Below are 57,036 nucleotides of genomic sequence, written 5' to 3' on the forward strand. Positions count from 1 at the left end.
GGTGAGTGGAACTGCAGAAGTGACTCGAGATGAAGAAGTCATGCTTCTCGGTGAAAATGAGTCTACCTATATACCTTTAGGTAGCGTACATAGACTAAGAAACCCTGGCCGCGTACCTCTGGAAATTGTTGAAGTACAATCAGGAAGCTATCTGGAGGAAGACGACATTGTTCGACTTCAAGATAGTTATAACCGTCAATAATCAACAAATGAGGTTCCGCGGAACAGTATATGGCCCAAGGTAAAATCAGACACTACGACTCTAAAATTAACGCTATTTCGAGACTTATAGATAGCGCAATTATTTTAGTGACATTTTTGGCCTTAATGGATTTGTTTGCTATTGAATGGCAACCCAAACATGTCTGGTCACTGTTATTTTCGATAATACTTTTTCACTTTTTCGCTGAATCGCAAGATGCTTACCGTTCATGGCGTGGAACATATCTGCGTGATGAAATCACCGCAGTATTGTTTTCCTGGGGAACCAGCATTGCTGTATTGGTCGCTATCGAGCTAATCGTTATCAACGAGCAGACCTATGCTGCACCTTTCTTACTTATCTGGTTTATAGCAACGCCCATTGAATTAATATCGTGGCACGCTATTGTTCGAATGGTACTAGGGATAATGCGTTCTAAGGGGTTGAATACACGCCGTGTAGCAATAGTGGGCGCAACTGAGCTGGGCTATAGACTGGAAAAATCCTTTGATGATATGGAGTGGACTGGCTATCGCTTTAGTGGATTTTATGATGATCGTAAACCAGCTCCTAACCGGCGTTTGGACGAAGGCAAAGCTATTGTTATAGGCAGTATTGAAGAACTTATAAGCGACTGTCGAGCCGGTAAAATTGACGTTGTCTTTATTACTTTATCGTTGGCTGCAGAGGCACGTATTCGCCTAATGACAGAAAAACTTGCTGATACCACGGCTTCAGTTTATTTAGTTCCTGATCTTTTTACATTTAATTTGCTTAACTCCAGATGGGTGGATTATCAGGGTATTACTGCTATCAGTATCTATGAAACACCGTTTGCTGGGATTGATAGTGCGATTAAACGTATAGAAGATATTGTATTGAGTTTTTTGATCCTTTGTCTGATCGCTATTCCAATGTTATTTATTGCCATCGGAATAAAGGCAACTTCCAAAGGTCCGGTATTCTTTAAACAAACGCGTTACGGCATGGATGGCGAAAAAATCAAGGTCTGGAAGTTTCGCACCATGACGGTTGCTGAAGATGGCGATAAAGTTATACAGGCCAAAAAGGATGATCAACGTATAACTCACTTCGGCGGTATTTTACGTAAAACCTCGCTTGATGAGTTGCCACAGTTTTTTAATTCATTGGGTGGCTCCATGTCTATTGTTGGACCAAGACCGCATGCGGTTGCCCATAACGAAGAATATCGGGCAAAAATCCAGGGCTATATGCTTCGGCATAAAGTCAAGCCAGGTATCACTGGGTTAGCACAAATAAACGGCTTTCGTGGAGAGACCGATACCCTTGATAAAATGGAAGGCCGGGTTAAGTATGATCTGCAATATATTCAGACCTGGACACTGCTTCTCGATCTGAAAATTATTTTATTGACGATCACTAGAGGTTTTGTTGGAAAGAATGTATATTAATACCAGAGCTCAAATTTTCGATATGACATCGCTGTCTATTCGATGAGATATTGAGACTCGTTCTCATGGATTAAAACTCAACGTAATTTCTTTTCCTGTACTTAGTTATCTAACGTTAGATAAATTAGTTTCAGGAATGATGAACTAAGAGAAGTTTCTGAGAGTCAATTCCTCGGGGCCAATGTTGTTCCCGATAATCTAGCCAAACTTACCGCGAGGTAAGGTCGGAAAGCCACGGATCTTTAGGGAAACTTTAAGATGGCCGGGTTGCATTGTGAAATTTTTTCATAAAAGGAACACATCATGAAAAAAACGATGCTATTTTTTGCAGCCTTGTTATTATCTTTTAACGCTAGTGCAGCCTCTTTGACGTTAGTCGGTGATGCTGGAAACACTGGTACGGTTGGTATTGGTTCGGGAACCGTTGTAACTGCTTCAACTTCATCCATAGCTGCTGGTGCACTTGTGAGTGATGCTTTTACAGTTACCAGCGATACTGCGGCAACTGCCACTTTGTCATTAACGTTTAATCCATTAGCCCCAACAACTGCTGTTTCAATTTTTGATGGAATGAACATTGTAGGTTTAAGCATCACCAAAATTGGTTCTTTGGGTGTTCTTGAATACACATGGTTATTAGAAGCGGCAACTGAGTATGTTATCAACGTATTTATTGGCAAAGCACTTGCTGGTAGCAACTATGATCTACGTTTAACAACTACAGGTATCAGCGAAGTTCCATTACCTGCTGCATTGTGGTTGTTTGGACCAGCATTGCTTGGTTTTTTAGGCTTTCGTCGTAAAGCTAATAAACTTTCATTAGCATAAATCTGCAAGTTAACAATTGTTAGTTTGACCGGGAAAGGAAGCTTCGGCTTCCTTTCTCACGTAAGAATAATGAAATATTTTTACTGTACATTAAAATTCTGCTAGATGGAGCATTCCATTTAGCAATCAGTTTCCAGAGCAATCTGGAAAAGTTGTTGTATAAATCAATGACTTGCCAAACTTATCGTGAGGTAAGGGCGGAAAGCCACGGATCTTTGGGATTAGCTTTAAAGATGGCCGGGTTGCATTGTTTTAATTTTTCATAAACAAAGGAAATTCTCATGAAAAAAACGATGCTTTTTTTTGCAGCCATGTTGTTCTCATTCAACGTTAGTGCAGCTTCATTAACATTAGTTGGGGCAGATACTAATGCAGGTACGGTTGGTATTGGTTCAGGTTCTGTTGTTACTTCAAGCTGGAGTGGTGGTGGTATCGGTGGCGCAACCGTAAATGATGTATTCACTGCGTCTTCTGATGTTGCTACTATTGGAACATTGGCTCTGACGTTTAATCCATTAATCCCTAGTACATCAGTATCGATTTTTGACGGTTTCACAACAACAGTATTAGATATTGTTAGAATCGGTTCACTGGGTGTTGTTGAATATTCTTGGATGTTGGAAGCAGCAACTAACTACGTTATCAGTGTAATGATTGGTCGTGGTGCTGCTGGCAGCAACTACGATTTACGTTTAGACAGTGGTATTAGCGAAGTGCCTGTACCAGCTGCTTTATGGTTATTTGCTCCAGCATTATTAGGCTTTTTTGGTTTACGTCGTAAAGCAAAAAACGCTGTAGCGTAAGCGTAAATTATTAAGAGTTAACAATATTGTTAGTTTTAGAAAAGGGAGCTTTGGCTCCCTTTTTTATTTGACAGCGTTATAAAAAACATTTTTTACAAAACACTTTGATAGAGCTTAGATATCGTCGTAACGATTGTAATAGTATCTTTATATGATACATCTCACAAAATATGCACCAATTAGTACCATAGTACAATTACATATATTGTTTTAGATTGATAAATTGCAGCTGTACTTCTGAGAGATGTTTCTGGAAGGCGTTAAGCGCGAGACATTGTAGTCTCGTTATAAAAGCCAAACTTGTCGTGAGGCAAGGTCGGAAAGCTACAGATCTTCGGCGGTTATATTGTTGAAGATGGCTGGGTTGCATTGCTTATTTTTTCAATTTAAAGGAAATTATTATGAAAAAAGCGATGCTGTTCTTTGCTGTATTATTGTTCTCTGTAAATGCAAGTGCTGCAACACTGAATTTAGTTGGGGATGCTGCGAATATTGGTAGTGTTGGGATAAGTTCTGGTCAAGTTGTTACAGCCAGTGCAAACTTAAGTTCTGGTCAAATGGTCAGTGACTCATATACACTGACTACTGATGTAATTTCAGGCGCATACTTATCTTTAACATTCAATACTTTAGCACCTAATACAATTGTATCTGTTTTTGATGGTGTGAACACTGTTGAACCAGCAATTGTTTCAGTTTTTTCACTTGGTGTAGTTGATTACTTTTGGGTTTTACAAGCAGCAACTGATTATGTAATTAGCATTTTCATTGAATCTGCAAATGCTGGTAGTAACTATGACCTGCGTGTAGAAACACCAATTCCAGCTGCATTATGGCTGTTTGCTCCAGCATTACTAGGCTTCTTCGGTTTACGCCGTAAAGCTCAAGTAGCTGCTGCATAAGGCAATAAAGTTAACAATATTGTTAGTTTAAGGAAAAGGGAGCTTCGGCTCCCTTTTTTTTGACAAATTAAGCTGTTATCATCGAGTCTGAAAGTAAATTATAGCCACGGAGAAGGACTTATGAAAAAGCTTTACAAATCATTTTATTTGATTGCGACTATACTAATTTCATCTACAGTTTATGCTAACGATGCATACACGCTCAACGCTGGCGATAGATTATCTATTTCAGTTTGGAACGAAGAAGCTTTACAAAGAGAAGTTGTTATCCTTCCAGATGGAACCGTTTCCTTTCCCCTCGCTGGACAGTTGGATGCCCAGGGGAAATCTGTATATGATTTAGAAAATGAATTGAAATCAAAATTATCTGAATATATTTCCGATCCTGTGGTTAATGTCACTGTAAATGCTGTTTCAGGTAATACAATTCATATTTTGGGTAAAGTTCTTCGTCCGGGTTCATTTTCAATGAGCCAGCCTCTGGATGCAATGCAAGCACTGAGCTTAGCTGGCGGGCTGAACACATTCGCTGAAGAAAACAACATTATCATTTTGCGTCGTAATGGAGACAAACAACAAATTCTTCCTGTTCATTATGCCCGTATCAAGAAAGGTCAATCTCTAGAGACTAATGTGATGCTTAAAAGCGGTGATGTGATTATCATTCCTTAACAACGGTGGAATATAACCTCACTCAAATGGAGCAAACATGAAAAATAGAGTAATGCTTCCAATTGCTTTAGTGATAGTCAGTCAACCTTCATCTGTTTTGGCTGCAGAATATGTGATTGGGGCTAAATTCTCACCAACGTTTAGTTACGACGATAATGTGTTGTTAAGAGAAGATAAAGACGGTAGTTTTGTTACTAAAATTCAACCTACATTGCAGCTATCAAGGGCTGAAGCAAATTCAAAAATAGCGTTAAATACTGGCTTACGTGTCGAGCGTTATACCGACTTGAAAGATCTTGATCGAGAGGACCCATTTGCTAATATCTCCGGTAGTTGGAATACTGAACGTAGTGCTTATGGGGTATCGGCCAGTTATGTAGAAAGAGCACAGCGCTCAATTGCTGATGAAGATACTGGAGATTTTTCGTCTAATGCAACTGTCGAAACCATAAATATTTCACCCACCTATAGCTATCAAATTACCGAAAAAGATTCACTTTATTCTAGTTATATCTATAGTGAGAGAACATATACGGATGATGGAAGTAATACTGAAGGTTTGTCACCAAGAAATTTTAACGATAATAAAACACATACTTTAACCGGTGGCTGGCAGAGATCGCTAACAGAAAGGTTGACGGGTGGACTTGCTGTAACTTACGCAAATTACCAGTCAGAGGGTACCCAGACATCTGAATACGATACATATAATATTGCCCTCACTAGCAGCTACCTCCTTAGTGAAAAGTGGTCACTTTCTGGACAAATAGGCTACCGTACTTTGGAAAATGAAATAACCCCAGAAGTAGGGCCGAAAATAACAGATGAGAGTTCAGGATCTTTATTTAGCTTAATTTCGTCATACAATGGAGAAATTAATAATGTAAGCTTTTCATTGGCTAGATCATTAAATCCATCTGGTGAGGGGGTGGTCAATGAACAAGATAAGATAAGTTTGAATTGGCGAAGAAACCTTAGTGAAACACTTTCTTTCAGCATTAACACCTCATATCAAGAAACTCAAGCAGCGGATAAAATTAACAGCACTGACAGAAAATTTCTACAATTCTCACCCTCTTTATCATGGCGGATACAAGAGGATCTATCATTACTTTTTGGTTATCAATACCGGGAACAAAAAGGCACAAATGTAGATGCAGTCGATAGCAATATGGTTTTTCTGACTATAGGCTATGACTGGAGTGGTTTACGTTATTCGCGCTAAATTAAAGAGATAACAATGGAAGAAGAAGTAAAAGGCATCCGAGATTACTTGGAAATACTTTGGCGTCGTAAATACTGGATTTTAGCTCCTGCTATTATTCTTATGGCGGTAACTGCAGTTTTTACTTATAGTTTGCCTGCAACCTATAAGTCTGAAGGTTTGATTTTAATTGAATCCCAAGAAATACCGCAGGATTTAATCAGAACTACGGTTACAAGTTATGCTGATCAACGAATTGAGGTCATTAAACAGCGATTAATGACAACAACGAGAGTCATGCAGATTGTTAACAAATACAATTTGTATGCTGAAGAACGCCAAAAATCCCCAACAACAGGACCAATAGTCTCTTTATTTAGAGAAAATGTTAGTGTCAATATTGTTCAGGCGAACGTAACTGATCCTGTTAGTGGTAGAGCTAAACGTGCAAGTATTGCCTTTAGGGTTTCTTTTTTAGATAAGAACCCACGCATTGCTCAGCAAGTTGCAAATGAACTAGTTACAGAATTTTTAAATGAGAATGTAAGAACCAGAACGGACCGTGCCGAAGATACAACAGCCTTTTTGAAATTAGAAGGCGATCGAATGCAGAAAGAAGTACAGCAAACTGAGAGAGAGATTGCTGAATTCAGGGATCAATACAGTGATAGTCTTCCCGATTTGCTTCAATACAATTTATCCATGGTACAAAATACCCAGCAGGAAATTGCAGCAGTTGAAAATCAAATAATGGTGCTAGGTGATCAAATCACTACCATGTCTTTGCAGTTATCCATGATGCCACAACAAAATACGCCAGGAGCCGTTGCGGGGGGGCCGCAAGCAACACCTGAACAAGTTGCTTTAGAACGTTTGCGTGCAGAATTGCGGTCTATGCAAAGTCGTTACTCGGAGAGCCACCCAGATTTACAACGTGTTAAACGTGAAGTTGCTGCTTTAGAGGCACAAGTTGGTTCAACAATGTCACCAAGACAGTCAGTTGAGGCCGAAATAACTGCAGTTCAGTCTAACCTCCAAAGTCTCAAGCAACGTTATGCTAGTGAGCATCCTGATGTAAAAGCTGAGGAAGCAAATCTTGCTAAGTTGCAGCAACGTTTAAGAGATCTACCTACTGAAGATGTGGGTAGTGCACCTGCAGCGACGGCTAATGTAAATCCCGTGTATATTGAGGTCAAAGCCAAAATTGATTCAATTCAGCGTGAAATTGGTCGATTGAGAGAGCGTGAGCAGGGCTTGAGAGCAAAACTTATTGATTTTGAAAATCGTGTAGTGCAGACCAATCAGGTACAACGTGCCTATATGGATTTAACGCGTGACCATCAGAATAAACTGAATCAATATCAGCAATTGCGTGCAAAACAATTGCAGGCAGAGCTTGCACAAACATTAGAATCTGAAAATAAAGGGGAGAGTTTTACCTTAATTGAACCTCCGCAGGTTCCGAGTTCAGCTGAAAAACCAAACCGTCCAAAGTTATTAGCCATGGGGTTTGTTGCCTCTGTCGGTTCTGGAGTTGGCTTGGCATTTTTAATAGAAATGTTCTTTGGAGGGGTCCGTGGATATAGCAATATCTCACGAGTGGTCGGTAAACCGCCATTGGTGGTAATTCCTTTTATCAGGACTGAAAAAGAGAAAAGCAAGAGACGAGTTTTAATTTATCGTTGGCTAATTGTTTTAATTTTATTTGGCATCGTAGCGATTTCACTGTTTCATTTTTTCGTAATGAATCTTGAAGTATTCTGGTTCAAGTTGCTTAACAAGCTTAGCTTGCTATAACGGCACCCTAAATCGATAAATAGATTGGTAATTTATAATGGATAGAATTCAGAAAGCACTTGATAAAGCAAAAGAAAAACATGCCCAACAACCGGTTATTAAAACTAGAAATAATCTCGATGTAAGAAAGGCAAATGATCGAGTAGAGGATCCGCTTGAAGAAAATGTTTTAGAGTCGATATCTTATTCACAAACAAAAGTAATTGATGTTTCGAACAGTACGCTTGAGCGTAATCGGATAATTGCTGGGTTTTATAACAATCCTCAGTCAGCTGTTTTTCGAATGCTACGCACGCAAGTATTAAAAAAAATGCGTAGTAACCGTTGGCAAACCTTGGCTATTACTTCGCCGACGGCAGGTGAGGGTAAGTCAGTGGTAGCTTCTAATTTGGCTATAGCTATTGCAATGGAGTTGAACCAAACTGTTCTATTGGTTGATATGGATCTACGAAACCCAAGCATAAGTAAAAACTTTGGTTTAAAACCTTCTCTCGGCCTCCGTGAATACCTTTCAGGTAACTACGAGTTGTCAGAAGTTTTAATGAATCCAGGTATCAAACGATTAGTTATCTTGCCAGGTCTTGGCCGAGCTGATGATTCTGCTGAACTACTTTCTAGCCCAAAAATGGCAAGCTTGGTTGCTGATATTAAATCGCAATATGATTCGCGTGTAATCATTTTTGATGTACCCTCATTATTACAAACCGATGATGTACTGCTATCTGCGGGGTATTTCGACAGTACATTGTTAGTACTTGAAGATGGTAAAAATACTGAATCCAATATAACCAAGTCTCTCCAGTTACTGGAAGGTTCACATCTGCTCGGAACCGTAGTGAACAAAGCCGCCCACCATCCAGAACATCAAAATTACTAATTCATGTATACAGAACACTTTGGCCTTACAAGTAAACCTTTTAATCTGGTTCCAGATCCTACTTTTCTCTACTTAAGCCCGAATCACAAAAAAGCATTAACGATGCTTGAATATGGCTTAATGAGTCATGCAGGATTTACTGTCGTAACAGGTGAAATTGGCGCCGGTAAAACAACGCTTATCCGTGCTCTATTATCAAAAATTGAAGACGATTGTGTGATAGGTTTGATCAACAATACACATGAGTCATTTGGTGAATTGATGACATGGGTGCTAGATTCCTTAGAAATAGAATCTACTGCAACTGACAACGCTGGGCGTTATCGAGACTATATTAACTTTGTTGTTGAACAACATGCCCAAGGCAAACGAGTAGTATTAATTGTTGATGAAGCTCAGAACCTTTCTGTGCAAGCTTTGGAAGAGCTGCGTTTATTATCCAATGTAAATATTGATTCAGATATATTTTTACAATTGGTTTTAACGGGCCAACCTGAACTTATCGATAAGTTAAATCTCCCCGAATTGAAACAATTTGCGCAGCGAATTGGAGTTGAATTCCACTTAAAAGCACTGAGTTATCCTGAAACCCAAAATTACATTGAATACCGGCTTCAGATTGCTGGGGCAAAGAATAAAATATTTACCAATGAAGCTTGTGCCGTTATCTATTGTTATAGCGAAGGCATTCCTCGTCGCATAAACAATTTATGTGATTTTGCAATGGTCTATGCTTTTGCAGAAGATAAACAAGAAATAGATGTGCCTATACTGCTCGAAATGATGCGAGATAAAAAATCTACTCGTATAGTTCAATCTACATTTTCTGATAACGCAGATGTAAAGCGGGTTAGAGGATGGTTGCTGGAGCAACACAACATACAGTTGCAATAGACTCCCGGGCAGGACTTTTTCACTTTAAATGCAAATGATTCTGAATTGTGACTATTGTCACGTAATCGCTTCTCTAAAATAATTAATATCAATACATCCCCACAACCAAAGTGGAGGTGAATCCATTGATGCGTGAAGTAAACGTTTGAAAATCCTCTGCCCCCCAGAGGGTTTTGGCCCGGCGGCAACGCCGGGCATTTTATTTAAATCTATACGAAAATTATCCCGCGAATTAATATGTTAAGGTGATGTCTGTAATCGTAAGTAATAGATATTTTGCTTACTACCTCACATACTATTCTAATTGCGTGGGAGCATTCAGCAATGTGTGAAGCTAATCACTATTCATTAATCACGATCGTCATATCATCTATACCGACTCATCTATTTAATAACGGGGGGAGATGATCATGAATTTATTTTCGAAACTACTAGGTGCATTTTTATTGATGGCTTTTAGCGCCGCATCTCAGGCGCAAAATTACTACGTTTGCGACACAGGGAATGATGCAAATGATGGTAAATCCGAGTCAAGTCCATTTAAGACATTCAGCAAAGCCATTGATACCTTTAATGGGATGTTTGCGGGTGGCAATGTGCTCTTTTGTCGAGGCGGGAACTTCCAGGTAAACGATAAAAGAATTTTTAACACTCGTTGTGGTGCATCTTCACCTTGTACATTGGCGGATTACGGTAATCCCGAAAAACCAAGACCTCAACTTATTGTTAATCAAAAAATTACCGGTTTAAACTTTCAAAATGGTTCTGCTGCAGTTCAAGATGGCGGGTATGTTGTTAGAAACTTAACAATACATGGAAATGGGGGGCGGAATGGCATTTTCCTCTATAACGATGTAGACGATGTGATTTTAGATAACTTACATATCGAGGGTTTCGAACATGGCGTTTATTCCGGTGGAAGCTCTTGGGAGTTGAAGGCTGGTGCCAATGGCATGAACGATAGAATCACATTGTCGAATAGTACAATTATTAATAACTCTTGGCAGGGATGGTTGGGGGCATGTAATGATTGTGTAATTGAAAACAATCATTTCGAAAATAATGGTTTTTATAGACATATAAAATACCATAACATTTACATGTCTTCAGCTGGCAAAGATGATCATTATTTTACTAATGTAACCATTAGAGGGAATACTTTATATAAATCAGCGATTGTTGATGGACAATGTAAAGGAGTATCCCTCGTTGTACACGGTAAATATAAAAACCTTACAATTGAAAACAATACCGTTAAAGAGGATCTAGGTAGAGTTAGCCCTTATTGCTGGGGAATAAGTGTAGACCCTGGTTATGCAAAGGAAGAAGCTTTTTATAATGTAAAAATTAACAATAACAAACTAATCAATGTTGGTAATGTTGCTATTGGTTGCGCGTCTTGTGAAGGGGTAATGATTGAAGGGAATGAGATTGTCGATGAAGGTAACGTGCTTCGTGCTGGGATAAAGGTACCGGTTAGAGAGGAAAATACAGTCAAGTCTAAAGATATTACAATTTCAAATAATAAGATAGTAATGTCTCATTTGAATGCTAATGGCATTTCTATTGGTGGAGAGCATGAGGCTAAGATAACTAATAATGAAATTATTCAACCAAATGATTCTAAGGCTGAATGTATTGATCGTTGGGGAGCTAACGCATTAACGAGTATCATCAGTAATAGTTGTAAATTTCATTCTGGAATTTCTATTATCGACTTAATCAACGAGCACACTGAAAGTAATGAAGAATCAGTAGTCGAAACTCCTCCCGTCAACGAAGCCCCAGAAAATCAAGTCTCTGAGGTTGAAGAAAATCAGCCCGTTGACATTGAATCAGCGGAGCAGCAAGTCATAGAAAATCAACCGGTTAACAGTGATTCGCCAGAACAACAAATAGTTGATAACTCAGAAGTAAACAAAGAAACTGGAAATGCTTCTGACTTATCCGATTCTGATGCATCACAACAACCAGCTCCAGTTGTGGTTGAATCGGATAATTTTGTTATCACTGACAAAAGTCCACAAGATACTTCTGCTACAATTAGCGTAAAAAATGCCTCTGAAGTAACCACTGATCAGCAATTTGGCGAAACAACAACCTTTGATACAGTTAAGAAATCAAGAAGCACTTCGGGTGGAGGAGCATCATCAGGTGGTGGTTCGTCTAAATCAAATAAAACTTCATCAACTGACATAGCAACAATAGATGATGCTATTTCATACACTACTCCTAACTCATCTATTGATACAACTACTAATATATTGTCTATTGAAACAGAACAAATGGATATCACCAGCGGTTTGCCAAAAACTGAATCTGAAAGCTCAAAATATAGTGTTAAAGTTAAAGATGTAATTGAAGCTTCCAGACAAAAGAATGATGATATTGATGTTTCTCAATGTCGTGCCTACGCATCAGGACGATGCTTAATGAAATGATATTAATGCTATATTCTTTGTATGGAGGGATATTTTAACTATCCCTCCTTGCAGGATATATAAGATACTGTTACTTGGTTTTCCAAAAACTGTCAAATCAGAACTATTTAAAGTACAAACGTTTAGCGGAAAAACTGAGCATAATCGTCAAAACAATTAAACATTTGGACATATACACTATTAAAGTTGATAGCAACTGCAAATTTGGGGGGTTATATCTTTCATGAGATTCATTCGAAGCTTGATCCAAGACCTACTACCAGTACTCAATTCTGAAAATAAGTGCACACACAAAGCTCCTAAGCCTTAGATGCTATGACGAAGGGCACCCCTCAGCATAAAATTAACTCACAGAGTGATTTATGTTAAATCAGTAATGGCAGAAGTCATTTTTAGCATCCAAATGTAATCATTGAAATTTGTATTAACGATTGTGCACAACTATAGTAAATTACATTGCGTGAACAGCCTAATAATCAGAACTAAAATCATCTAAAAAATAAACGATAATTACAGCAACATATTCTGCAGATAAACTAAGCTAGCTGTGACGAAACCAGAGGCTTCGAACGTTTGAACAAAACAGAACGTATTCCTTAAAGTGTTGGTAGAAATGCAATCATTCTTCAGCGCACCTCAAAAGTTCAGAAAATTACTTTTTCTTAAAAAAGTTAATCAGTAACTCGGCAATCATTTGTAGTGATTTTTAAGTGTATTGGTAACATAATTATGGTTATCATGGTATAAAGATGTACTGAATCTGTGATTGATTCGTAAGAATATACTTATATATAAATACTCTCATATTGGCTCTACAAGATATTTAAACAAAACTAGAACGTGTAGTATTGGCCACTTGCCATATTAAACTTTACAAATATAAAAACCAAAGTATTGCATAGACGCTTAGTATACAAGTTTATATTTTCATCAAACTAAATGGTATTTTTGTGTATTAATCCAACTATGTTGGAGAATGCCAGTATGATAACTTAAATCCAAATTCTTCTTAAATTTATATGAAATCGAAATATAAAGTAACAAAAATGGTACGCATATACAGATGAACCATCCTATAGCTTATGCTGCAATAATCATTTGGCCATTTATCATTTTTTATTTGTTCAAAAGATATGGTCTACAATCAGGTGTGTTAATAGGATTACTTGGTGCTTATATGTTTTTGCCGGCATCATTTGAAATTAACTTACCTGGAATCCCTGCATTTGATAAATTCACTGTAACAACAATGACATTTATCGCATATTTTTTCTTAAATAAAAAAACTCTAGGATATGATTCATTAAGTAGGTTTTTAAAAATAATATTTTTAGGTTTTTTGATTTCTCCATTTTTAACGGCATTAACAAATACGGAAAGATTTTATCATTTACCCAGTTTGACTATGTATGATGGGTTGTCAGATACAGTCGGTAACTATTTATACTTTTTACCCTTTCTGATTGGTGTTAAATATTTTCGATCATACGAGAGTCAGCAACTGATGTTTCGATATTTTGCAATAGCAGCGATTATCTATGCTGTTTTTGCGTTATACGAGATTCGTATGAGCCCGCAGCTTCATAGAAATTTATATGGATTTTTCCCACATTCATGGGCGCAACAATATAGAGATGGTGGGTTTCGGGCTATAGTGTTTATGGGGCATGGATTATTAGTTGCATTCTTCTTAGCCCTTGGAGTGGCTTTTATTGCGACTATGAAATCCGCACAGACAAAGTTATTTAGCTTTACGGGTAACGGTGTTTTGCTTTTATTCGTATTCATAACCTTATTTTTATCGAAAAGTCTCGCAGCACTTGTATTTGGCTTGCTCGCTTTAGTTAGTATATTGTTCATTCCTAATCGGTTAGTTCATCTTGGTGCTGTGATAATTGCAGTTATGTTTATATCATATCCAATATTGAGCTCTGTTAAATTGTTTCCTCATAACACGATATTAGAATATGCACATATGGTAAGTGCAGAGAGAGCCCAGTCACTAGAATATCGGTTTGATCATGAGCGTGAGCTACTTTCACACGCTAACAATAAATCTTTATTTGGTTGGGGAGGCTGGGGAAGAAATCGTGTGCGAGATGATTTGACCGGTGATGATTTGAGTACTACAGATGGAAAATGGATAATCACCTTGGGTGTAAGGGGCTGGTTTGGATATTTAACAGAGTTTCTCTTTGTTGTCTTGCCAATATGGTTAGCTTTTAAATGCCAGGGGATCGTCAAATCAAGATCAAAGGATGCAAAAAATGAAGGAAAGTTTTTAGCCTCTCAGGCGTTGATTGTGGCATTAATTTTAGTTGATCAAATGCCAAATGCATCACTCAATCCCCTGTATTGGTTAATAATAGGTTCTTTGTTGGGACGTTGTTATGAAATAATTTCAGTAAACCAGGTTAAGACTGATTCAACAGCAAAAATAAATAACTCATTAGAAATAAAATGATGATTGTAATTATTAAATAGTAATCAACAGAGTATGACTATATAAATAGGAAGTTAAATGTTTTCTAGCCTTAAGAAATTGTATAAAGAATTGTCAGATAAAGACAAAAAAAGTTTGATGATTTTAATGGTTATCATCTTTGTTAGTGCTGTTGTTCAGGTTATTGGGATTGCGGCAGTATTTCCATTTATTGCTGTCGCTACTGACCCAAGCATCATTGAGACAAATCAATATCTTTCTTCTATTCAGCAGTTTACGGGCTTATATGATACGAGAAGTTTCCTTATTGCATTAGGTATTTTGGTGCTTTTATCCCTTATTTTAAGTAATGCATTCATTGCTTTTAGTACATGGATGACGGCAAAGTTTGTAGCCAACATGGTACATACTATTACCAGTAAGTTGTTAGAAAATTATCTAAGTGAATCGTATCTTTTTCACTTATATCGTAATAGTTCTCAGTTAATAAATAACCTTACCTCCGAAGTTGGTCGAGTCGTAAATGGAGGAATAATGAGCACCCTTAAAATAATTTCGAAAGGTGCGATTGTCATAGCAATTTTAATTTTTTTAATATTGGTTAATCCTATTGTAGCTTTAATAGCTTTTTTATTACTTGGTGGAAGCTACGCAGTTATCTTTCTCCTGTTTAAAAAGAAATTATCGACAACTGGTACAGACATTACAGAGTTATTTGCGGAAAGACACAAATACATGAATGAATCCCTTGGGGGAATAAAGGAGCTTATGGTTTTAGGCCGGGAACATCATTATTTGAATCATTTTAATAGGGTATCCGAAAAAATTATTAGTAGAAAAGTTTTCAATAGCTCTGTGGGTGATATACCTCGATACATAATAGAAACAATTGCATTCGGAGGCATTCTGGTTCTTACCATCTACCTCGTGGCTACAGGTGATAATTCAAAACAAGTGATGCCGATGCTTGCTCTTTATGGATTCGCCGGATATAGGTTAATGCCTGCATTACAAGAGGTCTTTAAAAGTTTTGCTTTGCTAAAACACGACTCTGTCGCTGTTGATGGTTTGTACGATGATTTGAAAAAAGTACAAAGAAGGGCCGAATTAGTTACATCTCACAAAATTACCAAAGAATTGATTCCAATTAACGATACGTTAAAACTTCAAACCATTAGTTTTACATATCCAGGTGCTTCCAAAAAAGCATTAGAAAATATTAATTTAACAATAAACGCTAAAACAAGCATTGGGATAGTCGGGAGTAGTGGTTCAGGAAAATCAACCTTGGTTGATCTCATTCTAGGTTTGTTATCCCCTGATGAAGGAGAGCTATTGATTGATGATCAAAAACTTGAAAGTAAAGATATTCGTAAATGGCAAAATTCTATAGGTTATGTTCCCCAGTCTATTTTCTTATCTGACGCAACTATTGCTGAAAATATAGCTTTTGGTCTTCCTAAAGACGAAATTAATATTGAGGATGTTATATCCTCAGCCAAATTGGCAAATATTCATAAATTTATTACAGAATCATTAGATTTAGGATATGAAACAGTTGTTGGTGAAAGGGGAGCCAGACTAAGTGGTGGCCAAAGACAACGAATTGGAATAGCTAGGGCTTTATATCATAAACCTACAATCTTAATTCTAGATGAGGCTACAAGTGCGCTTGATGGATCAACCGAAGAAGCGATTATGCAATCGGTTTATAAACTTGCAGAGGACCTTACAGTAATCATGATTGCACATCGTTTTTCAACTATTCAACGATGTAATACGATTTTCGTTATGAGTAAAGGGCACCTTGTTTCTCATGGAAACTATGAATATCTACTCAATAATTGTGATCATTTTAAAACCTTATTAAATGAACAACCATCAATAACAGATAAGCAATAAGATGAAAATATTAATAGATAATAGTGGCTATGAGCTTAAAAATATTGGCGATATATCAATGCTAATTGTAGCCTTATCAAGGATTAATAGTTTATTACCAGAGGCAAAAGTTTCAGTATTTACAGTAAATCCAGAGAAACTCAAAAGCATATATCCAAACGCAGAGCCAGTTGAAATAAATGGAAGAAAACTATGGAAACAAAAAAGAAACTTATTTGGAGGTATATTTCGTCTTATTCCAAACAAACTAACTCCATATGTGGAGTTTTTTGAAGATTGGCTTAAATTTAAGCATCCTAATTTAGTTTATCCAATCATTCATTATCGATTGCAAAAACGAGGCTTTGAAACACAGCCAATACGTAAATATTTAGATAAAGTAATAGAGTCTGACTATGTAATTGCGACAGGTGGTGGCTTTGTAACAGATTGCTTTTCAAGTCATGCTGAAAATGTATTAAATACGCTTGAGCTTGCACAGAATATGGGTAAGCCAACAGCTATGTTAGGACAAGGACTTGGCCCATTAACAAACTTGAGACTTGAAAATATTGCAAAACGAGTTTTCCCAAAACTTTTAATGATTGGATTGAGGGAAGGGGTTTATTCGAAAGATCTTGCAATAAAATTGGGTGGCAAGAAAGAATGCATCCGTGTCACAGGTGATGATGCGATAGAAATAACACTGAAACACAGGGATACTATTAAATCTTCGAAAAAGATTGGAATAAATCTACGAATTGCTGATTACTCCTCACTTAATAAAGAATCAATTTTTCAAATAAAAGAAACATTACTAAAAACATCACAGATACTTTCTGCTGATTTATCACCAATTCCAATTTCCTCTCACAGTGAAGATTCTGATATTAAGGCTTTGTCACAATTATTGAATAAATCATTAAAAATATCGGATTATGAAACTGTTGAAAGCGTTTTGAAGGAGATATCATCCTGCAGAATAGTGGTTACAGGGAGTTATCATGCTGGTGTATTTGCCTTATCTCTGGGGATTCCTGTTGTTGCAATAGTTGCATCTGAATATTACAAACAAAAGTTTGATGGTCTTAAAGGACAATTTAAATATGCTTTTCATATTGTTGATGTCCAGAGTGCTGAAAGTGTTGGTGATATATTGTCTAAATCAATCGAAGCTGCTTGGAATAATGTTCTTTCAGAAAGATCACTTCTAATTGATAGTGCGAATAGTCAAATTGAAAAATCTAAAAATATTTACAAGTCTTTCTTGGTTTAAAGAATATTTTAACTACAAATCATATTTTATAAATCTATGAGTTGTATTGATTTGAATTAGTATTATTTAGATAAAATTTACAGTCGACATATACAATGCAAACGTGAATAAGCTCCGGTGGGTATTAAAAGTGTTATGACAAAAGATATTTTTTCACCTGTAATGATTGTTGGCTCACCAAGAAGCGGAACGACATGGCTTCAACGTATACTTTTACAACACGAAAGTGTTTGTGGAGGACAGGAGTCAAATTTTTTTTTGATATTCATTCATGCTCTATCATCCGTAAAAAAAAATCATGACAATCGAGGTGTCGGTCTCAGTTATTATTTATCACCTGCTCAAATAGATACTTTAATTAGACATTGCTGGGAATATACTTTTTCTGAAATATACGAACATAATGATGGGAAAATATTGCTTGAAAAGTCACCATGTCATGCAATGTTCCTTGATGATATCGCTGAAGTTTTACCTAATGCAAAATTTATCCATATTATTCGTGATAGCCGTGCAGTGACTGCATCTCTTATAGCAGCTAATAGATCATGGGGTATTGGTTGGGCACCATCGAGTGTTAAGCAAGCAGCCATAATGTGGTTTAGACATGTTTCTAAAGCAAAACGGTCAGAAACTGCAAAAGACAACAGTAAATACATTGAGGTCTATTACGAAGACCTAGTTTCATCAACTTCAATTCAGCTTCAGCGAATCTTTGATTTTATTGGTTTGGATTATAATGATGAATTAATAGAATTTATGATAAATGAAAATACATTTGAAAATAATTCAAAAAATAAAAATCTGTTTATTTCAAAAGATAACAATATTATAAAGGAACCAGATGGTTTCTACAGGCAAGGAACAATTGATGGCTGGAAAAAAGATTTAGGTTTCTTCCAAAAGTTAATCGTTTGGCGATATACAAGAAAACTGATGAAAGCCTTAGGCTATGATTTTAAGGGTGCAAGACGATTATGAATAGTCCCCAAATCTCTGTTGTAATGCCTGTTTATAATGCTGGAGGATATTTAAAGTATTCTATTGAAAGTATTCTTAATCAAACATTTAAAGATTTTGAGTTTATCATTATTAATGATGGATCTACTGATGATTCGGAGTCAATGATAAAACATTATCAGCAGCTAGACTCGAGAATTATTTTAATATCAAGAGAGAACAAAGGACTAGTCATCACATTAAATGAAGGTATTGAAAAAGCATCTGCAAAATTAATAGCAAGAATGGATGCAGATGATATTTCTCTTCCAAGAAGATTAGAATCCCAAAAAGATTTTATGGATACTAATCCAAATTGTGTTGCTGTAGGGTCAAAGGTTCGCGTTATAGATCAAAAGTCCCGTTTCCTTACCCATACCAAACCAAAACTAAATCACGATGAAATTCTTAATTCTGCTTTAAATGGTGTCTGTCCACTAATTCATCCCTCGGTGATGTTCAGAAAGGAAGCCGTATTATCAGCTGGGGGCTATCGTTTAGAAAACTATCCTGCTGAAGATTTAGCATTATGGTTGGATCTAAGTCACTATGGACGTTTGGAAAATATTGATGAAGTGCTTTTGGAATATCGTATCCATAATAATTCAATAAGTACTCAAAACCACGCTTTGCAAACCGAAGCCACTGAAATTATATGTCGAAGAGAATGTGAAAAGCGCGGTATAAAATTCGAAAACAAATTTCGGAAAGGAAGGGAAGATGGTTCTCGATCTTCGAAGAATAAAATTCTCCTTAAACATGGTTGGTGGGCCCACTCGAATAGACAATGGCGTACATCTGCCATTTATGCACTAAATGCTATACGGCAGTTACCTTTTGATAAGGCTGGCTGGAATTTACTTTTTTGTTCTTTCTTAAGAAGGTTCTAACTGTGTCTTCTCCAACAATATCCGTGTTAATGCCGGTTTTCAATGCCGAGAAATATCTTGCTTTAGCAATCGAAAGCATTTTAAAGCAAAGCTTTCAAGATTTTGAGCTGATTATTATTGATGATGGTTCCACGGATAATTCTAGGAAAATTATCGAGCAATACACGCAGTCTGATGCACGCATAGCATTCATTCAACAAAAAAACTCAGGTATCTCTGTTACAAGAAATAAGCTTGTGTCTTTAGCTAATGCTGAAATAATTGCTTGGATGGATGCAGATGATATTTCTCATCCTTCACGTTTACGCGATCAATATGACTTCCTTCAACAAAATAAAGAATTTGTTGCAATAGGAACATCGACAATAATGATTGATAAAGATGGGGACGAAATTTTTGAATGGAAAATGCCTCTTGAACATGAGCAGATTGATAATCTTCATCTAGCTGGAAAAGGTGGGGCTATCATTTTTCCATCATCAATGATGAAAAAAGAAGCAGTGTTGAATGCCGGTGGCTTTGATGAAAAATTAACAGGCGCTGAAGATTTATGTCTGTTTTTACGTTTAGCAGAAATGGGTAAGCTTGCTAATTTGGAGCAGTATTTATTTTTTTATCGCCAACATATCGATAGTATCTGTCACTCAAACCGAAGTGATATTAGCAGTGACCGTTTATCAGTGCTGACAGAATGTGGAATTCGCAGAGGCATTAAACTCAGTATTACTGAAGCGATGACTAATTCACCAAACAACCTGTCGCCCTATGAAATATATATAAAGTGGGGTTGGTGGGCATTAAAAGGTAAAAATATACAAACTTCTAGAAAATATGCTTTTAAAGCGTTTAAACATTCCCCTATATCGAAAGAGTCTTTGAAGTTGCTTTATTGTGCAGTAAGAGGTTATTGACTTTGAATCATTCGGTATAAATATTTTTGTTATTGCTAATCCAATGTTTTCTATGGAATTTATATGAAAATAACGTTTGTTGTTCCAACGTTAAACCTATCAGGCGGTCTAAGGGTGATTTCAGTTTATGCCAAATTGTTGAGTCAAAGAGGACACCAAGTAACCGTTGTTTCACCAAGTGATAAAACAAACAAAATACAGCGCTTTAAAAATAAGATATTTAAGAAAGAGATATTCAAAATAAACTTTGATGATACCTATTTTCAAGATGCTAATTATTCAGTCAAAGTTTTAGAACAAAACAGGTCTGTCACAGAAAGTGATGTTCCTGATGCTGATATCATTATTGCTACTTTTTGGTATACAGCGGAATGGATTAAAAACTTTCCCGAAGCAAAGGGTAAAAAAGTCTATTTTATTCAACATTATGAGATGCATCCTTGGCTTCCACTTGATAGAGTCACGGGCACCTTTCAATTTCCTTTTAAGAAAATTGTAGTTTCAAAGTGGATCGCTGATTGTTTATTAAATAATCATGGTGTTAATGATATTTCAATTGTTGGAAATGGCGTCGATCATGAGTTATTTCATGCTCCACCTAGGAGAAAGCAAAAAAAATTAACTGTTGGTTTAATGTACGCAGATGAGAAAAGTTTTAAGGGGTGTGATACATCTTTAGCGAGTATTGAAATAGCTAAAAAAACTTTTCCTGATTTAAAGGTAATTGCTTTCGCTGCTCATCCACCAAGACTTAGTTTACCTTTACCTTTAAACACAGAATTTCATTTGAAGCCAGACCAAGACAAGCTTCGGGACATCTATTCATCATGTGATGTTTGGCTTTTCGGTAGTCGGTTAGAAGGGTTTGGATTACCGTTACTTGAAGCAATGGCTTGCAGAACACCAATCATAGCCACTAAAGCGGGAGTCGCTCCTGAGCTTCTAGCGGACGCAACCTCCGGATTTTTGATTGATATTGATGATGTAAATTCAATGTCGGCGGCTATTTTGTCAATTGGAGCTATGACAAATTCTGATTGGGAGGTTATGTCAAATAATGCGTATTTAAAATCAAAAGTTTATGATTGGGATACCAAGGTCGATGAATTTTCTTCAGTATTAATTGAGCTACTGAAAAATGATTGAAGCTAAAAAAATAGATTTTCCATCGCATGCTGTACCAAATGATTGGCTATTTGCTCCGTCTACTTACCTAATTGACTCTTGGGTACCTGAAGTTGAGAAAATACAACTCTCAGCTTCAGCTACTCTGGCTGGTAGCTTAATACTGAAAATCTCTGATGATGAAAAAAGAATAGAGAATAAAGAATTACAGACTAAACCCTTAATAAAACGGGTATTTACAGCTTCAAAAGAAATTATTATTAAAGATAAAATAATAATGGATCTCCGTTACAAAGAACCTGGAAATATTGCTCACGCTCTTACAAATCATTTGCCTTTGACACTGATAGCTGAGGATTACTGTAAGCAAGTTACTGGAAAGAGTCTCACAATAGTATTGCCATCATCTATTCCCAAGTATATTGAAAAAATATTTGTAGAAATAGGGTATGAGGTGGTGAAGACAGACAGACATATTTTTGCAAAAGCATGTGAATATGACATTTCACCATGGCAATCTATAAGGGGCTTAAGATACCAAATCATTAAAACTTATTTAAGCAACTCTGATTTCCACAAAAAAATACAAAACCTTTCTGAGGGATTGCCAAAAAAAATCTTTATTTCCAGACGTGGAAACAGAGTTTTAAAAAATGAAAAAATAGTTGAAGATTTTTTAGTGAACAAGGGATATCTCAAAGTTTATGCTGAAGACTTTGATGTATTAGAGCAAATATCAATGATTGTTCATGCAAGCCACATCGTTGCGGTCCACGGTGCGGCGTTAGGCCCTTTATTGTTGAGAGCAATGTCCCCTGATAATAATTTGAAATTGATTGAATTGTTTAATCCTGGACACATGACAAACGTTTATAGAGTCATATGCGATCAATTAGATTTTGAATGGGTAGGAGTTCGCGGCAAACTATGGCCTGAAATTATTTTGCAGGCATATGACGAACCTAAAGATCCGCGAAAATATTCTTTGTCTAATTTTGAGATATGTTTAAAAAGTCTTGATGCCGCTATGAACCAGATTAATGCTTAATTTTCGGATAGGAATAGATGATGAATCATGAGACTTTAATTTTTGTTTGTGGGGCACTACGTTCTGGTACGTCCCTGCTTCACCTTATGCTCAATCATCATCCCGAACTGAAAAATCCAGGGGAATTTGATTTTTTCTTTGATATGGTTACTGATGATTACCAATCTCCAGAATTACATAACTATGAAAATTGGCTGCTTAATCACCGCATTTTTCTATCAAAAAACTTGTTTTTCCCTCGTGAAGCAAAAGAGTATTCTGAGGTTCTGAAATCATTCAAAGACCAGCTGAGTGAGGAAAATAAAGTCTTGTTAATTAATATACACAGACATTTTGACAAGATTCCTAAGTATTTTCCTGAAGCTAAATATATACATTTAATTCGAGATCCTCGGGACGTTGCTCGATCTAGCATTGGTATGGGCTGGGCCGGGAACGTTTATTATGGTGTGGATCACTGGATTGAAACAGAACGTTCTTGGTCTAAACTCAAACCTACTCTTTCCGACAACCAGTACATAGAAATTTACTTTGAAGATTTGATTACTGATCCTCAAGTAACTCTGGAAAATATTTGCGAATTTACTGGTGTGACATACACAGACTCAATGTTGAATTACCATGAGTCTTCAACTTATGAAAAACCGGATGTGAGTCTCATCTTTCAATGGAAAAGAAAGCTTTCTGAAAGTGAGGTAAAACAGGTTGAAAGTAAAGTTGGTGGAGCATTTGATAAACTTAAATATGAAAAAAGTCAGTACGAAAACTTCAAAGGCTCGCTATTAGAAAAAGCTTATTTAAAAATCCAAAATAAGCTGTATAAGTTACAATTCTCAATTAAAAGATATGGTCTTTTTTTAGTCATTCGAGAGCGATTATCTCGCTGGTTAAATTTGGCCAATCAATCCAAAACTGTACGCACTGAAATGAATGAGATCGACAAGTCTGTAATTAAATAAGGATTTAGTTTGCTTACACTTGCTATTGTTATCATAAATTATAAGACCCCTGGTCTTGTAAAAGCTGTATTGGAATCATTAAAGTCGGAAATTGATGCAAACTCAATGCAAGTGATAGTAGTTGATAATGACTCTCAGGACGACTCACTAAGTCTACTGAGTGTTTGGATTCAGGAAAACCACGCTGCTACCTGGGTGAGATTAATTGATGCAGGTCACAATACCGGATTTTCTGGCGGTAATAATATCGGAATACGTTCGCTAAAGGCTAAGAACTATCTCTTATTAAATAGTGATACGATTGTCCGTCAGGGGGCAATATCGTTACTCTTAGAAGCGGCTGAACGAAACACTGCTGTAGGAATGGTTAGTCCGCGGTTGGAATGGGAGGATACTACCCCACAAGAAAGTTGTTTTCGCTTTCATTCTCCAATTAGTGAATTAATAAGATCATCAAGTACTCGTTTTATAACAAAACTATTTTCAAAGTATGTCGTTCCACAGCCTGTAACTAGTGAGCCGGGTTTTTATCAATGGACAAGTTTTGCTTGTGTATTAATTAAGGCAGAAGTCTTTGAGCAAATTGGCTTGCTGGACGACGAATTTTTTATGTATTTTGAGGATGTTGAATTCAGTTATCGAGCGGTACAAGCGGGTTGGAAAGTATTAAATATTCCGCAAGCACATGTTGTTCATCTGAGGGGGGGGAGCTCTCCACTTAAATCCCAAGCAAAACTTAGAAAACGCTTACCAAGATATTTTTACGAGTCACGTACCCGTTATTTTTATCTGGTTTATGGGCATGTTGGCTTATTGGTTGCAAACTTACTTTGGACCTTTGGAGCGATAATTGCCCATCTTAGATCTATAGTTTCCAAGCAGTATCAATCCAATATTGCTGAAAAACAATGGCGTGATACGTGGATAAATTTCCTGAAACCAACTAGAAACTACATACATCCTAAAAATTATGACAAAACCTGATTTTATCATCATTGGTGCCATGAAAAGCGCTACAAGTACGTTACATGAGCAGTTGGCATTGCAACCTGGGTTTTATATGTCAACACCTAAAGAACCTAATTTTTTTAGTGATGATGCTGTCTTTAATTTAGGACTTGATTGGTATGCTGATCTTTTTTCGGGTGCCCAAAAAGATGATATTCGTGGTGAATCGAGTACGCATTACACAAAGCTTCCAGACTATCCGTTGACGGTCCAGAGGATGAAAGCCTATCTCCCTTCTTTAAAACTAATATATGTTGTTCGCCACCCTGTGGATCGTTTGGTTTCACATTACATTCATCAATGGTCACAAAATGTAATCAAAACCGATATCAATCATGCGATCGATGAGTTTGATGAGCTAATAAATTACAGCCGATATTCAATGCAAATTGCTCCATTCATTGAAGCCTATGGGGCGCAGAATATCCATATTGTGTTTTCTGAAGCATTCAGGGTCAGACCGCAATATGAGCTTGAAAAGGTAGCAAGATTTCTAGGTTACGATAGACCAGTCGTATGGTATGAAAATTTGCCAGAGCAAAATGTATCTAGTCAACGCGTTCGACGTTTTAATGGTTATAACACGGTTGTTAACAATCCAGTTTTAGCTTGGTTGAGACGCACTTTTATTCCACAAAGTTTACGTGAAGCTGTGAAAAGTCAATTGACGTTAAAAAGTCGCCCACAGATTGATGAGCGACATAAGCAAAAATTGACACAAATTTTTAATGATGATTTGTCATCATTAGGTCAGTTGCTCAACGTAGATCTTAATCTGCAGAATTTCAAAGAAAAGGCTCAGAGTATTGATGCCAGTTTAGCGCCAAAAATGCAGCAAACGAGTTCAACATCATGATTTCATCAGAGGTTGCAGACTGGGAACGTGAAAGGATAAAAAGTTTTTGGTCACCAGCAAGACAACTTTTAAAAAGTATCCGTGATTATCAGAAAAGCTCCAGTAAAAAAAGCTTGCTGGCTAAATTCAATAAAAAAATAGCCGTGATTCGCTATCGTTTTTGGTCAGCAATTGCAGGAGCTGATATTCCGATTAATGGTGACATTGGTGGTGGGTTATCTATTCCACACCCTAATGGAATTGTCATACATCCTGAAGCAAAAATCGGAGTAAATTGCCTGATACATCAACAAGTGACAATAGGCATTAGTCGTAAAAGCACTAAGGCTCCTACTATTTACGGCCATGTAGACATCGGTGCGGGCGCTAAGATAATTGGACCAATTATCGTTGGTGAGCATGCCCTAATCGGAGCTAATGCCGTCGTTGTTAAAGATGTGCCTGCTTATGCCATAGTTGCTGGGATTCCGGCCAAAATTATTGGTACTACAGCTGAGGGTGACCACATTGTCTGAACTAGTTTCTGATTATCAATTTGATTCTCAGGTTGGTGCTGTTGTCATCGGTCGAAATGAAGGTGCTCGATTAAAGCAATGTTTAACCTCATTGTGCAATGATATTGAGCATATTGTGTATGTTGACTCGGGTTCTACAGATAACAGCGTAGAATTTGCTATATCGTTGGGTGTTACTGTTGTTTGTTTAGATTTATCTCAGCCGTTCACAGCTGCCAGAGCCCGCAATGCGGGGTTGGTAGCTTTGGTTGAAAAGCAACAAGCTTTAGCTTATGTTCAGTTTGTTGATGGAGACTGTGAAGTTCAGCCCGGTTGGTTAGCTAAGGCCGCTGAGTTTTTAGATAGCCATAGTGATTACGCCGCTGTATGTGGACGCAGGCGTGAAAGATTTCCAGAGTCGAGCGTTTATAATCTTTTATGTGATATTGAGTGGGATACGCCAGTTGGCGAAGCTAAATCCTGTGGTGGTGATGCTTTATTCCGTTTAACTGCACTTCAGGCTATGAATGGGTACCGGGAAAGTCTAATTGCAGGCGAAGAACCAGAAATGTGTTTCAGGATGCGTCAAGTAGGCTGGAAAATTATGCGTTTAAATGTTGAAATGACATTACATGATGCTGCAATGACGCGATTAGGCCAATGGTGGAAACGTAACCAAAGAGCAGGTCATGCTTTCGCGGAATCTTATGCCATACATGGCCAATCTGCTGAAAAGTTTCGACGCTCAGAGTGTAAAAGTATCTTATTTTGGGCTGCTATTTTGCCAATAGGTATTTTGGGGTTAAGTTTTTGGCAGCCTTATTCCTTACTACTGTTATTGATTTATCCGCTTCAAGTCATTCGATTGACAATACGATATCAAAGTCGATTTCAAAATCTAAAACAACCATTCTGGTATGCCCTGTCAAACGTAGTTGGGAAGTGGCCTCAGTTATTCGGAATGCTGGAATTCAAAAAAAATAGTTTACGTGGTGTTCGCAGTCGCTTGATTGAATATAAATAAAGTTACTTAGCGTTCACTATAAATAGGGATTTGTATGAGTGATAAACAAGTAGTTGGTGTAGTAGCAAAAAACTCAATTGCTTATATCGAGGCTATTTTTGAAAGCTATGAAAATGATCTAACAGTTGTTTTATTGCGTGATGCAAACGATAAGCGAATTGAAATTACTGGTGTTTCCAAAGTCATTGAACCTGAAAATAAGACTGGGTGGTATAAAAAACACTATACCTTCCGTCATGATAGTTCATTGGCACAAATTGCATTTACTTCTGGGACAGAAGGTGAACCCAAAGGTGTGCTTTTAACTCACGAAGCTCTATCTGATGTAACGGATCGACTCAACGACATTATGGAAGTGGATAGTTCCATAAGAGAATATGTCGGCATACCTGCAAATTTTTCATTTGGATTAGGTCGTTTCAGAGCTGTCTCTGCTGCAGGAGGGCAAGCATTTCTCCCGGATCATGGTTTTGATCCACTTGAAATTCGAGATATGTTGGAGGCAGATGAAATTAATGCTGTGTCTGCCGTACCGAGTTTATGGCGTGTCTTATTAAAAAATAAACAAATTTTTGGACCTGAAGCACAAAAATTAAAATGGATTGAGATCGGTAGCCAATACATGAGCCGGTCAGAAAAAGAAGAGTTAAAAGCGTTATTTCCTAATGCCAAAATCGCTCAACATTATGGTCTGACGGAGGCTTCCCGTAGTAGTTTTTTGAGAATTGATCAAACTGAAGGTGAACACCTTGAGTCTGTTGGCAAAGCTTATGGTAAAACTGAATTTAAAATTTCAGATGCGGGTCGCATCTGTATTCGTGGCCCGCATGTGGCAACTAAATTACTAAAAAATGGCGAATACGTTAGCAATGTTGATGAAGATGGGTGGTTTCATACCAGTGACTTAGGTCGTATTGATTCCGAGTTTCTTTATTATCTCGGCCGTGCAGATGATCTTATTAATTGTGGTGGTACAAAATTATCACCAGACGCATTAGAACGAGAAATACGGCAAGCTTTAGGTATTAAAGAAGGAGTTGCTATTGCTGCAGTTGATGACGAATTAACTGGTCATGCGGTTTTAGTTGGCTTTTTAAAAGACTCTTCACTTGATGAATCACTTTTAACAAAAGCAGCTTTAGATGCGGTTGCGTCGTTTGGTTTGAATAATCGTCGTGCCATAAAGCTTTTTGCAATTGATGAATTTCCTGTTACATCAACCAATAAAGTAAAAAGAAAGGAATTAGCAGCTCTTTACCTTGAACATCTAGAGACAACTAAATCTCAACCTTTGAAACAAACGTCATCTGCATCAGAACAACCTTTGACTGAAGAAGAGAGCAGAATCGCTGCTATATGGTGTGATGTACTTAAACTCGACAATATAGATGTCGATTCGAGCTTTTATGATCTTGGTGGAGATTCTCTTTCTGCAATAAGTGCTTTGATTGCTATGGAAAGCAAGGGAGTGCCAAGTAATATCTCAAAAGGCATGCTTCAAGGTATGACGATTCGTGAGATTGCAGCTAGGCTTGAGACGACTTCTTCACTATCAGAAGCTCATCAAATACGTTCACCTGTTATCCGCAATAGTATGACTATTAATATTGTCCGCGGGTTGATGGTATTAATTGTTATTTTTGCTCACTGGCATCAAGGATTTCTTGAACGTATACCGGGCTTTAATGCAGAGGGCTTTACTGCCATGATGGGGCCTTTACTCGCTATGGGTACGCCTGGCTTCGTTCTGATTTATGGCGTTGGTGCTGGTTATTCTCTATTCCCGTTGATGGAACGAGATCCAAATCGTTTGAAAAGTATATTTTTCAAAACCTCGATTTTTCTGTTTATAGGGATATGTCTGCTTGCTGCTGTCCAATTTTGGCGAAAAATTGAAACCAGGATAGAAGGTGTAACGGTTACCGATTTTACAAATTCTTTTTTCTCGGTTTTAACATTCTATTTGCTTATTTCAGCGACCTTATATTTTTGGTTCAAACTTATTAAGCTGTGCAAAAGTCCGATCGCATTATCCTTATTACTCGCCATTGTGTCCTATGGTTTACATGTATTTTTCTTTGATAAATTTGGAGTGTTACAGACAGAAGGGCTTTTTGAACTCATAAAGCTGCTTTTTACAGCAAAATATGCATATTTTTTGATGTTGTCTGGGGTTTTTATTGGGTTGGCTACTGGCATGTGGCTCAATCAAATGGTTAAAACACAAACTAACTTTTCAATACTGTTCATAGCAGGGCCAGCGCTTATTTTTACAAGCATTATAATTTGGTATTACAACGCAGGGATGGATGCATGGGATGTATGGCCAATTAGAGAAATTTATCTTTGGCGCTGGTTGGTTTATGCCGGTGTAATTATGTTAATGCTTGCTATCTTTGAACGCTTGTTAATCAATTATGATAAGAGTCCAAAGTTTTCTAGGCTTTTTTTGCAAATACTCTCAGTGATTGGGATGCTAGCGTTTCCTCTCTTTGTTCTTCACGAAATGGTTATGCCAATGAAGGCTATTTTAGTAACTTATGGTCTTTCGGAAATTTGGGCTTTATTTTTACCAATGGCAATATTCTTTGTAATTAGTTATTTCATGCTCAGAAAATTGCATACCGTTAGTTTCCAATAATTTTTAGGCTCTTATGGATAATAAATATCTTTTAGTTTCACCTTGTCGAAACGAAGCCGCTTACATGCGAATTACGCTTGATAGCGTGGTTAATCAAACAGTTCAGCCAGACTTATGGGTTATCGTGGATGATGGCTCTACTGATGAAACGCCGGCAATTCTGGCTGAGTACGCTGAGCTATATCCATTTATAGAAATCATCACTCGTGAAAATCGTGGTCATCGCAGTGTGGGACCTGGAGTTATCGAAGCGTTTTACCATGGTTATGATCAAGTTGATGTTTCAAAATTCGATTATGTTTGTAAGTTTGATTTGGATCTTGATTTACCAGCTAAATACTTTGAAATTTTGATCGAACGCATGCAGCAGAATCCACGCATTGGAACCTGTAGTGGTAAAGCTTATTTTCGTGATAAAAAATCTGGAGAGTTGATAAGCGAAAAATGTGGCGATGAAATGTCAGTGGGTATGACCAAGTTTTATCGACGTACTTGCTTTGAAGCGATTGGTGGATTTGTCCGTCAGGTTATGTGGGATGGAATTGATTGTCATAAGTGTCGCCAACTCGGTTGGATCGCCGTGAGTTGGGATGAGCCGGATTTACGATTTATACATTTGCGTCCAATGGGGTCAAGTCAACAGGGAATCTTCACTGGTCGTATGCGTCATGGATTTGGTCAATATTTTATGGGTACAGGTTTGACTTACATGACAGCATCTTCAGTGTTCAGGATGTTGCATCCACCATATTTTCTTGGTGGCGCGGCTATGTGGTGGGGCTATGTAAAAAGCATGCTGCAGCGCAAACCGCGTTTCGAAGATAAAGAACTGGTAAGGTTTATTAACAAGTATCAATGGCAATGTTTACTAAAAGGTAAAGCCAAAGCTACGGAAGAGCTAAATGCCCAACAGGCAATAGTGTGGGAACAGCAATATGCCTGATAAGGCCCATGCTTCACTCAAAATTGCCTATTTAGCACCTGAGATTCCGGCGCTTTCTGCCACCTTTGTCTACAACGAGATTTTGGAGCTTGGCAAGCATGGTATAAAAGTAAAGCCATTTTCTGTTCATCGACCGTCACATATTGCTTCTGAATCATCGCTAGCAGAGTTAAAAAAAGACGTTTTCCATTTATACGAAACATCAAAAGGACAGGTCCTTGTAGACAGCCTTACCATGCTTGTCACTCATCCGATTGGTTACTTTAAATCTATTGGTAGACTATTGAGCGATATCTGGCGTCAAGGTGTGATTTCACGTTCTGCCTTAGGTCTTGCTTACCGTTTTTTTTATGCTGCTACTTTGGCTAAACAATTAAAACAAGCCAATATCCAACATTTACACGTGCACTTTGCCCATATTCCAACGGATATCGCTATGTATGCTTCACCGATGGCGGATATCAGTTTTAGTGTGCAGGCCCATGCAAATGATTTATTTGAAAGAGGCTGGTTGTTGAAACAAAAAGTCTCGCGCGCCGTTTTCTTTGCAACAATTTCTGAGTTTAATCAGCGGTTCTTGGAGAATCTGCAGGCTGATTCCAACAAGATCAAAATTGTACGTTGTGGAGTGGATCAAAATTGGCAACCTCCAGCCAAAACAACCAACAAGAATGAGATTTTTACGATTGGAACAGTTGGTAGACTGGTTGAAAAAAAAGGTATTGATACTTTAATCGATGCAACCGCAATGTTAATAAAACAAGGCCGCGAGGTAAGCTTAAAAATTGCTGGTAGCGGCCCTTTAGAAAACTCTTTAAAACTACAATTAGATAACTTAGCATTACCCGAAAAATCGGTGGAGTTCGTTGGTGCATTGTCACATGATCAGGTTGCCTCATTTATCACGGGATTAGATTTATTTGTATTGCCTTGCAGGGAAGATCTGCAGGGGGATATGGACGGTATTCCTGTCGTATTGATGGAAGCTATGCTATGTGGAGTTCCTGTAATTTCGACAGAACTATCCGGAATCCCGGAACTAGTGATCAATAACATCTCGGGCCTAACCGTAACGCCTGGTAATGCTGCTGAATTATCAATGGCAATCACAAAAATTATGGATTCCATTGAGCTACAACAGAATTTGGTGTCAGGAGGAAAACAGAGAGTCAATGATGAGTTTCTGTTGGATACAAACGTATCCAAACTTATCAGCTTCTTCAAAGTAGCTGTGAATTAATAATCATTTAACTTTCTGGAATGGCAATATGGAAGCTGAGTCTCAAGTTATAAGAGTTTTGATTGTAAGTGAGAATGCTACCGACCAGTTTGGTGGCGAGTCCATATTACCCTTACATTATTTTCGTTTTTTGAGACAGGCAAATGTCTCGACTTGGTTAATTACACATGAGCGGGTAAAAGAGAGGCTCACAGAATTGTTAGGTGAAGATCTGCAATATGTGATTTTTATTCCTGAAACCCCTTTATTTAGTAAGCTGCATAGTTTGGGACTTCGTCTTTCACCAAGAGTCAGGGCCATTTCCACACAATTTCTGATGCAATGTTTAACACAATTTTATCAGCGAAAATTGACTAAAAAAGCGGTTAAAACTTATGGCATTAAAATAGTACATGAACCGGCCCCGGTTTCTCCAAAAAGACCCTCTGCATTATTTTTCGTGGACTGCCCCGTGATTATTGGGCCTATGAATGGCGGGATGGATTTTCCTCCTGGCTTTAGCCATATGAAAACGATGAGTGAAAAAGTCCTTTATTTTCCACTACGTTTGGTTTCTCACTTTGTGAATTTAGTCATTCCTGGAAAATTGTTTGCAAATGTATTGCTAGTTGCCAACCAGCGAACAAAAAAAGCCTTACCATTATTCAAGTTTGGCCGAGTTGAGGAGTTGGTTGAAAACGGTGTAGATCTTTCTTTATGGACTGCTCCTGGTGAATTTGTGAAACATTCTCAACAAGAGGTTCATTTCGTATATGTAGGTCGATTAGTGGATTGGAAATGCGTAGATATCCTAATTGAGGCATTTAAACATTTACGAATTAATATCAACTGCAAATTATTTATTGTGGGTGGTGGGGATGAAAAAGAAAACTTGATTAGAGCAGCTGATTATTTAATAGATAATCAAGTTGTAGAATTTCTTGGTTGGCTAACGCATGAAGAAATACAAAAATTACTCGCTGAAATTGATGTATTAGTTCTCCCAAGTGTAAGAGAGTGTGGTGGAGCAGTGATACTTGAAGCTATGGCGATGAAAAAGCCAGTAATTGCTGTAAATTGGGGGGGGCCGGCAGATTACGTCACTCAATCTACAGGTATATTGCTCAACCCCACAAATAGACAAAATCTTTTATTAGAGTTAATTGCCGCAATGGACAAAATGGCACAGGATAGTATGTTCAGAAAGCAATGCGGAGAATTAGGTTATCAACGGGTTCTAGAAATATTTAGTTGGCAAGCCAAAATCAAAAATATTATTGAAATTTATCATCAGGTGATACTGGATAAACATGCAAAGTGAAAAACAACTAGAACAATATTTACTTTTGGGTTTACCAATTCATGCTTTGTCAGTTGAAAAAGCTTCATTAGAAATATCTTCTGCTATTCAGAATCGTGCTAAATGTTTTCTCTCCACTCCAAACCTTAATTTCACCGTTATGGCCCAAGATGATCCTGTTTTTTTTAACTCGGTTATTCATAGTGATTTGGTGGTAGCGGATGGAATGCCATTAATTTGGATCGCCAAATTAATGGGACTGCCAATACATGAACGTGTTGCCGGATCTGATTTGTTTGCCTTTTTATCGAATCAGCCGCGAGAACAAAAAATTCGTGTTTTTTTCTTTGGTGGTGAAACCGGTATAGCTGAAAAAGCCTATCATGAATTGAATCGAACCAGTCCAGGTATGGAGAGTTGTGGGTTTTACGATCCTGGTTTTGTTTCAATTGACGACATGAGCACGGATTCAGTTATTGAGCATATCAATGCTTGTGAGCCGGACTTTATCTTGGTGGCGCTAGGTGCGAAGAAAGGTCAGCGCTGGATCATGCATAACAAGGATAAGTTAACAGCACCAGTGATCAGCCATTTAGGGGCCGTTATCAATTTTGTTGCTGGTAGCGTTCAACGTGCTCCCGATAAATGGCAGAAAATTGGTTTGGAATGGTTATGGCGAATTAAACAGGAACCTAAGCTCTATAAACGATACTTAGGTGATGGCTTAAGATTTTTAAAGATGTTGTTAACTCAAACATTACCTCTAGCATTTTATTCCAAAAAGTTAGGTAACAAAACAGATACTAGTAATGGTCAGGTTTTAGCTGATACATTACCGCCGCAGGAAAAATTCATAGTTTCTCTTAAGGGCAGTATTTCCTCTGAGAAGATGAACGATTTAGAGAATGTACTTCAGTTAGCACTATCAAGTGACAAAGATGTCGTTATTGAAGGTGCGGAATTACAATTTTTAGCAATGGATACGATTGCCAGATTATTGACCTTCCAAGGGCAGTTGCAACAAAAGCAGAAAGTAATGTTATTAAAAGATTTTCCTGGCGAAATGATAACTTTGCTACGGATGAGTAGCGTTTTAAATAGATTCAAGTTAATCTGACTTGATTGCGTGTTTGCAGGGTATTTGATGGGGGTCAAGGTTGTTAAATATTAAGATGGCAGGGATGTTTATCCTGGCGCTCACGCTTGCAATTGTTGCATATTGGGCTGGTTTAGCAGAAGCAGTTAATCGCTGGAGTAATCAAGAAGAATATAGCCATGGTTTCCTTATACCATTGGTTACCATCTTTATTCTCTGGGAAAAACGCCATTTAATTAATGCGACAAAAGGACCACCGATGTGGTCTGGCGTGCTCGTCAGCTTTATTGCGGTTGTAATCTTTATAGTTGGTGAAATCAGCGCACTTTACTTGCTTATTCAGTATTCTTTTGTATTGATGTTGCTTGGCTTATCAATGATTTATGTTGGCAAGGCCACAAAATATACGCTTGCTCCTATCCTTTTATTACTTTTCGCTATCCCATTACCTTATGTAGTTGAAGTTGTTCTGACCGCCAAACTCCAATTGTTTTCTTCCTGGTTGGGCGTTCAGGTTATTCGAATGTTCCAGATTCCGGTTTTTCTGGAAGGTAACATTATTGACCTGGGTGTTTATCAGCTGCAGGTGGTTGAAGCCTGTAGTGGTCTGCGGTATCTGTTTCCATTGATGAGCCTTGGTTTTATTGCTGCATATTTTTACCAGGCTGCTTTTTGGAAACGTGCAGTCGTATTTTTGATGACTATTCCAATCACGATTTTCATGAATAGCTTCCGTATTGGCGCTATTGGTGTGATGGTCGATAATTGGGGTATTTCGATGGCAGAAGGTTTTCTGCATGACTTTGAAGGCTGGATTATCTTCATGGCCTGTGCTGCCATGCTGTTTTTATTAGTTGTATTGCTGGAAAAAATTGCTCCAAGCCGTAAGTCGTTATCACAATTATTTGGCGTAGTAGATCATGCATCAGCCAACAATATGTTTAGAAGTTCCAGCAAACCCTATTCATATGGTCCATTTGTTGTTTTCATATCCATTCTTTTGATTGCATTGATTTCAACCAAGTTTGTCGATAGTCGAGTTGAGGAAGTCCCTCCTCATGAAGATCTGATAAGTTTCCCGTTGCAATTCCCTGATTGGATAGGCCAGCATGACAAGCTTGATGATAGGGTCGTCGATAAGTTGGGCATGACAGATTATCTGTTTGCTAACTTTACCGGTATCGATCGTAATATTGTGAATGTCTATGTTGCGTATTATGAGTCCCAACGTAAAGGTGTCTCCCCACATTCACCCCGGGTATGTATTCCGGGCGGAGGCTGGGAAATAGCCGAATTCAATCGTACTGAAGTAGATGGCCAGCCAATTAATCGGGTAGTTATCAAAAATGGTGATCAAGAACAGTTGGTATATTACTGGTTTCAGGGGCGTGGCAGACAGATTGCCAATGAGTACACGAATAAGTGGTATCTATTTAAAGATGCATTATTGGAAAACAGAACTGATGGTGCTTTAGTTCGTTATGTGACTCCTGTTTTGCCTGGAGAAAGTCATCAAAATGCTGATGCTAGAATCCAGTCATTAATGCAGTATACGTCACCAGAATTAAACCGCTATATCGCAGATTAGTCAGGAATATGGATATGAAAAATTTTAAACGCACGGTCTTAGCCGCAGTTGTAGCCGGAATGATTTCAGGGTGTGGTTCAGCTGAGGATTCATCAGCACGCTTTATTGAAAGTGGTAAAGAACTGATGGATCAGGGCGAGTTTGACAAAGCTCGATTGGAATTCAGAAATGCCCTACAAATTAATCCACTGGAAGCCGAAGGTTATTATCAGTTGGCTTTAATCGATGAAAAAGGGCAAAAGTGGAAAGGTATGTACTCTAATCTGGTGACAGTGGAGTCCTTAAACCCTAACCACGTTCCAGCAATTGTCAAACTTGGTCAGCTGCACGTTGTTTCCGGCCAGTTAGATGAAGCAATGAAAAAAGCTGAAAAAGCTTTATCCCTGGAACCTGAGAATACCGATGCCATTTTGTTGAAAGCCACCACGCTTATCAAACAGGAAAATTTTGGTATGGCTGAAACTGAGATCAATCGTGTATTGGCGATTGATTCAAAGCATATGGAAGCCCTGACAGCAAGAGTTATGTTGTATAAAAACAGTGGTCGAGCCCGGAAGGCTCTGACCGCTGCAGATGAGGCTTTGGCAATGCATCCTGATGCCATGCCATTAAAAATGATTAAGCTCAGTATTTATCAGGAGCTTAATGATTATGCTGCAATGGAGTTGTTATACCGCGAATTGTTACCGGAATATCCAAATGAGAGCTGGGTTGCCGTATCACTGGCCAAGTTACTCAACGATTCAATGAATCGTTATGATGATTCCAAAAAAGTACTTGAGGATTATGTCACCAACAATCCTGATGACGCTGAAACCATTATGTTATTAGTCGCCTTGATTAATAGCCGTGATCCGGATTTGGCAATGATTAAACTGGATGAATTTATTGCGGCGAAACCAAATAATCAGGAATTGCGGTTTGCCAAGATTGAAATGCTAAGTATCCAAGGCAAGCAAGATCAAATGATTTCTGAACTGGAAGCCATTATTGCTTCTGAGCCAACCAGCGAAATTGGTTTACGTGCCAGAGCGAGTATTGCTGGTATTAAAGCCCAGGATGGTCAATTCGAAGAAGCCGAAAAGATGGTAAATGATGTTTTGGCTGTCTCTTCAGAACACGAACAGGCGTTATTGTTAAAAGCCAAGTTGCAATTGAGAAATGAGCAGATCGATTCTGCGATCAGTAATTTAAGGGTCTTGATTCGAAATAACTCCGAGCTTGATGAGGCGATGGTACTGTTAGCTCAGGCCTATGCATTAACCGGCTCATCTGAGCTGGCTGAAAACAGTTTCCGTCAGGCTTTATCAGTTAATCCGACAAATCCGCAAGCGGCGTTGTCAGTTGCCAGTGTATTAATGCGTGGTAATGATTTAGACCGTACCGAACAGGTTTTAGTCAGAGCATTGAGTGGTAATGCTGGCAATGAAAACTTATTACAAGCATTGGCTCAAATTCGAATTTTGAAACGTGACTGGGCGGGTACGCAACAAGCTCTTGATGGTTTAGCTGATAGTTCTGCGTTAACCCATTTATTGACTGCCCAAATGTATCAAGGCTTAAATGACAATACTTTAGCTATTGCTGAATATGAGGCGGCACTGAAGATAGATCCAAATATCACCAGAGCATTACAGCAGATTATGGCCATTTATTATCAACAAGATCAGAAAGAAGATATTGTGACTTTTCTGAATGATCATATTGCCAACTACCCAGAGTTGACCAATGGCTATCTGGTGTTGGCAGACTTCTATCGTACGGATGGTAATTTGCCAGAAGCTATCGCCACCATCGACCGTGCTTTAGCTAACGATGATGAATGGACTGCAGGATACAGCTTGAAAGCTAACTTGCATTATCTGAATAGTGAACCGGATGCAGCGATAGCAACGTTTGAAGAAGGGCTGTCAAAAACACCCGAAGATAATCAGTTAGCCATGCAGTTGGCATCCACTCATGAGTCTAAAAAAGAGTTCGAAAAAGCACGTAAGCTATACGAAGAAGTCATTGCACGTGATCCTTCAATAGATGTTGCTGCAAACAACTTATCCAGCTTGCTTTCGGATCAGTTTGAATCACCAGAAAACTTGCAGCGTGCGCTGGTATTATCCAGTCGTTTTCGTGATTCCGAGCAGCCTTATTTCGCGGACACTTTTGGTTGGGTGAACTATAAGCTGGGTAATTACGAAGATGCCAGACCAGCCTTGGAAAGAGCTGCTGCAAGTAATGATGCCATCGCATTATTCCATTATCATTTGGGACGTTTATACGTCGCGTTAAAAATGCCTGCAGAAGCGCGTCAGTCATTTGAACGTGCGGAGCAAAAGGCTAATGAAGAAAATGATGCAGAGTTGGTTGGCAAGATTGGTGAACAATTAAATCAACTGTAATGGGCTTAATTTCATTAAGCAACAGCCGAAATTGTTGCTTAATGATTGAGGTCACTGGTGCAATTCGCTATCTTAGTTTTATTGTTAAAGTGACTATCAAAAACAGTTAGACGATAAGGTTTGAAATATAGCTAGTTGCATACCTGATGAGCAGGAATACAAAGCAGTTTCCGCAATGCTCTAAATCAAAATTTAATGAAGCTAAGTTTAAGGAGTACCGCCTGTGGAAAAGGAGAATATAGTTTGGCATAAGCATAAAGTCAGCAAAGCAGATCGCAGCCAGCAGAAAAAGCAGCGTTCTGCCATATTATGGTTCACTGGTTTAAGCGCTTCAGGAAAATCCACGATTGCCGGGGCAGTAGAACAAGCTTTAGTTGAACTGGGGCATCACACCTATCTCCTGGACGGAGATAATGTCAGACATGGATTGAATAAAGATTTGGGCTTTTCTGACGAAGATCGGATCGAAAACATCCGTCGTATCGGTGAAATGGCCAAATTGTTTGCCGACGCCGGATTAATCGTGTTGACAGCTTTTATTTCCCCATTTAGGTCTGATCGCCGATTGGTGCGCGACTTGGTCGAAGCTGACGAATTTGTCGAAGTGTATATGGATACCCCGCTAAGTGTATGTGAAAAGCGGGATCCAAAAGGGCTCTATCAGAAAGCGCGTCGTGGCGAAATTAAGAATTTCACAGGCATTGATTCCGAATACGAAGCACCTGAAGCGGCTGAGGTCACTTTGAATACAGCTGAAAGCGATATTTCTGAGTGTGTGGCGCAGGTCATTGAGTATTTACGCACCCATAACATTATTCACACTTAGGCAAAGTATGCGTTTTATTGATGTATTTAATGGCGATGCCGATGGCATTTGTGCGCTGGTTCAATTGCGACTGGCAGAACCAAGAGATTCTGAGTTAGTTACTGGTATCAAGCGAGATATCAATTTGTTAAAACGAGTTCAGGCAACCAGCGGCGATAAGGTGACCGTGCTGGATATCTCGATGGAAAAAAATATTACCGATTTGACTCGCTTGCTTGATGCCGGCGTTGAAGTGTTTTATGCCGATCATCATCAACCTGGCGATATTCCACAACATTCTGGCTTATCGGCACATATTGATATGGCTGCGACGACCTGTACTTCATTGATTGTCGATAAGTATCTTGGCGGGCAGTTTCATGAATGGGCTATCACAGCCGCCTATGGTGATAATTTGACTGAAGTGGCGAAGCAACTTGCCAATGAAGCAGGTTTGAATGAAGCACAACGAGCAGAATTAAGCTCATTGGGAATTTACCTTAACTATAACGGTTACGGTGCCAATACAGACGATTTATTATTTCACCCGGCTGAGTTATTTAAGCAGTGTGTTGCTTACGCTTCGCCATTTGATTTTATACATGACAATCGTCCAGCATTTGAAAAACTCTCTACTGGCTATAACGATGATATGCGTGCGGGTTTAACCATTAAGCCAAAATACCAGACTGATAAGCTAGCTGTTATTTGTTTACCAGATGAAAAATGGGCACGCAGAGTAAGTGGTGTTTTAGGTAACGAACTGGCAAATCAATTTCCGGATCGTGCCCATGCGATTGTTTCGGTAAAAGATGCTGATCATTATCTGGTCAGTTTGCGAGCTCCTAATTCCAATCGTAGTGGGGCTGATGAGGTTGCCGGTCAATTTCCAACCGGTGGTGGACGTAAAGCCGCTGCAGGTATCAATTCTCTGCCAATAGATCAACTTGATCAATTGATACAGGCGATGGAAAAACAATACACCTAGACAGCTATTGTTGAAATTAAAAGCCTTGCAGAGTCTAATCTGCAAGGTTTTTTTATGCTTGGTAGTTAACCCGCCATTCGTCTTAACACATCATCTTTTTGAATAAAGTGGTGATACAAAGCCGCAGCAATATGAGCCAATACCAAAAATATTAGCAAGAAAGCAAAAGGGGAGTGCCATTCACCTAAAGCAAGTGCCCAAGGTACTTCTCCAGCGGGTTTGCCAACGAGTTCATAGCCGAATACTTTGACTGGGTAGCCTTTGCCATGAATATATAAGCCGCCAAGAAAGGGCATAACAAGCATAGAAAGATACATTAAGCGATGAGCTATTTTGGCGATAACGCCATCTAAACCAGGATTAACAGGTCGTTGTGGTTTTTGTTTTAAAGTCCAAAATAATCTTGCTACCGTCAGAATTAAAATGATTGCTCCCATCGTTACGTGCCATTGGCCAAAGGTATCACCTAGCCAATGCTCACCCTCATTTATGCGATCAGCAAATTTGAAAAATTGCTGCAGCACTACGATTGCTATCACCCAATGAAAAATACGCGTTATGGACCCATAACGTTCATGGTTGTCATGTAACATTTCACTCTCCTTTGCTTGCCATAATTTTTTATATGCACGAGATAGCCACATCTCGTCGTTTCAGTATAAAAACGTCAACTTTAAGTGTTTATTAAGAGAAAGCAATTAAGGTGATCTGCCGTGTCTAATGGGGCGTGTTGAAACGTCACGGAAATGAGCATGAATTTGTTCAAGCCGAGCATACACATGGTCAATAAATGCTTGTGCAACACGCGATGGATATTTCCCCATGGGGTGGACCAAGCACCAGGAGCGACGAATTGGAAAGTCTGGAATATCTAACGTTTTTAGTATGCCCGTCTGTAATTCGGCCAATACACTTAGCTTTGGCAAAATAGCCACTCCAAGACCTGCTAACACTGCATGTTTTATGGCTTCATTTGAACCTAATTCCATTAACGGGTTGAGCTGTAATCGATGTTGCTGACAATGTTGTTCAACTGCAAATCGTGTTCCGGATCCGTTTTCACGTATTAACATTGGTTCAGCAAAAAACTGTTTAGCGGATAGAGGTAATTTTTCAGACAAATTATGTTGTGCGGGTATCACAGCAATCAATTCATTATCCAAAAACGGCAGCGTAGATAATGATCGGCCCTCAGGTATCATGGCCATAATCACTAGGTCATCGATATTTAGTTTTAATCGTTCTAGAGCCTGAGCTCGATTCACTACTTCAATATGCAAGTTGATAGCAGGATATTCTTCGAGAAAGCTACTTAATAAGTGAGGTACTACTGATTGAGCAGAACTGACAATACTCATCTTCAAATCACCTGATAGCGCTTCACGTAACAAATTCAATTCGGTTTGCAGTTCACTCATTTGCCCGAATAGCCGTTCGATAAAATTGGCCACCCGTTCACCAGCTTCGGTGCAATACAGTTGCCGGCCGATATATTCGAATAATGGCTGCTCCAGAGCGTTTTCCAGATGACGCATTTGTGAGCTCACCGCCGGTTGGCTCAAACCAAGATGTTCCGCGGCTTTACGATAACCTTTGTGTTGATAGACCGCCTGGAATACCTGCATTTGTCTTAAAGACAGCCGAGTTAATAATTGTTGCAGGCTGAGCGCCATGATTTTGCACCTGATAAGTGAGTGATAAGTTTTTACTTATCGATGAATTATATTTAATTGATTTTTGTTTATCAGTATTTTGTTTTACGCTTTGCCCACAAATTTGGCCGAGGCTGAGCTATGTTGAAAAAAATCCTGATCGCCAATCGTGGTGAAATTGCTGTACGAATTGTCCGGGCTTGCTCAGAAATGGGTATTCGTTCAGTAGCTATTTATACTGAACCCGATCGTTATGCCTTACATGTAAAGCGTGCCGATGAATCTTATTCGTTAGGCGAAAATCCACTGGAAGGCTATCTCGACCCAGTTCGTCTGGTAAATCTGGCGGTAGAAACCGGCTGTGATGCCATTCATCCCGGTTATGGTTTTCTCTCAGAAAATGCCAAGTTCGCTCGTCTATGTGAACAAAACGGCATTATCTTTATCGGGCCAAAAGCTTCCGTTATTGAAAAGATGGGTGATAAAACCGCCGCTCGTGACAGTATGCGGAAAGCTGGCGTGCCGATCACTCCAGGCTCGGACGGTAATCTTGAAAATGTTGAAGAAGCATTAATCGTTGCCGAAGAGATTGGCTATCCAATCATGATCAAAGCTACTTCGGGCGGTGGTGGCCGAGGCATTCGCCGTTGTGATACGCCTGCTGAACTTAAACAGCAGTTTCCCCGCGTTATATCCGAAGCGACCAAGGCATTTGGTTCAGCCGAAGTATTTATGGAAAAGTGCATTGTTAATCCTCGGCATATCGAAGTACAGGTATTGGCTGATAGTCATGGCAATGTGGTGCATTTATACGAACGTGATTGTTCAATCCAACGGCGTAATCAGAAACTGATTGAAATAGCTCCCAGCCCACAACTCACTCCAGAGCAACGTAACTATATCGGCGGGCTGGCAGTAAAAGCTACCGAAGCAGTCGGCTATGAAAACGCCGGTACGGTTGAGTTTCTGCTTACCGGGAATCAGGTGTATTTCATGGAAATGAATACCCGGATTCAGGTCGAGCACACCATCACCGAACAAATCACTGGTATCGATATTGTTCGTGAACAATTACGTATCGCTGCGGGCGAAACATTACGTTACCGGCAGGAAGATATTCAATATCGCGGTTTTGCTCTGCAGTTTCGTATTAATGCTGAGGATCCAAAAAACGATTTCCTGCCCAGCTTTGGACGTATCACACATTATTATGCACCAGGTGGCCCAGGCGTTCGGGTGGATACCGCAATTTATACCGGTTATGAAATCCCACCGTATTTTGACTCAATGTGTTTGAAGCTGGTGGTATGGGCATTGGATTGGGAAGATGCAGTAGATCGTGGTCGCCGCGCTTTGGATGATATGCGTTTGCATGGTATTAAAACCACTGCCAGCTATTATCAACAAATCCTTAAACATCCCGATTTCAGAGCAAGAAAATTCGATACCAGCTTTGTTGCTGCCCATCCCGAATTACTGACCTATTCAGATAAACGTCATCCCACCGCATTAGCTTTGGTGCTGGCAACCGCCATCGCCGCGCATGCAGGCTGGTAAAACAAGTTAGCCGGAGAGAATTGTTATGAAACAAATTCAAGTTACCGATGTGACTCTGCGTGATGCACATCAATCGTTGATTGCTACCCGTATGCGTACCGATGACATGTTGCCGATCTGTGAAAAGCTGGATCGTGTGGGATTCTGGTCATTGGAAGTGTGGGGCGGGGCGACATTTGATGCCTGCGTGCGTTATCTGAAAGAAGATCCCTGGCAGCGCCTGCGGTTGTTACGCGGCATGTTACCCAATACTCGTCTGCAAATGTTGTTACGTGGACAGAACCTGTTGGGCTACCGGCATTATGCAGATGATGTGGTACAGGCGTTTGTTGCCAAAGCCGCTGAGAATGGCATCGATGTGTTCCGAGTGTTTGATGCACTGAATGATATGCGTAATCTGGAAACGGCATTAAAAGCTGTGAAAGATGCTGGAAAGCATGCACAGGGCACCATCAGTTACACCACCAGCCCAGTACATACGCCGGAATTATTTGTGGAACAGGCCAAAACACTTCGCGATATGGGGGCTGATTCGATTGCGATAAAAGATATGGCAGGCTTATTGGCACCGTATCCGACTTATGAGTTGGTTAAAGCTATTAAATCTGCTGTGGATTTGCCGTTGGTGATCCATAGTCATTCGACCTCGGGTCTGGCACCACTGTGTCAGTTAAAAGCCATTGAAGCAGGTGTGGATCGCATTGATACGGCAATCTCGTCTTTCGCGGGCGGCACCAGTCATCCGGCAACCGAAAGTCAGGTTGCGGCATTAAGAGGCACCGAATGGGATACCGGTCTGGATCTGAATCTGCTTTCGGAAATTGCCGATTATTTCCGTGAAGTACGGAAAAAATATCATCAGTTCGAAAGTGAGTTCACCCGCGAAGATGTCTCGGTGCAAATCAATCAAGTGCCGGGCGGCATGATGTCCAATCTGGCCAATCAACTGAAAGAGCAGAATGCTTTAGACAGGATCCGTGAAGTATTTGCCGAGATCCCAAGAGTCCGTGAAGATCTGGGGTTTCCGCCTTTAGTAACACCAACTTCACAGATTGTCGGTACTCAGGCGGTATACAACGTATTAAGTGGCGAGCGTTATAAAACCATTACTAATGAAGTTAAACGTTATCTGCTGGGCGGTTACGGCCAGCCACCGGCGCCGATTAATGTTGAACTGCAACGTAAAGCCATAGGCAATGAAACGGTGATGGAAACTCGTCCAGCCGATGCTATTGCGCCAGAAATGGACAAATTACGCGCCAAAATCGGTGATTTGGCGACCTGTGAAGAAGATGTATTGACCTTTGCAATGTTTCCCGACATTGGTCGCGAATTTCTACAACAACGTCTGGATGGCACATTACAACCCGAACCGCTGATTCCGGAAAGTAAAGGCAAAGCAGCAGGAACTGTTTCCACAGAATTCAAAGTTGATGTCCACGGTGAAAGCTACGATGTGGCGATTACCGGTGTAGGTGATGTCGGTGGTGGAAAGCGTAAGTTATATGTGTCAGTCGATGGCATGCCGGAAGAAGTGGTATTTGAAACCATCAGTGAATTCGTTTCGGGCGGTTCACAACCGGGGCGCAAGAAAGCTAGTGATCCCGGTCATGTCACTACACCGTTACCAGGTAACGTAGTGGAAGTCCTGGTCAACATTGGGGACAAAGTAAACTCCGGTCAATCGACGATGATTATCGAAGCAATGAAAATGGAATCTGAGCTGCTGGCTAATATCGACGGTGAGATCACAGCGATTCATGTCAGCAAAGGCGACCGGGTGACACCGGGTGAAGTGCTTATAGAAATTGCTTAATTATTTCCAGATAAAAACCGGGGCATGTCCCCGGTTTTTTTACAATTCAATATCGTTTGTACTATCCAGACTATCGTAATAAATAATCGCCAGATAACGGATAGGCATTTGCAGAATATTTTCTGGTCTATGTGGTTGCTCGGCATTAAACGTCAGCGAATCACCAGGTTCCAAAACATAAAGCTCGTCACCGACGGTATATTCCAGCCGGCCTTCCAACATATAAATGAACTCAGTACCCGGATGTTCAAACGGTGCAAAGATTTCGCCCTGTTCTTCCAAGGTAATTAAAAACGGTTCAAACAGTTTTTTCGGGCCTTGATCGTATGCCAGCAGATGATAGGTGTGGCCGCATTTTGTGCCACGTCTGACCACTTCCATTCCTTCGCCATTTTTAACGTACTGCGCACCGCCTTTTGGCGTGTCGTAGTCATGGAATAATTTGGAGAGTGTGACCCCCAGCGCATTGGCCAGATGTTCAAGCTTTTCCAGACTGGGAGAGGTGAGGCCATTTTCAATTTTACTCAGCATGCCTCGACTTAACGCTGCACGTTCGGCAACTTCAGCAATGGTCAGCCCGTTTTCCAATCGTAGATGCCGCAAGGTGTTACCAAGATGCTTATCCAGCGATTTTGGCGCGGAGTCCGTTCCCGGTATTTCATTTTTTTCGTTCACATGGATTTCCTTGTTCACCACACAGTGCCTTGATCATACACGAAATTTTAGTTTGTTCTGCGCTAGTTGATTCATATGGTGAAACAAAGTTTAACAAATCTATTGACAGCGAAAAACACAAATGCGTAAATAGAGCTAAAGTTTCACTGAGTGAAATAAAGTTTACTTAGAAGGTGGTAGAGCAAGCTACTCCTTTGGTAGTAGATGGGATGGCAATACAGCAAGAGGATTATTCATGCCGTTACGTTTGTTGAAATACGCAATCAGCCGGGAACACCCGGCACCACGCTTTTTCCGTGACTGCGTTGAGCCAAAGAAAACCTATGATGTCGTTATCATCGGCGGTGGTGGTCATGGTCTGGCAGCAGCGTATTATCTGGCAAAAGATCACGGCATCACCAACGTAGCCGTTCTTGAAAAAGGTTATATCGGTGGCGGTAATACCGGCCGTAATACCACGATTATCCGTTCCAACTATCTGACACCGGAAGGCGTCAAGTTCTACGATGCCAGCGTCAAGATTTATGAAGGTCTGTCCGAAGAGCTGGATCTGAATCTGTTTTATTCCAATCGTGGACATTTCACGCTGGCGCATACCGAATCAGCGATGCGTACCATGCGCTGGCGGGCTGAGGTCAACAAACACGTTGGTGTGGAAAGCTATGTCGTCGGTCCAGAGGAAATTTCCAAAGCCTGCCCACAACTGGATATTTCCTGCAGCGGTCAGGCACCTATCTTAGGTGCGTTGTATCACGCGCCGGGCTCTGTTGCCCGCCATGATGGTGTGGCCTGGGGCTATGCTCGTGGCGCAGATCAGCTGGGTGTGGAAATTTTCCAGAACACTGAAGTAACCCGCATTGATGTGAAAGGCGGCAAGGTCTGCGGCGTGCAAACCAATAATGGTTATATCAGCACCAATAAAGTGTTGTCAGCGGTAGCAGGATTTACCCCGCGTATTACTCAGATGGTGGATTTGCAAACGCCAATCGTCATTCATCCTTTGCAGGCCTGTGTCACTGAGCCAATGAAACCCTGGCTCGATACGATTCTGGTTTCCGGCAGTTTGCATGTCTATGTCAGTCAGTCTTCGCGCGGCGAGTTGGTGATGGGCTCATCTTTAGATCCCTATGAGATGCACTCGACCCGTTCATCACTGGATTTCGTTGAAGGACTGACTTCACATATCACCGATATGTTTCCGTTTCTTTCCAACGTCAAAGTAGTTCGCCAATGGGCCGGTATGGCGGACTTAACCCCGGACTTTGCCCCGATCATGGGCAAAACACCGATTGAAGGTTTTTATCTGGATGCCGGCTGGGGAACCTGGGGATTCAAAGCCACCCCTATCAGTGGCAAAACCATGGCTGAAACCATCGCCAAGGATATGGCCCCGGAATTAATTAAGTCATTTCGTTTATCACGTTTCGAAGATTACGAATTGACCGGTGAAAAAGGTGCCGCTTCAGTCGGCCATTAAACGAGAGTATCGCAATGAAATTACTGCAATGTCCTGTTAATGGAATCAGACCGCTAAGTGAATTCAGCTATGGCGGTGAATTTCGCACTATGCCTGATCCAGATAGTTGCACCGATCAACAGTGGGCAGCCTATGTGCATTATCGCAGTGGTGCGCCTGGTTATAAAAAAGAATGGTGGTATCACATGCCTAGTGGCACTTGGTTTATAGCAGAGCGTAATACGATTACTGACAAGGTTAGCCGCACTTACCTGTTACCGAAACTGGAGGTGGCAGTATGAGCTCACGGTTAACAAACCAATCCACTGAATGGATCCAGCGCGATAAGCCTTTTACCTTTAGTTATGAAGGCCAGCAAGTTACCGCTTTTGAAGGTGACACCATCAGCAGTGCGTTATGGGCTAACGGCATCAAGGTATTGGGACGCAGTTTCAAATACCATCGTGCCCGGGGCATTCTGACCATGGCGAATCATGACGTTAACGCCTTGATGACGGATGGCGAAGATACCAATATCCGCGCCGATGTGTGGCCGGTTAAAGCCGATATGACGCTGATGGCGGTCAATACGACAGGCGGTGTATTAAAAGATAAAAGTCAGTTTATCGACAAAATATCTCCGTTATTACCGGTTGGGTTCTATTACAAAGCCTTTCATACGCCGCGCCGGTTTTTCCCTTTCTGGGAAGACAAGATCCGTAAAGCGGCTGGCTTGGGCGAGGTCAATTTTAATTACCCGAGAATTACCAAACCGAAACAACATGCACATTGTGATGTGTTGATTATCGGCGCGGGCATCGCAGGGCTGTCAGCTGCGATCAGCGTGGCAGAGCAAGGTCTGTCAGTGATCATTGTGGATGAGAATGCCAAAGCCGGTGGCAGTCTGACTTACGATATGGCAACTGATTCAACTGTACAGTTAGCAGAGTTACTCAGTGCTGTGGAGAGTCATGTCAATATACGCCTGATAACCAATGCCTATGCAGCGGGTTATTACGCTGATCATCTGGTGCCGATTGTTGAAACTACCGGTATAACCAAAGTGCGTGCCAAAGCATTGATCGTGGCAAGTGGAGCTTTCGAACAACCACCGGTCTTTCGCAATAATGATTTGCCCGGCGTAATGATGGGCTCAGCTGCACAACGGCTTATCTATCGTTATGCGGTCAAACCATTTGATAAAGGTGTCGTGGTTACAGCCAACGATTACGGTTATCGCACTGCATTGGATCTACTGGCCGCCGGCGTGGATGTGCTGGCAGTGATTGATATGCGTCGTGAAGGCAGCAGCTCACCATTGGTGACTGAGCTTAAAAGCAAGCAGGTCGCTGTTCATAAAGCCAGTTGCATCTATGAAGTCATTGCTTCCAAACACAAACTGGGTGTCTCGGAAGTGGTGATTTGTCCTTACGATGAATTGATGGCCGAAGCCGATACCAAAAACAAAATTCGTCTTAAATGTGATGGCGTAGCGATGAGTGCCGGTTGGGCACCAGCTGCAGCACTGTTATATCAGGCTGGCACTAAAATGCGCTTTGATAACGGACTGCAACAATTTGTGCCTGCTGAATTGCCGGCAGGTGTGTTTGCGGCTGGCAAGGTTAACGGTGTATTTGATCTTGAACAGCGTCAACTGGACGGGCAACGTGCTGCGGCCGAAGCGTTGAATTATCTGGATAAAAGTGTTCCGGCTGTAATGGTCAATGCAGCTCTGCAAGCGTCACCAAGCCATGCCTATCCGGTGGTCAACCATCCCAAAGGCAAAAACTTTGTCGACTTTGATGAAGATATTCAGGTGAAAGACTTTATCAATGCTGCCAAAGAAGGCTTTGACAACATTGAGTTAATGAAACGTTTTACTACAGTCGGCATGGGCCCCAGCCAGGGCAAGCATTCCAATATGAATGCCATTCGGATCCTGGCACGGATTCGGGATTTGCCGGTTGAAAAAATTGGTTCAACAACAGCCAGACCATTTTTTCATCCGACACCGATTGGTCATTTAGGTGGTCGTGGTTTTCATCCACATCGATATACCGCGATGCATGAATGGCACATTGAAAATGGCGGAAAAATGACCGCGGCCGGTCTGTGGTTGCGTCCTGCACATTATCTGCCAGCGGGTAGCACACTAACGGCGGAACAGGCTTTGCAACAGGAAGCCATGGCGGTACGTACTAAAGCCGGAATGATTGATAACAGCACGCTGGGCAAGATCGAAGTGTATGGCCCGGATGCCGCGGTGTTTCTCGAACGGGTTTATACCGGCAAATTCGCGGGGCAGAAAGTTGGCCAATATCGCATTGCCATGCTGCTCGATGAAGCCGGTGTAATGGTTGATGACGGTCTGGCATGCAGACTGGCAGCGGATCGTTTTTATCTGACCACCAGCACCACCAATTCCGCCATGGTTTATCGCCAGCTGCAACGCGAATTACAAATCAGCGGTTTGAACATATCACTGGCAAATCTGACCGGCGTTAACGCCGCGATGACCATTGCCGGCCCGGTGGCGGCAGACATTCTTTCGCAATTAACCACAGTGGATTTATCAGCCAACGCTTTCCCAACCGGCAGTGTGGTGGAAACCACGGTAGCTGGAATCGACTGCTTATTACTGCGGGTGGCCTTTGTCGCTGATCAGGCCTTTGAAATTCATCTGCCAGCGGCAAGCGGTTTATATGTCTGGAATCAGCTGATGCAGGCCGGTGAACTGTTTGGTTTGATGCCATATGGCACTGATGCCCAGCGCTTGTTAAGGCTGGAAATGGGTCATCACCTGATAGGCCATGATACCGATGGCCTGACCAATCCATTTGAAGCCCATGCCGAGCAGTTGCTTGCGATGGACAAGACATTTTTTACCGGTAAACGCAGCCTGCAAATTATCGCCAAAAAAACGCTTAACAAAACTCTGGTGAATTTTGTGTTGGATGACAGTTTTTCTGGGGAATTACCCAACGAATGCAATCTGGTGATTGATAACGGTGAAATAACCGGCCGCATTACCAGTATTGCCTACAGCCCTTATCTGCAACGCGTGATTGGCATTGCGTTTGTGCCGCCACAAAAACGCCAGCCTGGAAGCCGCTTTGATATCCGAAATGATGCTGGCGATTTGATTACGGCCACCGTAATTGAGTCACCAACCGAATTGGCGAAAAGTGCATAGGAAACTGCGGAAATGAAATCGACTATTTTGAAAAGCCCAATCGCCTTTGCTCAAGCCAAGCAGAACCCGCAACTGGGAGAAGTCAATGGCATGCTGATGGCCCTGCGTTTTGCCGATACTGAGACCGAATCACAACGTGCCAGCACATTGGCGATCTGTGATGCCAGCGGCTTTAGCCGGGTAAGCGTAAAAGGCAGTCAGGCGGCGAGTTATTTGCAACAACAGGGTATGACTTTGCCAGCCGCTGCTAATCAATGGTTACTGGATAACGATCGTCTGGTGATGCGACTCGGTAACAGTGAATTTTTAATTGAAGACCAAACAACCAATGTTAACCCGCCCGTTAGTGCGCTCTCATCTGCAGAGGGCGTGCACAAAGTCAGTCGCAACGACGCGGCTTTCATTCTCACGGGCACAAAAATCCAACCATTATTTGCAGAAATTTGTGAAATCGATCTGGTGGCCGAACTGGCAACAGAAAACCACCTGATCATGACAGTCATTGCAGGGGTTTCAGCAACGTTGCTGAGCCAAACGCTTAATGGAGAGCGCATCTATCGACTCTGGTGTGATGGAACTTACGGACCTTATCTGTGGAAGACCTTGCTGAACATTATTGAAGAAGCAGGCGGCGGAGCCGTGGGATTGCATCACTTTTACCCAAAGATTTAACCGATTGCGGATCTCAACATTAAGGAAGGGCTTATGAAATCGTTAGCAGAAGCAAAACAGTTCCTGGAAACCAATAACATCAAATATGTGCTGGCACAGTTTGTCGATATACATGGCGTTGCCAAAACCAAATCCGTTCCTGCCAGCTGCTTGCAGGATGTGGTCGAAAAAGGCGCAGGCTTTGCCGGATTCGCGGTCTGGGGCTTGGGCATGGAACCGCATGGACCGGACTTTCTGGCACGTGGTGATTTAAGCACATTATCGATCGTGCCCTGGCAACCGGGTTATGCACGCATCGTCTGCGATGGTCACGTCAATGGAAAACCGCATCCTTATGACAGCCGGGTAGTTCTGAAAAAACAATTAACCCAGCTGGCGGACAAAGGTTGGACCATGAACACCGGTCTTGAACCAGAGTTTTCATTATTTAACCGTGGCCCAGATGGCAGTCTGTTGCCGGTTGATGAAAGTGATCTTTTGGATAAACCCTGCTACGACTACAAAGGTCTGTCACGTTCAAGAAACTTCCTGGAATCGTTGGTGGATTCGCTGCAGCAGGTAGATTTTGATGTGTATCAAATCGACCATGAAGATGCCAACGGCCAGTTTGAAATCAACTATACCTACAGTGATGCGCTGACTTCTGCGGACCGCTTTACCTTTGTGCGGATGGCGGCTGGTGAAATCGCCAACGGCATGGATATGGTCTGCTCGTTTATGCCAAAACCGTTCTCTGATCGCACTGGTAATGGTATGCACTTCCACCTGTCGATTACCGATAAGGATGGCAAAAACCTGTTTAACGATGACAGCGATGTCAATGGCATGGGCCTGTCAAAAATGGCTTATCACTTTATCGGTGGCTTGCTGCATCACGCGGATTCTTTATGTGCCTTTGCCGCGCCGATTGTGAATTCCTATAAACGTCTGGTGGTTGGTGGAGCGGCCTCCGGTGCGACCTGGGCGCCAGCCTATATTTGTTATGGCGATAACAACCGTTCGGCGATGGTGCGTATTCCTTATGGCCGTCTTGAATTCCGCTTACCGGATTCCAGCTGTAATCCATATTTAGTGCACGCTGCATTGATTGCTGCCGGTATGGATGGTGTTGAACGTGAGCTGGATCCAGGCGCACCACACAACATCAATTTATACGATTTGAGCGAAGCCGAATTGAAAGAAAAAGGCATTGGGGTGTTGCCACAAAATCTGAACGAAGCGTTGGATGCTTTGGCTGCCAACAGTGTGCTCAGAGAAAAAATGGGCTCAGAAATCGTCGATGAATTTATCAAAGTAAAACGCATGGAGTGGATTGAATATTCACGTCATGTATCCGATTGGGAACGCAAACGCTACGCCGAGTTTTTCTGATCGGTTTATCAAGCTTATTGAAGAGGAAATCATTATGTGTGGAATAGTCGGCCTGTATTTAAAAAACGAGTCGCTGGAAAGCCAGCTGGGACAATTGTTTGTGCCCATGTTGATCGCAATGACTGATCGTGGTCCGGATAGTGCCGGTTTTGCGATTTATGGTGACGAAGTGGCAGATGACTCAGTCAAATTAACACTGCGTCATGAAGATGAAAATTATGATTGGGCCGGGCTGGCTAAACGTCTGGAAACCGCATTTTCGACCAAAGTCGACTGGTTTCAAAACAGCAAAGTCGCCGTATTGAAGCTGATGGCGGATGCCGACGATGCCATCGCCTATTTGCATGAGAATGCTCATGACGTCATGGTGATGAGTGCCGGTAAATCCATTGAGATTTTGAAAGAAGTCGGTCTGCCGCAAAACATTGTCGAGATGTTCAAACTGGGCCAGATGAAAGGCAGCCACATTATCGGCCATACCCGTATGGCGACTGAATCTGCTGTGACTATGGCCGGTAGCCATCCGTTCTCCACCGGCATGGATTTGTGTCTGGTACATAACGGTTCGTTATCCAACCACAATCGCCTGCGCGCTGAATTAAAACGCGAAGGCATTCACTTTGATACTGACAATGACACTGAAGTCGCAGCGGGCTATATGACCTACCGCCTGCAACAGGGCGATAGTCTGAATCAGGCGTTGGAGCATGCGCTGCAGGATCTGGATGGTTTTTACACTTTCACCATCGGCACAAAAAATGGCTTTGCCGTGGTGCGTGATCCGATTGCCTGCAAACCGGCGGTAATTGCTGAAACCGATGACTACGTAGCTATGGCATCTGAATATCAAGCCCTGACCACCTTACCTGGTATTGAGAATGCCAAGGTGTGGGAACCTGAACCTGCGACGATTTACGTCTGGGAACGTGGTGATAAGTGATCGGCGAACAGTAAGGGGAACACAATGAAAACAATTGATTTAGCAACACAGACGGTGCGTGATTTAAACCAGGCGTTACATGATCAGGCCAAAAACTGCACCGAAACAGAATGGGAAGTGCTTAATCCAAAAGGACAGCACAACCTGGCCGTAGGACTTGATCAGAAGCTCAAAGTCGATATTAAGGGTCATGCCGGTTATTACTGCGGTGGCATGAATAAAGAAGCCGATATCGTGATTCACGGCAGTGCCGGCCAAGGTGTAGCAGAGAACATGATGTCAGGCAGTATTCGCGTGAAAGGGAATGCATCTTCTTCTGCCGGGGCCACCTCAATCGGTGGACTGTTGGTCATCGAAGGTGATGCCGGTTCACGTTGTGGTATTTCCATGAAAGGTTCGGACATTGTTGTTACCGGTAATGTTGGTCATATGAGCTGTTTTATGGGCCAGGCCGGTAATCTTGTTGTTTGTGGTGATGCCGGTGATGCCTTGGGCGATTCGCTTTATGAAGTTCACATCTATGTGAAAGGCGAAGTGAAATCATTGGGTGCGGATTGTATTGCCAAAGAAATGCGACAAGAGCATATCGAGGAACTGAGCCAAGTGCTGCAACGTGCCGGAGTGGATGAAGATCCTCACGCTTTCAAGCGTTATGGTTCTGCACGCCAGCTATACAACTTTAAAGTCGATAACGCTTCTGCGTATTAAAGCTGATTTTACGAGGAATTTATTATGAGTGAAAAAACGAAATACCTTACCGAACTCCGTGAGTCAGCAACCTTTGATCGCTCGACCATGGCCGAGATTCGCCGGGCAGCCGATACCGGTATCTACGACATTCGTGGCTGGGGTGCCAAACGCAAGGTACCGCATTTCGATGACTTGTTATTTCTGGGCGCGAGTATGTCGCGTTACCCGTTGGAAGGTTATCGTGAAAAATGTAATACCCAAGTCACATTAGGCACCCGTTTTGCCAAAAAACCGATTGTGATTGAAACCCCGGTGACCATTGCCGGTATGAGTTTCGGTGCGTTGTCGGCCAATGCTAAAGAAGCCTTAGGCCGTGGTGCCTCTGCGGTTGGCACTTCCACCACCACAGGTGATGGTGGTATGACACCGGAAGAACGTGGCCAGTCTACTAAATTGGTTTATCAATATCTGCCATCACGTTATGGTATGAATCCGGATGATCTGCGCAAAGCCGATGCCATTGAAGTAGTGTTAGGGCAGGGTGCTAAACCGGGCGGTGGCGGTATGTTGCTGGGTCAGAAAATCACAGAACGTGTTGCCAAAATGCGTACCTTGCCGATGGGTGTGGATCAACGTAGTGCCTGTCGTCATCCAGACTGGACCGGGCCGGATGATTTAGCGATCAAAATTCTGGAATTACGCGAAATCACCGACTGGCAAGTGCCTATCTATATCAAAGTCGGCGCGACACGCACTTATTATGATGTGAAACTGGCGGTGAAAGCCGGTGCTGATGTCATCGTGGTCGATGGTATGCAAGGTGGTACCGCAGCAACACAGGAAGTGTTTATCGAACATGTTGGTATTCCAACCATGGCGGCGATTCCTCAAGCCGTTCAGGCACTGCAGGAAATGGGCATGCACCGCAAAGTGCAGTTGATTGTTTCCGGCGGTATTCGTAACGGTGCAGATGTCGCCAAGTGTATGGCATTAGGTGCGGATGCAGTGGCGATTGGTACAGCGGCCTTGATCGCGTTGGGATGTAACGATCCTAAATACGATGAAGAGTTTAAAGCGATTGGTTCAGCTGCCGGTTTTTATGATGATTATCATGAAGGCAAAGATCCGGCCGGTATTTCCACCCAGGATCCTGAACTCAGTAAACGTCTGGATCCGGTTGAAGGTGGCCGTCGTCTGGCCAACTATCTGCGGGTACTGACCATGGAAGCGCAAACGCTGGCACGTGCCTGCGGTAAAAACGATATGCGTCATCTGGAACCGGAAGATTTAGTGGCCTTAACTGTTGAGTCCGCTGCCATGGCAAGGGTTCCGCTGGCAGGTACCAACTGGATCCCCGGTGCTAACAATTACTAATAGCTGAACAGGGTTTGTGCATCTTTCATTGCCTCCATAAGTGGAGGTGATGAGAGACCGATTCACCCTGATGCTTAACCGAAAAGGGCAGATGTTGCCTTTGATTGGCTAGTCCTGAAGAGTTTTTACCCCCCCTCTGTTCAGGTTTGGCAGATTAAAGGCAGTCTCTGCCCCCTTTTTTGTGTAAATCTCCAACCCACTCTATCTAAAAATCTCCCTGAAAATCAGCTACCTCCTTGGTAGTAATCCCTCTTGAGAATGTTGCCAAAACTGACTTTCAGTTAATTTTGTTAACCATCATTAAACAAGCAGGATGGAAAGTCAGATGAGCAGAAATTCGATACTCAATGGTCGTCACCGTGAACTGGGTTCAACGCTGGATGGAGATACCTGGAATGACATGCCGATCCCCTGGTCATATCACACCGATCCCCATGATGAAGTTGTCGCAGTCCGCACTCGTGCCGGTCTTTATGATGTCTCGGGACTGAATATCGTCAATGTCACTGGCCCAGCCGCTTTGAAAGTGCTGGATCAGTTAGTGACGATTGATGTCACCAAGCTTGAGCCTGGCAGCGCCAGGTTGGCGGGTGAAGTGAATGACGCTGGTGCGCTGGTCGATGACATTATGGTGATTTGTGATGCCAAAGATAAATATCGTTTATCGCATGGCGGCGGCATTACCCAGCAGACTCTGGCGATGCTGGCAGAAGGCGAAGATGTACAGGTTGCACAGGATATGGATGCCCATGTTCTGTCATTGCAAGGACCTAAAGCCATTGATGTACTGAATCCGGAACTGGATTTTGACTTGGCGGAACTGGCCTATTTCAAACATGTTGAAACCACGCTGTTTGGCTGCAAGATCATGCTGTCGCGTGGTGGTTATTCCGGTGAGCAGGGTTATGAAGTGTATTGCAGCTCAGCGGATGCTATTCATATTTGGGACAGCATTCTGCAAAAAGGCCAGCCTTTTGGTGTGATTCCTTGTTCGTGGGATTCACTGGATCTGACCCGGGTTGAAGCGGCTTTACTATTCTTTCCATTTGATATGCCTGAAGGCGATACCACACCATGGGAAGTAGGCATGGACTGGTGCGTCGATCTGGATAAACCGGGTGACTACATTGGCAAACAAGCGGTTATCGCCTTAAAAGGTCGTGAGCGGGTTAAGCATGTTGGATTGAGTTGTGATTGTGCCGAAGCTGTGCCAGTGGGCGCCAAAATTCTGATTGATGATAAAGAGGTCGGGGAGATTACCAGTCCGAGTTTCAGTCGCTATCTGATGCAATCCATCGCTTTGGCTCATATCAAACCGGCTTATTCGCAAATCGGCACCAAAGTGGTGATTGCCGCCGATACCCCGATAACTGCCAGGATAGTAAAAACACCTTTCTATGATCCGCAGCGTTTACGTACGCATCCCGTGAAATAAAACGCCGTAAAGCTTATCCGGAGGATCAACGATGGAAAAAGGTTATTCAATCAAGAGCAAACCCATTTATGGGACGTTAGTGTGGCAAAACCACGCTATGCATCATGTGGTGATCGCTGAAGGCGAGGGTGGTAAAGCCTTGTTGAAATTGTTTCAACAAAAACTGCCTCGTGAACCGCTTTCAGTGCTGTATCTCGCTGCTGATCCACAGGCTGAAAAATATGCTGTCACCGTGCAAAAAGTGGTTAACGAGCCAATTACTCTC

At 41.0% G+C, this 57,036-nt stretch carries 47 protein-coding genes, 1 pseudogene and 3 riboswitches (1 of these 51 cut by a window edge); of the genes and pseudogenes, 45 read left to right on the forward strand and 3 right to left on the reverse strand.

Annotation, left to right across the window (positions count from 1 at the left end):
* The 33 genes from Q7V21_RS02420 to Q7V21_RS02580 all read left to right on the forward strand — a co-directional run.
* On the forward strand, positions 1-202 hold the final stretch of the coding sequence (locus Q7V21_RS02420) for a mannose-1-phosphate guanylyltransferase/mannose-6-phosphate isomerase (RefSeq protein ID WP_304915752.1). 1,199 nt of this gene lie to the left of the window's left edge; 202 of the gene's 1,401 nt are visible here — the last part of the coding sequence; the start codon falls outside the window, past its left edge; it ends in the stop codon at positions 200-202.
* A 29-nt stretch (positions 203-231) separates the two neighbouring features.
* On the forward strand, positions 232-1,635 hold the full coding sequence (locus Q7V21_RS02425; protein WP_304915753.1) for an undecaprenyl-phosphate glucose phosphotransferase: 1,404 nt from the start codon (positions 232-234) through the stop codon (positions 1,633-1,635).
* A gap of 191 nt (positions 1,636-1,826) precedes the next feature.
* Positions 1,827-1,910, forward strand: a riboswitch (cyclic di-GMP riboswitch).
* A gap of 28 nt (positions 1,911-1,938) precedes the next feature.
* Positions 1,939-2,463, forward strand: a complete 525-nt coding sequence (locus Q7V21_RS02430; RefSeq protein ID WP_304915754.1) for a hypothetical protein — start codon at positions 1,939-1,941, stop codon at positions 2,461-2,463.
* 164 nt (positions 2,464-2,627) lie between these two features.
* Positions 2,628-2,713, forward strand: a riboswitch (cyclic di-GMP riboswitch).
* A 31-nt stretch (positions 2,714-2,744) separates the two neighbouring features.
* Complete coding sequence (locus Q7V21_RS02435) at positions 2,745-3,266, forward strand: hypothetical protein (RefSeq protein WP_304915755.1); 522 nt, start codon at positions 2,745-2,747, stop codon at positions 3,264-3,266.
* 283 nt (positions 3,267-3,549) lie between these two features.
* Positions 3,550-3,638: riboswitch (cyclic di-GMP riboswitch) on the forward strand.
* A 29-nt stretch (positions 3,639-3,667) separates the two neighbouring features.
* Positions 3,668-4,168 carry a hypothetical protein gene (locus Q7V21_RS02440; protein WP_304915756.1) on the forward strand — a complete coding sequence of 167 codons (501 nt, stop codon included), beginning with the start codon at positions 3,668-3,670 and terminating at the stop codon, positions 4,166-4,168.
* 120 nt (positions 4,169-4,288) lie between these two features.
* On the forward strand, positions 4,289-4,840 hold the full coding sequence (locus Q7V21_RS02445) for a polysaccharide biosynthesis/export family protein (protein WP_304915757.1): 552 nt from the start codon (positions 4,289-4,291) through the stop codon (positions 4,838-4,840).
* 37 nt (positions 4,841-4,877) lie between these two features.
* Entirely contained in the window at positions 4,878-6,065 is a 1,188-nt protein-coding gene (locus tag Q7V21_RS02450; protein WP_304915758.1) for an autotransporter domain-containing protein, read from the forward strand.
* A gap of 15 nt (positions 6,066-6,080) precedes the next feature.
* Positions 6,081-7,841 (forward strand): Wzz/FepE/Etk N-terminal domain-containing protein, encoded by a 1,761-nt coding sequence (locus Q7V21_RS02455; protein WP_304915759.1) that lies wholly within the window; start codon positions 6,081-6,083, stop codon positions 7,839-7,841.
* A gap of 37 nt (positions 7,842-7,878) precedes the next feature.
* On the forward strand, positions 7,879-8,718 hold the full coding sequence (locus tag Q7V21_RS02460) for a CpsD/CapB family tyrosine-protein kinase (RefSeq protein ID WP_304915760.1): 840 nt from the start codon (positions 7,879-7,881) through the stop codon (positions 8,716-8,718).
* A gap of 3 nt (positions 8,719-8,721) precedes the next feature.
* The gene (locus tag Q7V21_RS02465; RefSeq protein WP_304915761.1) at positions 8,722-9,612 is read left to right on the forward strand and encodes an ExeA family protein; all 891 of its coding nucleotides are present in this window, start codon (positions 8,722-8,724) and stop codon (positions 9,610-9,612) included.
* A 410-nt stretch (positions 9,613-10,022) separates the two neighbouring features.
* Positions 10,023-12,053 carry a right-handed parallel beta-helix repeat-containing protein gene (locus tag Q7V21_RS02470; RefSeq protein WP_304915762.1) on the forward strand — a complete coding sequence of 677 codons (2,031 nt, stop codon included), beginning with the start codon at positions 10,023-10,025 and terminating at the stop codon, positions 12,051-12,053.
* 1,063 nt (positions 12,054-13,116) lie between these two features.
* The gene (locus Q7V21_RS02475) at positions 13,117-14,517 is read left to right on the forward strand and encodes a hypothetical protein (protein ID WP_304915763.1); all 1,401 of its coding nucleotides are present in this window, start codon (positions 13,117-13,119) and stop codon (positions 14,515-14,517) included.
* Between the two features lie 57 nt (positions 14,518-14,574).
* Positions 14,575-16,398: an ABC transporter ATP-binding protein gene (locus tag Q7V21_RS02480; protein WP_304915764.1), complete on the forward strand. Its 1,824-nt coding sequence runs from the start codon at positions 14,575-14,577 to the stop codon at positions 16,396-16,398.
* A gap of 1 nt (position 16,399) precedes the next feature.
* Positions 16,400-17,653, forward strand: a complete 1,254-nt coding sequence (locus Q7V21_RS02485) for a polysaccharide pyruvyl transferase family protein (RefSeq protein WP_304915765.1) — start codon at positions 16,400-16,402, stop codon at positions 17,651-17,653.
* Positions 17,654-17,788: 135 nt separating this feature from the next.
* Positions 17,789-18,634 carry a sulfotransferase gene (locus Q7V21_RS02490; RefSeq protein WP_304915766.1) on the forward strand — a complete coding sequence of 282 codons (846 nt, stop codon included), beginning with the start codon at positions 17,789-17,791 and terminating at the stop codon, positions 18,632-18,634.
* Positions 18,631-19,542: a glycosyltransferase gene (locus Q7V21_RS02495; protein WP_304915767.1), complete on the forward strand. Its 912-nt coding sequence runs from the start codon at positions 18,631-18,633 to the stop codon at positions 19,540-19,542. Before Q7V21_RS02490 ends, Q7V21_RS02495 begins: the two co-directional genes overlap by 4 nt.
* A gap of 2 nt (positions 19,543-19,544) precedes the next feature.
* Positions 19,545-20,453 (forward strand): glycosyltransferase family A protein, encoded by a 909-nt coding sequence (locus Q7V21_RS02500; RefSeq protein ID WP_304915768.1) that lies wholly within the window; start codon positions 19,545-19,547, stop codon positions 20,451-20,453.
* 63 nt (positions 20,454-20,516) lie between these two features.
* Positions 20,517-21,599: a glycosyltransferase family 4 protein gene (locus tag Q7V21_RS02505; protein WP_304915769.1), complete on the forward strand. Its 1,083-nt coding sequence runs from the start codon at positions 20,517-20,519 to the stop codon at positions 21,597-21,599.
* Entirely contained in the window at positions 21,592-22,626 is a 1,035-nt protein-coding gene (locus Q7V21_RS02510; protein ID WP_304915770.1) for a DUF563 domain-containing protein, read from the forward strand. The genes Q7V21_RS02505 and Q7V21_RS02510 overlap by 8 nt, the downstream gene beginning before the upstream one ends.
* A 17-nt stretch (positions 22,627-22,643) precedes the next feature.
* A complete protein-coding gene (locus tag Q7V21_RS02515) occupies positions 22,644-23,585 on the forward strand; it encodes a sulfotransferase (protein WP_304915771.1) in 942 nt (313 codons plus the stop codon).
* A 9-nt stretch (positions 23,586-23,594) separates the two neighbouring features.
* Complete coding sequence (locus tag Q7V21_RS02520; protein ID WP_304915772.1) at positions 23,595-24,569, forward strand: glycosyltransferase family 2 protein; 975 nt, start codon at positions 23,595-23,597, stop codon at positions 24,567-24,569.
* Complete coding sequence (locus Q7V21_RS02525) at positions 24,556-25,449, forward strand: sulfotransferase domain-containing protein (RefSeq protein WP_304915773.1); 894 nt, start codon at positions 24,556-24,558, stop codon at positions 25,447-25,449. The genes Q7V21_RS02520 and Q7V21_RS02525 overlap by 14 nt, the downstream gene beginning before the upstream one ends.
* The gene (locus Q7V21_RS02530) at positions 25,446-25,964 is read left to right on the forward strand and encodes a serine O-acetyltransferase (RefSeq protein WP_304915774.1); all 519 of its coding nucleotides are present in this window, start codon (positions 25,446-25,448) and stop codon (positions 25,962-25,964) included. Before Q7V21_RS02525 ends, Q7V21_RS02530 begins: the two co-directional genes overlap by 4 nt.
* Entirely contained in the window at positions 25,957-26,967 is a 1,011-nt protein-coding gene (locus Q7V21_RS02535; RefSeq protein ID WP_304915775.1) for a glycosyltransferase family 2 protein, read from the forward strand. The genes Q7V21_RS02530 and Q7V21_RS02535 overlap by 8 nt, the downstream gene beginning before the upstream one ends.
* 34 nt (positions 26,968-27,001) lie before the next feature.
* The gene (locus Q7V21_RS02540; RefSeq protein WP_304915776.1) at positions 27,002-29,608 is read left to right on the forward strand and encodes an AMP-binding protein; all 2,607 of its coding nucleotides are present in this window, start codon (positions 27,002-27,004) and stop codon (positions 29,606-29,608) included.
* Between the two features lie 13 nt (positions 29,609-29,621).
* Positions 29,622-30,551 carry a glycosyltransferase family A protein gene (locus tag Q7V21_RS02545; RefSeq protein ID WP_304915777.1) on the forward strand — a complete coding sequence of 310 codons (930 nt, stop codon included), beginning with the start codon at positions 29,622-29,624 and terminating at the stop codon, positions 30,549-30,551.
* On the forward strand, positions 30,544-31,791 hold the full coding sequence (locus Q7V21_RS02550) for a glycosyltransferase (RefSeq protein ID WP_304915778.1): 1,248 nt from the start codon (positions 30,544-30,546) through the stop codon (positions 31,789-31,791). Before Q7V21_RS02545 ends, Q7V21_RS02550 begins: the two co-directional genes overlap by 8 nt.
* 28 nt (positions 31,792-31,819) lie before the next feature.
* Positions 31,820-33,091, forward strand: a complete 1,272-nt coding sequence (locus Q7V21_RS02555) for a glycosyltransferase family 4 protein (RefSeq protein WP_304915779.1) — start codon at positions 31,820-31,822, stop codon at positions 33,089-33,091.
* Positions 33,081-34,187 (forward strand): WecB/TagA/CpsF family glycosyltransferase, encoded by a 1,107-nt coding sequence (locus Q7V21_RS02560; protein WP_304915780.1) that lies wholly within the window; start codon positions 33,081-33,083, stop codon positions 34,185-34,187. Before Q7V21_RS02555 ends, Q7V21_RS02560 begins: the two co-directional genes overlap by 11 nt.
* Positions 34,188-34,242: 55 nt before the next feature.
* Complete coding sequence (xrtD, locus tag Q7V21_RS02565; protein WP_304915781.1) at positions 34,243-35,754, forward strand: VPLPA-CTERM-specific exosortase XrtD; 1,512 nt, start codon at positions 34,243-34,245, stop codon at positions 35,752-35,754.
* A gap of 14 nt (positions 35,755-35,768) precedes the next feature.
* Positions 35,769-38,147 carry a tetratricopeptide repeat protein gene (locus Q7V21_RS02570; RefSeq protein WP_304915782.1) on the forward strand — a complete coding sequence of 793 codons (2,379 nt, stop codon included), beginning with the start codon at positions 35,769-35,771 and terminating at the stop codon, positions 38,145-38,147.
* Between the two features lie 223 nt (positions 38,148-38,370).
* Positions 38,371-38,973, forward strand: a complete 603-nt coding sequence (gene cysC, locus Q7V21_RS02575; RefSeq protein ID WP_304915783.1) for an adenylyl-sulfate kinase — start codon at positions 38,371-38,373, stop codon at positions 38,971-38,973.
* 7 nt (positions 38,974-38,980) lie between these two features.
* Positions 38,981-39,940: a DHH family phosphoesterase gene (locus Q7V21_RS02580; RefSeq protein ID WP_304915784.1), complete on the forward strand. Its 960-nt coding sequence runs from the start codon at positions 38,981-38,983 to the stop codon at positions 39,938-39,940.
* A 65-nt stretch (positions 39,941-40,005) separates the two neighbouring features.
* On the opposite strand, the gene Q7V21_RS02585 is transcribed toward Q7V21_RS02580, so the two are convergent.
* Both Q7V21_RS02585 and Q7V21_RS02590 read right to left on the reverse strand, forming a co-directional pair.
* Entirely contained in the window at positions 40,006-40,533 is a 528-nt protein-coding gene (locus Q7V21_RS02585; protein ID WP_304915785.1) for a cytochrome b, read from the reverse strand.
* A 105-nt stretch (positions 40,534-40,638) separates the two neighbouring features.
* A complete protein-coding gene (locus tag Q7V21_RS02590) occupies positions 40,639-41,613 on the reverse strand; it encodes a LysR family transcriptional regulator (protein WP_304915786.1) in 975 nt (324 codons plus the stop codon).
* A 120-nt stretch (positions 41,614-41,733) separates the two neighbouring features.
* Here Q7V21_RS02590 and Q7V21_RS02595 point away from each other — a divergent pair, with 120 nt between their 5' ends.
* Positions 41,734-43,149: an acetyl-CoA carboxylase biotin carboxylase subunit gene (locus Q7V21_RS02595; RefSeq protein ID WP_304915787.1), complete on the forward strand. Its 1,416-nt coding sequence runs from the start codon at positions 41,734-41,736 to the stop codon at positions 43,147-43,149.
* Between the two features lie 25 nt (positions 43,150-43,174).
* Entirely contained in the window at positions 43,175-44,965 is a 1,791-nt protein-coding gene (gene oadA, locus Q7V21_RS02600; protein ID WP_304915788.1) for a sodium-extruding oxaloacetate decarboxylase subunit alpha, read from the forward strand.
* Between the two features lie 39 nt (positions 44,966-45,004).
* Here oadA and Q7V21_RS02605 read toward each other — a convergent pair whose 3' ends face one another.
* Entirely contained in the window at positions 45,005-45,640 is a 636-nt protein-coding gene (locus Q7V21_RS02605; RefSeq protein ID WP_304915789.1) for a helix-turn-helix domain-containing protein, read from the reverse strand.
* 235 nt (positions 45,641-45,875) lie between these two features.
* On the opposite strand from Q7V21_RS02605, the gene Q7V21_RS02610 reads away from it, so the two are divergent.
* The 10 genes and pseudogenes from Q7V21_RS02610 to Q7V21_RS02655 form a co-directional block, all read left to right on the forward strand.
* Complete coding sequence (locus Q7V21_RS02610) at positions 45,876-47,117, forward strand: FAD-dependent oxidoreductase (RefSeq protein ID WP_304915790.1); 1,242 nt, start codon at positions 45,876-45,878, stop codon at positions 47,115-47,117.
* A gap of 14 nt (positions 47,118-47,131) precedes the next feature.
* Positions 47,132-47,398, forward strand: coding sequence for a sarcosine oxidase subunit delta (locus Q7V21_RS02615; RefSeq protein WP_304915791.1), 267 nt, complete (start codon positions 47,132-47,134; stop codon positions 47,396-47,398).
* A complete protein-coding gene (locus Q7V21_RS02620) occupies positions 47,395-50,289 on the forward strand; it encodes a 2Fe-2S iron-sulfur cluster-binding protein (protein ID WP_304915792.1) in 2,895 nt (964 codons plus the stop codon). Before Q7V21_RS02615 ends, Q7V21_RS02620 begins: the two co-directional genes overlap by 4 nt.
* A 12-nt stretch (positions 50,290-50,301) precedes the next feature.
* Entirely contained in the window at positions 50,302-50,961 is a 660-nt protein-coding gene (locus Q7V21_RS02625) for a sarcosine oxidase subunit gamma (RefSeq protein ID WP_304915793.1), read from the forward strand.
* 33 nt (positions 50,962-50,994) lie between these two features.
* On the forward strand, positions 50,995-52,332 hold the full coding sequence (gene glnT, locus Q7V21_RS02630) for a type III glutamate--ammonia ligase (protein WP_304915794.1): 1,338 nt from the start codon (positions 50,995-50,997) through the stop codon (positions 52,330-52,332).
* Between the two features lie 34 nt (positions 52,333-52,366).
* A complete protein-coding gene (locus Q7V21_RS02635) occupies positions 52,367-53,272 on the forward strand; it encodes a glutamine amidotransferase family protein (RefSeq protein ID WP_304915795.1) in 906 nt (301 codons plus the stop codon).
* Between the two features lie 24 nt (positions 53,273-53,296).
* Positions 53,297-53,980: a protein glxC gene (locus tag Q7V21_RS02640; RefSeq protein ID WP_304915796.1), complete on the forward strand. Its 684-nt coding sequence runs from the start codon at positions 53,297-53,299 to the stop codon at positions 53,978-53,980.
* Between the two features lie 24 nt (positions 53,981-54,004).
* Positions 54,005-55,336 (forward strand): FMN-binding glutamate synthase family protein, encoded by a 1,332-nt coding sequence (locus tag Q7V21_RS02645; protein WP_304915797.1) that lies wholly within the window; start codon positions 54,005-54,007, stop codon positions 55,334-55,336.
* Positions 55,337-55,661: 325 nt separating this feature from the next.
* On the forward strand, positions 55,662-56,771 hold the full coding sequence (locus Q7V21_RS02650; RefSeq protein ID WP_304915798.1) for an aminomethyltransferase family protein: 1,110 nt from the start codon (positions 55,662-55,664) through the stop codon (positions 56,769-56,771).
* A gap of 31 nt (positions 56,772-56,802) precedes the next feature.
* Positions 56,803-57,036: pseudogene (locus tag Q7V21_RS02655) on the forward strand (hypothetical protein); the annotation flags it as partial.

Source organism: Methylophaga sp. (assembly GCF_030651745.1).

Bases quoted from the DNA above. Each gene is read 5' to 3' on its own strand.
- Q7V21_RS02470 (WP_304915762.1), top strand. From the start codon at position 10,023: ATGAATTTATTTTCGAAACTACTAGGTGCATTTTTATTGATGGCTTTT.
- Q7V21_RS02635 (WP_304915795.1), top strand. From the start codon at position 52,367: ATGTGTGGAATAGTCGGCCTGTATTTAAAAAACGAGTCGCTGGAAAGC.
- Q7V21_RS02495 (WP_304915767.1), top strand. From the start codon at position 18,631: ATGAATAGTCCCCAAATCTCTGTTGTAATGCCTGTTTATAATGCTGGA.
- Q7V21_RS02445 (WP_304915757.1), top strand. From the start codon at position 4,289: ATGAAAAAGCTTTACAAATCATTTTATTTGATTGCGACTATACTAATT.
- Q7V21_RS02435 (WP_304915755.1), top strand. From the start codon at position 2,745: ATGAAAAAAACGATGCTTTTTTTTGCAGCCATGTTGTTCTCATTCAAC.
- Q7V21_RS02615 (WP_304915791.1), top strand. From the start codon at position 47,132: ATGAAATTACTGCAATGTCCTGTTAATGGAATCAGACCGCTAAGTGAA.
- oadA (WP_304915788.1), top strand. From the start codon at position 43,175: ATGAAACAAATTCAAGTTACCGATGTGACTCTGCGTGATGCACATCAA.
- Q7V21_RS02530 (WP_304915774.1), top strand. From the start codon at position 25,446: ATGATTTCATCAGAGGTTGCAGACTGGGAACGTGAAAGGATAAAAAGT.
- Q7V21_RS02510 (WP_304915770.1), top strand. From the start codon at position 21,592: ATGATTGAAGCTAAAAAAATAGATTTTCCATCGCATGCTGTACCAAAT.
- Q7V21_RS02625 (WP_304915793.1), top strand. From the start codon at position 50,302: ATGAAATCGACTATTTTGAAAAGCCCAATCGCCTTTGCTCAAGCCAAG.
- Q7V21_RS02580 (WP_304915784.1), top strand. From the start codon at position 38,981: ATGCGTTTTATTGATGTATTTAATGGCGATGCCGATGGCATTTGTGCG.
- Q7V21_RS02485 (WP_304915765.1), top strand. From the start codon at position 16,400: ATGAAAATATTAATAGATAATAGTGGCTATGAGCTTAAAAATATTGGC.
- Q7V21_RS02430 (WP_304915754.1), top strand. From the start codon at position 1,939: ATGAAAAAAACGATGCTATTTTTTGCAGCCTTGTTATTATCTTTTAAC.
- Q7V21_RS02585 (WP_304915785.1), bottom strand. From the start codon at position 40,533: ATGTTACATGACAACCATGAACGTTATGGGTCCATAACGCGTATTTTT.
- Q7V21_RS02550 (WP_304915778.1), top strand. From the start codon at position 30,544: ATGCCTGATAAGGCCCATGCTTCACTCAAAATTGCCTATTTAGCACCT.
- Q7V21_RS02465 (WP_304915761.1), top strand. From the start codon at position 8,722: ATGTATACAGAACACTTTGGCCTTACAAGTAAACCTTTTAATCTGGTT.
- glnT (WP_304915794.1), top strand. From the start codon at position 50,995: ATGAAATCGTTAGCAGAAGCAAAACAGTTCCTGGAAACCAATAACATC.
- Q7V21_RS02490 (WP_304915766.1), top strand. From the start codon at position 17,789: ATGACAAAAGATATTTTTTCACCTGTAATGATTGTTGGCTCACCAAGA.
- Q7V21_RS02555 (WP_304915779.1), top strand. From the start codon at position 31,820: ATGGAAGCTGAGTCTCAAGTTATAAGAGTTTTGATTGTAAGTGAGAAT.
- Q7V21_RS02590 (WP_304915786.1), bottom strand. From the start codon at position 41,613: ATGGCGCTCAGCCTGCAACAATTATTAACTCGGCTGTCTTTAAGACAA.
- Q7V21_RS02425 (WP_304915753.1), top strand. From the start codon at position 232: ATGGCCCAAGGTAAAATCAGACACTACGACTCTAAAATTAACGCTATT.
- Q7V21_RS02480 (WP_304915764.1), top strand. From the start codon at position 14,575: ATGTTTTCTAGCCTTAAGAAATTGTATAAAGAATTGTCAGATAAAGAC.
- Q7V21_RS02440 (WP_304915756.1), top strand. From the start codon at position 3,668: ATGAAAAAAGCGATGCTGTTCTTTGCTGTATTATTGTTCTCTGTAAAT.
- Q7V21_RS02460 (WP_304915760.1), top strand. From the start codon at position 7,879: ATGGATAGAATTCAGAAAGCACTTGATAAAGCAAAAGAAAAACATGCC.
- Q7V21_RS02475 (WP_304915763.1), top strand. From the start codon at position 13,117: ATGAACCATCCTATAGCTTATGCTGCAATAATCATTTGGCCATTTATC.
- Q7V21_RS02650 (WP_304915798.1), top strand. From the start codon at position 55,662: ATGAGCAGAAATTCGATACTCAATGGTCGTCACCGTGAACTGGGTTCA.
- Q7V21_RS02610 (WP_304915790.1), top strand. From the start codon at position 45,876: ATGCCGTTACGTTTGTTGAAATACGCAATCAGCCGGGAACACCCGGCA.
- Q7V21_RS02595 (WP_304915787.1), top strand. From the start codon at position 41,734: ATGTTGAAAAAAATCCTGATCGCCAATCGTGGTGAAATTGCTGTACGA.
- Q7V21_RS02455 (WP_304915759.1), top strand. From the start codon at position 6,081: ATGGAAGAAGAAGTAAAAGGCATCCGAGATTACTTGGAAATACTTTGG.
- Q7V21_RS02640 (WP_304915796.1), top strand. From the start codon at position 53,297: ATGAAAACAATTGATTTAGCAACACAGACGGTGCGTGATTTAAACCAG.
- Q7V21_RS02450 (WP_304915758.1), top strand. From the start codon at position 4,878: ATGAAAAATAGAGTAATGCTTCCAATTGCTTTAGTGATAGTCAGTCAA.
- Q7V21_RS02545 (WP_304915777.1), top strand. From the start codon at position 29,622: ATGGATAATAAATATCTTTTAGTTTCACCTTGTCGAAACGAAGCCGCT.
- Q7V21_RS02515 (WP_304915771.1), top strand. From the start codon at position 22,644: ATGATGAATCATGAGACTTTAATTTTTGTTTGTGGGGCACTACGTTCT.
- Q7V21_RS02505 (WP_304915769.1), top strand. From the start codon at position 20,517: ATGAAAATAACGTTTGTTGTTCCAACGTTAAACCTATCAGGCGGTCTA.
- xrtD (WP_304915781.1), top strand. From the start codon at position 34,243: ATGGCAGGGATGTTTATCCTGGCGCTCACGCTTGCAATTGTTGCATAT.
- Q7V21_RS02525 (WP_304915773.1), top strand. From the start codon at position 24,556: ATGACAAAACCTGATTTTATCATCATTGGTGCCATGAAAAGCGCTACA.
- Q7V21_RS02570 (WP_304915782.1), top strand. From the start codon at position 35,769: ATGAAAAATTTTAAACGCACGGTCTTAGCCGCAGTTGTAGCCGGAATG.
- Q7V21_RS02560 (WP_304915780.1), top strand. From the start codon at position 33,081: ATGCAAAGTGAAAAACAACTAGAACAATATTTACTTTTGGGTTTACCA.
- Q7V21_RS02645 (WP_304915797.1), top strand. From the start codon at position 54,005: ATGAGTGAAAAAACGAAATACCTTACCGAACTCCGTGAGTCAGCAACC.
- Q7V21_RS02620 (WP_304915792.1), top strand. From the start codon at position 47,395: ATGAGCTCACGGTTAACAAACCAATCCACTGAATGGATCCAGCGCGAT.
- Q7V21_RS02540 (WP_304915776.1), top strand. From the start codon at position 27,002: ATGAGTGATAAACAAGTAGTTGGTGTAGTAGCAAAAAACTCAATTGCT.